The following is a 56048-nucleotide window of genomic DNA, read 5'->3' as shown; positions in this document are numbered from 1 at the left end:
TCTGGGCTGGGCCGCCTTCATGACGCTCTGGGTCCTGCAGGCGCTGGTCTTCTGGCGCGGCATGGAGGCGATCCGCGTGTTCATCGACTGGGCGGGGCCGGCGGTCTACGTGGTGATGATCGCGCTCGCCGCGTACCTCGTCGCCAAGGCCGGGATCGGCGAGATCGGTCTGACCCTGGGCACCGTGAAGTATACCGGCTGGGACGCCCTGCCGGTGATGATCAACGCCGTCGCCCTCGTGGTCTCCTACTTCTCCGGGCCGATGCTGAACTTCGGCGACTTCTCGCGCTACGGCGCGAGCTTCGAGGCGGTGAGGAAGGGTAACTTCTGGGGTCTCCCGGTGAACTTCCTCGGGTTCTCGCTCCTGACGGTCGTCACCGCCTCGGCGACGGTTCCGGTCTTCGGCCACCTGATCACTGACCCGGTGGAGACGGTGAGCCGCATCGACAGCACCTTCGCGGTCGTGCTCGGCGCCTTCACCTTCATGACCGCGACCATCGGGATCAACATCGTCGCGAACTTCGTCTCGCCCGCGTTCGACTTCTCGAACGTGTCGCCGCGGCGGATCTCGTGGCGCATGGGCGGGATGATCGCGGCCGTCGGCTCGATCTTCATCACGCCCTGGAACCTCTACAACAATCCCGCTGTGATCCACTACACGCTCGACGTCCTCGGCGCGTTCATCGGCCCGCTGTTCGGGATCCTGATCGCCGACTTCTACTTCGTGAAGAAGCAGAAGGTGGTCCTCGACGACCTCTACACGATGAGCCCCGCCGGGACGTACTGGTACAGTGGCGGATACAACCGCGCCGCGGTGACCGCCATGATCCCCTCGGCCCTCATCCCCGTGCTCTGCGTGATCCTGCCGGGCCTGGAGGGCGTGGCGAACTTCACGTGGTTCATCGGGTGCGCCCTGGGCTTCGCGATCTACACCGCCCTCATGCGCCGCCCCGCGGGCGCGGCCCGTCCTGCCTGAGGCCGTCCGGACCTGGACCCGCCCCGGTCCGGACCTGGACCCGCCCCGGTCCGGATCGGAGACACGAACGGCCCGGCGGCGCGGCCTGACCCGCGCCGCCGGGCACCCCGACCTCCCCATCCCCGGCCGGCTGCGTGCGGGCCTCTGCCCGGCCATCCGGCCGGCTCCCGCTACCCGAGGGCGCCATGCGGATCCTGCTGCTCAATCCGAACACCAGCACGTCTGTGACCGACCTCCTGGCCGGGCAGGTCGGGACGATGGCGGGCGCGACTGCGACCTTCGTCCCGGCCACGGCGCGGTTCGGCGCCGCCTACATCGCCAGCCGGGCGGCCCTGGCCATCGCCGGCCACGCCGCCCTCGACGCCTTCGCGGAGCACGGCCGGGACTGCGACGCGGTCTTCCTCGCCTGCTTCGGCGATCCCGGGCTGCTGGCCCTGCGCGAGGTCTCACCGGTCCCGGTGGTGGGGATGCTCGAAGCGTCGTGCCGCGAGGCCCAGCGGGTCGCCGGGCGCTACGCCATCGTGACCGGCGGGGCCCTGTGGAAGCCCATGCTCCGCGAGTGCGTCGCGAGCCTCGGCGTCGGTGACGGCCTCGCGGGCATCCGGACGATCGCGCGCACCGGCGGCGAGATCGCCAAGGACCCGGAGGCGGCGCTGTCCGACCTCGCGGCCGCCTGCCGGGCCTGCGCCGAGGAGGATCGCGCCGAGGCGGTGATCCTCGGCGGCGCCGCCCTGGTCGGCCTCGCGGCCCGCCTGCAGCCGCACGTGCCGGTCCCGGTCCTGTGCTCGGTCACGTCGGGGGTGAAGGCGGTCGTCGCCGCCGCGGCCGCGCCCTACCGGCGCCCGCCCGCCGTCGCCGCGGACAATGTCGGCCTCGGCCACGCCCTCGCGACGCTGCTCGCGCCGCGCGAAGCCATCGGCTGAGACGGGGCGGGCGGCCGCCGGCGCGAGACTGGCAGCCGTCCTGCATCGCTCGGAATTCCAACGCCCCGTTCCGGATGGGGCAACCTTGTGGGGCCAGCCATGACGATCCAGGCGCACCACGCGACCGACATGCCGGCCCTCGCGGCGCCCGCGCGCCTGGACGACGCCTACCGCCGGATCACGTGGCGGCTGCTGCCATTCCTGATGGTCCTGTGGATCCTGTCCTGGATCGACCGGGTCAACATCGGCTTCGCCAAGCTGCAGATGCTGGCCGAGCTCCGGTTCAGCGAGACCGTCTACGGCATCGGCGCAGGGATCTTCTTCATCGGCTACTTCCTGTGCGAGGTGCCGAGCAACCTGCTGCTGGAGCATATCGGCGCCCGCAAGACGATCGCGCGGATCACCCTGCTGTGGGGGCTCTGCTGCGTGGCGATGATGTTCGTCACCACGCCGGCGTTCTTCTACGTCCTGCGCTTCCTGCTCGGCGTCTTCGAGGCCGGCTTCTATCCCGGCGTCATCCTGTACCTGACCTACTGGTATCCGAGCGAGCGCCGGGCGAAGGTGTTCGGGCTGTTCATGTCCGCCTCGGCGCTGGCCGGCGTCATCGGGGGGCCGCTCGCGGGCGCGATCATGTCGGGGATGCACGGCGTCAACGGCTGGTCCGGCTGGCAGTGGGTGTTCCTGCTCGAGGGCATCCCGTCGATCCTGGCCGGGATCGTCACGCTGTTCTACCTCACGGACCGGCCCGCCAAGGCCGGCTGGCTGACGGCGGAGCAGAAGGCGCTGGTCGAGGCCGACCTCGCGCGCGACGCCGCGGCCCTCGGCCACCGCGAGCACCGCATCCTCGCCTCGCTGAAGGACGCGCGCGTCTGGCAGTGCATCGCGATCTTCTTCTGCATCGTCACGGCGAACTCGGCCCTGACCTTCTTCGGCCCGAGCGTGGTGCGCGACGCCGGCTTCACCGACCCGCTGACGGTCGGCTGGATCATGTCGGCGGCCTATCTCTGCGGCGGCGCCGGGATGATCCTGAACGGCCGCCACTCGGACCGGACCGGCGAGGCGCGGCTGCATTGCGGGGTCCCGGCCTTCATCGGGGCACTGGCCATCGCGCTCACCGGCGTCTTCATCGCGGGCGCGCCGGTCCTCGCGCTGCTCATGCTCGGGGTGGCGATCGTCGGCACGATGAGCGCGATCCCGGTCTTCTGGCAGATCCCCGGCCGCTTCCTGGCCGGGTCGGCGGCCGCGGCCGGCATCGCGCTCATCAACTCGGTGGCCAACCTCGCGGGCTTCGGAGCGCCGGCGGCGATGGGTTACCTGCGCGAGCAGACCGGCTCGGTCGCGACCGGCCTCTGGCTGGTCGCCGCCGTCGAGGCCGCGGCGCTCGTCCTGATCCTGGCCTTCGTCCCGCCGGCGACGCCGGAGATGGGTCGGCGCGCCCGGGCCCGCGCGGCGCACGAGCCGGCGTGAACCGCTGCACGAGAGGGAGGCTTTCTTGGAACACGGACCCGAACGACACGCTCTGACGCGGCGCGGCCTCGTCGCGACGGGGCTCGGCGCCGCCGCCGCGGTCTCCGCGGGCCCGGCGCTGGCGCAGGGCATGCCCGCTCCGGCGGCGGCTCCGGCCAATGCTCCGGCCGGTTCCCCGACCAAGCCCGGCACGCTGAACACCGCGCCCGTGTCGCAGGCCGGCCTCTCGCCGCGGCTGACCCTGCACGCCATCGACAATTTCCACGGCACGCCCGGTGCCGGGATGGTCTGCGACCTCGCGATGCACGACGGCACCGGCTACCGGCCGATCCGGACGGTCACCACCGCGCCGAACGGCCGGACCGCCGAGCCGCTCCTGGTCGACGAGGCCTTCAAGGCGGGCCGCTACGAGCTGGTGCTGCACCTCGAGGCGTATTTCGCGAACCTGGGCGTGAAGCTCCCGACCCCGAACTTCCTCGGCCTCGTGCCGATCCGGTTCCGGATCCGCGACGCGAGCCAGCGCCACCACCTGCCGGTGCTGTTCACGCCCTGGGGCTATTCCTACTACCGCGGCAGCTGACCCGTCCGATCCCCGACGCGACAAGGAGACCCGGCATGGCGGGCATCACCACACACGTCCTCGACACCGATCGCGGCCGCCCCGTCGCGGGGGTCCGGATCGACTTCTCCGTCCTCGAGAACGGCCAGTGGCGGCTCGTGAAGAGCGTCGTCACCAACGCCGACGGCCGGACCGACGCGCCGATCCTCCCGGCCGACAAGGCCGAGACCGGCCAGTATCAGCTGGAATTCTTCGTCGACCCGTATTTCCAGGGCCGGGCCGGCACGGCGGAGGCCGACATCTTCATCGACAACCCGGTCGTGCGGTTCACCGTCTTCGACGCCAAGCAGCATTACCACGTGCCGATGCTGTGCGCCCCGTCGAGCTTCACCACCTATCGCGGAAGCTGAGCGGCATGATCGACCTCGACCGCCTCAACGCCCTCGAGCGCGACGCCTTCGTCGCGTATCTCGGCGGCGTCTTCGAGCACGCGCCCTGGGTCGCCCGAGCCGCCCACGGCGCGGCGCCCTTCGCCGACCTCGACGCTCTCCACGGGGCGATGATGGCGGCCGTGCGCGCGGCGCCGCCGGACGTGCGCCTGGCCTTCCTCAACGGCCATCCCGAACTCGCCGGCCCGGAAGCCCGGGCCCGGGCGATGACCGCCGATTCCGCGCAGGAGCAGGGCAGCGCCGGCCTCGACCGGCTGACGGAGGCGGACGCCGCGGCCTTCGACCGGCTGAACGCCGCCTACCGGCACCGGTTCGGCTTCCCGTTCATCGTCGCCGTGCGCGGCCGGGACCTGCGCGAGATCCGCGCGCTGTTCGAGGAGCGCCTCGCGCGCGCGGTCGCGGACGAGGAGGCGACGGCCCTGGAGGAGATCGGCGCGATCACCCGGATGCGGCTCGACCGGCTGGTGCGGCCGGTCTAGCGCGGCGCCCCGCGGCGATTTCGATCTTGGCCGGCCGGTCGGGCGCGTCCATGCTGGGCGCGGTCGGGACCGCCGTCCCGGTTCGAGGGCTGCATGAAGCGACTGGACGTGGCCGTCATCGGCGGCTCGATCGCCGGACTGACCACGGCGTGCCTGCTCGCGCGGAGCGGCCACGCCGTCACGGTGTTCGAGCGGTCGGCGGCCGCGCTCACGGGCCGCGGGGCGGGGATCGTCACGCATCCCGGCCTCCGGGCGGTGCTGGCGCGCTGCGGTGCTCCGGCCGGGGCGGGCGATCTCGGCGTCACCGTCGAGGGCCGCCGGGTCCTCGACCGGGACGGGACCGTGATCGCGGAACGGAGCCTGCCGCAGGTGCTGGCGAGTTGGGGACGGCTCTACGGCCTGCTCCTGGACGCCGCGCCCCCGGACAGCGTCCGCTACGGCGCGGCGCTCGCCGCGGTCGAGCCCGACGGCGCGCGCGTCGTCGCCTTCTTCGAGGACGGTCGCCGGATCTCCGCGGATCTCCTCGTCGGCGCCGACGGGCAGTTCTCGACGGTGCGGTCCCGGTTCCTGAGCGGTGTCGCGCCGCGCTACGCCGGCTACGTGGCGTGGCGCGCCGTCGTCGACGCGGCAGCCCTCGCGCCGGCGACCCGGGAGGCGATCGGCGGCCATTTCGCGTTCTGCCTGCCTCCGGGCGAGCAGATCCTCGGCTATCCCGTGCCCGGGCGCGCGGACGAGGCCGCCGGGCTGTGCTTCAACGCGGTCTGGTACAGGCCGACCGAGGAGGCCGCGCTCGCCGCGCTGCTGACCGATACCGGCGGCGTCCGCCACGCCCTCTCCATCCCGCCGGGCCGCATCAAGGCCGCGGTGCTGGAGTCGATGCGCGCCGACGCGGCGCGGATCCTCGCGCCGCCCTTCGCCGAGGTCATGCTGCGCGCCGAGCAGCCGTTCCTGCAGGCGATCCTGGACATCGAGACGCCGACCATGATCCCGGCGCGCGGCGTCGCGCTGATCGGCGACGCCGCCTTCGTGGCCCGGCCGCATGTCGGGATGGGCGCGACCAAGGCCATGGAGGACGCCGCCGCCCTCGCGGACGCCCTGGACGCGGCCGGCGCCGACGTGGACGCCGCGCTCACGGCCTTCGAGGCGCGCCGACGCGCCTACGGCGCGGCCGTCGTGGCGCGGGGACGCGATCTCGGCGCGTACCTGCAGGCGCAGCAGCGCGGCGCGGCCGAGCGGGCGGCGGCGGAGCGGTTCCGCAGCCCCGAGGCGGTGATGGCCGGGACGGCGGTCCCGCCCGATGTCCCCCGCGCTTAGGCCGCGCGGCGGGTCGCCTCCGCGCGCACGGCGGCCGGGAGCGCGAGGGGCGGGTTCGCGCTGTCCAGGAACTCGACGGTGGTGAAGATCAGCTCCGTGTCGCCGATATTGGCGAGGTCGTGGGTCATCGACTCGCCCGGCCCGAACGACAGGTGCTGGATGTCGCCCGCGCGGTAATCGACCTCCGCGACCCGCCCGTCGCCGTAATGCGAGCGGGCCCGCCCCGCCGTCACCGCGGTCCAGAAATAGTCGAGCACGTGCGTGTGGAAGCCGATCCGCGCGCCGGGCGCCAGGACGATGGTCCAGACCCGGGAGCGGTCATCCTCCGAGAGCAGCCGGGTGCCGACGCAGCCGTTGTCCCGCGCCGCCGCGTATTCCTGTGCCAAGTGGGGCGGCAGCGCCGCCGGTTCCGTTCCCTGGGTCATGGCGTTCCTCCGGCCCGCGAGGCTAACGCAGTTCCCGCGAAAGTCATCGCCGCGGCGGCCCGCTTCGGTGACGCGGGCGGGCTGGACCGGCGCCTCCCGTGATCCGGGGATCCCGGGATGGCCCTACAGCGCGTCGGACGACCGCGCCGCCGACACCACCCGGCGGTGGGTGGCGAGCAGCCCCGGAAGCGCGGCGTCGAGCATGGCGGCCCGGACCGCGTCGCGGTCCGCCGTGCCGTCCATGCCGTAGACCCGCGAGCGCAGGCCGACGTAGACCAGCGCGCCGTGGATGCCGAACAGGAGCTCGAACTCGTCCGCGGCGAGCGGCTGCACCTCAGGGTCCGGCAGGTTCGACTCGGCGCGCATCCCGGCGAGCAGCGGCGCGAAGATGCGCGCGCGGACCATGCCGAGGTAGCGGCTCGGCAGATCGAACCCCTTGAGGCCCGCCGAGACGAAGATCCGCAGCCACGCGTAGTCGTCGATCCGGCGCTGGTAGTCGATCTCGAAGCGCCGGAAGCGCTCGAGGACGGGGAGCGCGGTGTCGCGCACCGTCGCCTCCCAGCCGGGATCCCAGCGCCTGAGATAGACCTCCTCGTAGATGCGCTCGATCAGCGCCGCCTTGGTCGGGAAGTAGCGGAACAGCAGCGGCTGCGTGATGCCCAGCCGGCGGGCGAGCTCCCGGGTGTGCCCGTCGAGGCCGACCTCGGCGAAGTAGGCGACCGCGCCCTCGACGATCTGGCGCTCGCGGGCCTCCGGCGTCAGCCGCCGGCCGGTCGGCACGCGACCGTCACTGTCCGCCGGCCTGCTTGACGCCATCTCGGTTTCGCCTTCTATTGAGCGAACGATCAATAAGGGCCTCCAGCCTGTCCCATCGGGGCGGTCATGGGCAAGCCCATCGGGAGGAGGACCAGGGCTTGAAGGCGCCCGACTTCGCCTACGCGCGTCCGGCCTCGCTCGACGCGGCGCTGGCCCTGCTCGCCGAGCACGGGGAGGACGCCGTTCCTCTGGCGGGGGGCCAGAGCCTCGTCACGGCCCTCAACATGCGGCTCTCGGCGCCCGGCCTGCTGGTCGACCTCAACGCGATCCCCGAACTCACCGGCGTCTCGGAGGCCGGCGGCGAGGCCGGCGGCATTGTGCGGATCGGCGCCATGACGCGCCACCGCGACGTCGGGACCGCGGCGCTCGTGCGCGAGCGCCTGCCGCTGCTCGCCGCCGCCCTGCCGCACATCGCCCATCCGGCGATCCGCAACCGCGGCACGATCGGCGGCTCGGTGGCGCTGGCCGACCCGGCCACCGAGTGGCCCGCCTGCTGCCTCGCCGCGGGCGCCTCGATCGTGGTGCGCGGGCCCGGGGCCGAGCGGCGCGTCCCGGCGGACGATTTCTTCCAGGGCCTCTACACGACGGCCCTGGAGCCCGGCGAGATCGTCACGGCGATCGAGTTCCCGGTGCCGGGGGCCGACGCGGTCTGGGGCTTCGAGGAGTTGTCGCGCCGCCACGGCGACTACGCCCTCGTCGGCCTCGCGGCGACCGGGCGGCGGTCCGCGGGCGGCCTGTCGGACCTGCGCCTCGCCTTCTTCGGCGTGGCCGACCGGCCGGTGCTCGCCCGCGACGCCGCGGCGGCCCTGGAGGCCGGCGATCTCGCGGGCGCCCAGGCGGCGCTCGCCGGTGAGCTCGACCCGCCGGACGACCCGACGACCAAGGCCGCGACGCGGCTCCACCTCGCCCGCGTGATCCTCGGTCGCGTGGCGGCGAGGATGCGCGGCGGCAGCGCGCAGGAGGACGGTCCCGATGGCGTCTGAGAACCCCGACCGCGCGCACGCGGTCGCCTTCACGCTGAACGGCGAGGCCGTGCGGGCGCATGTCCCCGCCCGGATGCATCTCGGCGACCTGCTGCGCCAGTCCTTCGGCCTCACCGGCGTGCATCTCGGCTGCGAGCACGGCGTGTGCGGCGCCTGCACGATCCTGGTCGACGGCCGGGCGGTGCGGTCCTGCCTGATGCTCGGCGTCCAGGCCGACGGCGCCACCGTCGAGACCGTGGAGGGCCTGACCGAGAGCGGGCGCATCCGCGACCTGCAGGACGCCTTCCACGCCCGCAACGCCCTGCAATGCGGCTACTGTACCCCCGGCATGCTGGTGACGGCCGCCGAGCTTCTGGACGACGCGGACGCGGCCACCTCGCGCGAGGCGATCCGCGCGGCGATCGCGGGCAATTACTGCCGCTGCACCGGCTACCACGCCATCGTCGACGCCATCGCGTCGACCGCCGAGGCGCGCGGGCAAGGCCGCCGGGATGCCGGCAGGGATGCCGGCCTGGAGGCCGCCGAATGAGCGCGGATCCGGGCGGCCTCACCTTCCTCGACCGGCCGAACAGCTATATCGGCCGCTCCGTCCCGCGGCCGAACGCGCGGCGCCTGCTCGAGGGACGGGGCGTCTACGTGGACGACGTGGCCGTCGCCCGCCTCGGCCACGTCGCCTTCCTGCGCAGCCCCCACGCTCACGCCCGCATCGTCGCCCTGGACACCGCGGACGCGAAGGCGATGCCCGGCGTGATCGCCGTGGTGACGGGGCCCGAACTGGCGGCCGTGTGCACGCCGTGGGTCGGCGTGCTCGGCCACTTCAAGGGCCTGCGCTCGGCGCCCCAGCACGCCCTGGCCCTCGACCGGGTGACCTGGGTCGGCGAGCCGTTCTGCGCGGTCGTCGCGCACGGCCGGGCCGAGGCCGAGGACGCGCTCGCGGCGATCACGGTCGAGTTCGACCCGCTCCCCGCCGTCGTCGACATGGAGACGGCGCTCGATCCCGCGACGCCCGCGATCCACGCCGAGCTCGGCGACAACCTCGCCTTCGAGCGCGTCCTCAACGTCGGCGACGTCGACGCGGCCTTCCGCGACGCGGCTCTGGTGGTCGAGGAGACCTTCCAGTTCGGCCGGCACACGGGCGTGTGCCTGGAGCCGCGGGCGATCCTGGCCGACTGGGCGGCGGCGGACGGGATGCTCACCGTCCACCACTCCTTCCAGGCGCCGCACATGATGCAGGACATCCTGTGCAAGCACCTCGCCCTCCCCGAGGGGGCGGTGCGGGTGATCTGCAAGGATGTCGGCGGGTCCTTCGGGATCAAGGTCCACATCTACCCCGACGAGATGGCGACCTGCGCGCTGGCGCTGATGCTCAAGCGCCCGGTCAAGTTCGTCGCCGACCGGCTGGAGAGCTTCCAGAGCGACATCCATGCCCGCGACCACCGGGTCACCGCCCGGATGGCCTTCTCGGCCGAGGGCGACATCCTCGCCCTCGACATGGACGACCTCACGGGCATCGGGCCCTACTCGGTCTACCCGCGCACCAGCGCGGTCGAGGCCAACCAGGTCGTCAACCTGACCGGCGGCCCCTACCGGCACCAGCACTACCGGGCCCGCGCCCGCGTCGTGCTCCAGAACAAGGCGCCGACCTGCCAGTACCGGGCGGTGGGCCACCCGATCGCCACGATGGTCGCCGAGGGGCTCGTCGATCTCGGCGCCGCCCGGCTCGGCCTCGACCCCCTGGCCGTGCGCGAGCGCAACGTCATCCCGGACGACGCCTATCCCTGCGCGGGCGTCTCGGGGATCAAGCTGGAGAAGCTGTCCCACCAGGCGGCGCTCGCCAAGCTCAAGGCGATGATGGATTACGACGGTCTCAGGGCCGAGCAGGCGGACCTGCGCCGGCGGGGGATCCACCGGGGCATCGGGCTCGCGGCCTTCATCGAGATCACCAACCCGTCGGCGGCCTTCTACGGGGTCGGCGGCGCGCGCATCTCCTCCCAGGACGGCTGCACGATCCGGCTCGATCCGCAGGGCGGCGTCGTCGCGTCGGTCAGCGTCACCGAGCAGGGCCAGGGCACCGAGGGCATCATCGCGCAGATCGTGGCCACCGCCACGGGCGTGCCGATGGACAAGGTCCGGGTGATCTCCGGCGACACGCAGGCGACGCCCTACGGCGGCGGGACCTGGGCCTCGCGCGGGGCCGGCATCGGCGGCGAGGCCGCGTGGCAGGCCGGCAAGGCGCTGCGCGGCAACGTCCTGGTGGTGGCGGGCGCGATCCTGCAGGCCGATCCGGAAAGCCTCGACGTCCGCGACGGCGCCGTGGTGGACGCAGGCACCGGGACCGAGCGCATGCCGCTCGCGGAGCTCGGCCGCATCGTCTACTTCCGCCCCGACACGCTGCCGCCGGGGGTGCAGCCCGAATTCGTGGCGACCCGGCACTACGTGCCCAAGGACTACCCCTTCGCCTTCACCAACGGCGTGCAGGCCTCCTACGTCGAGGTCGACACCGAGACGGGCTTCGTGCGGCTGCTCAAGCACTGGTGCGTCGAGGATTGCGGCACCGTGCTCAACCCGCTCCTGGTCGACGAGCAGATCCGCGGCGGCATCGTCCAGGGGATCGGCGGGGCCCTGTTCGAGCACTGCCTCTACGACGGCGAGGGCCAGCTGCTGAACGGGTCGATGGCCGACTACCTCGTGCCGATGGCCGGCGAGATGCCCGATATCGCGGTCGCCCACGTGGTCTCGGCCACCGCGTCGTCCGAGATCGGCGCCAAGGGCGCGGGCGAGGCCGGCACCGCCGGCGCGCCGGCCGCGGTCGTCAACGCCATCAACGACGCGCTCGCGCCGCTGAACGCCCGTGTCGCGCGCCAGCCGGTGACGCCCGAGGTCGTGCTGGAGGCGCTGGGACTGATCTGAAACCGGCTGCGGGCTTCCCCGTCTTTGCGAGCGCAGCGAAGCAACCCAGGGCAGCGGGACGCTGCCGAACGTGGCGGATCCCTGGATCGCTTCGCTGCGCTCGCGAGGACGGATGACCCTTTCGGGTCAGGACACATCGACCATCACGGGGCACGGTCCGCCGAAGAGACCGGTCCCGATCAGGAAACGCCGACGGAGGGACGGGAATGGGAACGGGCTTCGACAGGCGCCGGCTGCTCCAGGGCAGCGCCGCCGCATCCGCGCTGGCGCTCGCCGCCCCGGCGCTCCTGCGCTCCGCGATCGCGCAAGGCGGTTCGACCGGAGGCCCGATCCGGATCGGCTTCCCGGTGCCGCTCACCGGCGCTTTCGGGGCCGAGGCGAACGACCAGGTCCGCGCCGCCCAGCTCGCCGTCAAGACGTTCAACGAGGCCGGCGGCTTCCAGGGCCGCACGGCCGAGCTCCTCGTGCGCGACGACAAGCTCAACCCCGGCGAGGCGGCGACCCGGACCCTCGAATTGATCGAGAAGGACAAGGTCAACTTCCTGGTCGGCGGCCTCTCGGCGGCCGTGACCCTGTCGATCAACAACGTCGCCCGCGAGCGCGGCGTGATCTACAACTCGATCAGCCAGTCCGACGCGATCAACGAGGCCAAGGATTTCGGCCGCACGACCTTCCACGAGGCCCTGAACCCGCACATGACCGCGGGCGCGGTCGGCCGCTACGTCTTCCCGAAATCGGGCAAGCGCGTCGCCTTCCTCAGCGCGGACTACGCGTACGGCCACGAGATGATGCGCGGGTTCAAGCGCGCCGGCGAGGCCTCGGGCATCGAGGTCGTGGCCGACATCCGCCACCCGATCGGCGCCTCCGACTACTCGGCCTTCCTGCCCCGGATCGCCGCGCTCAAGCCCGACGTGCTCTGCCTGTGCAATTTCGGCCGGGACCAGGTCGTCTCGATCCAGCAGGCGACCGAGTTCGGCCTGAAGCGCACCACCAAGCTCGTCGCGCCGGTCCTGCTCTTCACCGCCCGCAAGGCCGGCGGCGACGCCTTCGACGGCGTGATCGGCGGCACCTCCTACTACTGGCGCCTGGAGGACAGCGTGCCCTCCGCCAAGGCGTTCAACGACCGGTTCCGCGCCGCCTACAACGGCGCCGTCCCGTCGGATTACGGGGCGCTGGGCTATGCCGGCATCCGCTCGGTGCTGGAGGGCGTGAAGGCCGCCGGATCGGTCGAGACCGACAAGGTCGTGGCCGCCATGGAGGCCCTGAAGGCCGACTTCTACAAGGGTCCGCAGAGCTTCCGGAAATGCGACCACCAGTCGGTGCAGTCGGTCCTGATCGTCGAGGCGAAGTCGAAGGACATGAAGACGCCGGACGACGTCTTCACGATCCTCGGCACGGAGGGGCCCGACGAGCGCTTCCTGCGCGGCTGCGACGAACTCGGGCACAAGGCGTGAGGCGCCCCATGCGAACCCGCGGGAGGGCGCGGCCTTGAGCGCCATCACGATCGGCGGCTTCCCCCTCGATCTCCTCGCCCTCCAGCTCGTGACCGGCATCGCGCTGGGGGCGATCTACGTGCTCGTCGGCATCGGCCTGTCGCTGATCTTCGGGCTGATGAACGTCGTCAACTTCGCCCACGGCGCGTTCTTCATGGTCGGCGCCTATGTCGGCGTCTTCCTGTACGGCTACACCGGCAGCTTCTGGCTCAGTCTCGTCGCGGCGCCGCTGGCGATGGGGCTCCTCGGGCTCGCCGTGGAGCGCGTGCTCGTGCGCCCCCTCTACGGGCGCGGCATCGACGACCCGCTGCTCCTCACCTTCGGCCTGTCGTACGTGATGGTCGAGAGCGTGCGCATCGCCTTCGGGCTGACGGGCCTGCCCTTCGGGGCGCCGCCCGAGCTGCGCGGCGCGGTCGACATCGGCATCGGCTACTTCCCCCTCTACCGCCTGTTCCTGATCGGGTTCGCGCTGGCGGTGGTGGGCGTCCTGTGGCTGTTCATCGAGCGCACGCCCTTCGGCCTCGTGATCCGGGCCGGCGCCCGCGACCCGCAGATCGTGCAGGTGCTCGGCATCGAGATCACCAAGGTCTGGCTCGCGGTCTTCGCCCTGGGCTGCGCGCTCGCCGGGCTCGCCGGCATCCTCGCCGCGCCGCTGCAGGGCGTCACGCCCGAGATGGGGGTCCCGGTGCTCGCCGAGGCCTTCGTGGTCACGGTGGTCGGCGGCATGGGCTCGCTGGCCGGGGCCGTGCTCGCCGGGCTGATCGTCGGCATCGTGGTGGCGATGACGTCGCTCGTCGCCCCCGACATGACCAAGATGGCGATCTTCGCCCTCATGGCCCTGGTGCTGCTCGTGCGGCCCCGAGGCCTCCTCGGCCGGGCCGGAGCCCTCGGATGAGCGCCCGCGCCCCCGCCTCCGCCGTCACGAAGGGAGGCGCCCTTCCGGCTACCTTGCCGGCGGCCCGGCCGGGCTCCGGCCGGGCCGGGCGCCGGCTGGCGTGGTGCGGCCGGCATCGCGTCGCCCTGACGCTCGCCTTCCTCCTCGTGTTCCCCTGGATCGCGCCCTACCAGGCCCTCGCCGTGAACATCCTGGTGCTCGGGCTCTACGCCCTCGGGTTCAACCTGCTGTTCGGCTATACCGGGCTCCTGTCCTTCGGCCACGCCGCCTTCCTGGGCGGCGGCGCGTACGGCTGCGGCATCGCCATCGTCCATTACGGGCTGCACCCGGCCCTGGCGCTCGTCGCCGGCACGCTGCTCGCGACACTCATCGCCGCCGTCATGGGCGTGCTGGCGATCCGCACCCGCGGCATCTACTTCGCGATGACGACCCTGGCGCTGTCGATGTGCGTCTACTACGCCTTCTACCAGGCGGAGGCCTTCACCGGCGGCGAGAACGGTCTGCGCGGCATCAACGTGCCGGCGCTCGCCCTGCCGGGCTTCCGCCTCAATCTCCTCGACCCGGTGGTGAAGTACTACGCCGCGCTGGCGGTGGTCGGCGTCGCGGTCTGGCTGTTCTCGCGCCTCCTGTCGTCGCCCTTTGGGGCCGCCCTCGAGGCGATCCGCGAGAACGAGGACCGGGCGCAGGCCTGCGGCTACGACGTGCGCCGCATGAAGCTCGCGGCCTTCGTGATCTCCGGGGCGCTGTGCGGCCTCGCGGGCGGTCTCCAGGCGATCCACCTCTCGATCGTGCCGATCGAGACGATGCACTATTCGACCTCCGGCCAGGCCGTGATGATGGCGCTGCTCGGCGGCATGGAGACCTTCTTCGGGCCCTTCGTCGGCGCCGCGACCTTCGCGCTCCTGCAGGACGGGCTCGCCACCGTGACGAGCCACTGGCAGCTCTTCGTCGGCGCCGTCTTCATCGCCTTCGTGCTGTTCCTGCCGCTCGGCATCTGGGGCGAGGTGCTGGCGCGCCTGAGGAGGGCCGGATGGTGAGCGCCGCCGCCGCGCCGGCAAAGGCTCCGAGTACGGCGCCGCCGATCCTCGCCACGGAGGGGCTCGGCAAGCGGTTCGGGCATTTCCGCGCCCTGTCCGACGTGACCGTCGCGTTCCCGGAGGGCGGCATCACGGCGATCATCGGGCCGAACGGGGCGGGCAAGTCGACCTTCTTCAACCTGATCTCGGGCGCCTTCCCGCCGAGCGAGGGCCGCGTGCTGTTCCGCGGGCGCGACATCACCGGCGCGGCCCCGCACGCCTTCGCCCGGATGGGCATCGCCAAGTCGTTCCAGATCACCAACGTCTTCCCGCACCTCACGGTGCGCGAGAACGTGCGGGTGGCCGCCCAGGCCCGGCGGGTCCGCTTCGCGTTCTTCCGGGACCGCGCGGTCTATCCCGAGCTGGCGGAGCGGGCCGAGGAACTCCTCGGCGAGGTCGGGCTCGGCGCCCGGATGGACCGCCTCGCGCGCGAACTCGCCCACGGCGAGCAGCGCGCCCTGGAGATCGCGGTGGCGCTGGCCGCCGAGCCGAGCCTCCTCCTCCTCGACGAGCCGACCGCCGGGATGAGCCCCGAGGAGACGCGCGAGATGATGGACCTCGTGCAGCGCCTCGCCGAGACCCGGACGCTGATCCTCGTCGAGCACAAGATGAAGCTCGTCATGGGCCTGTGCCGGCGCCTCGTCGTCCTCCACCAGGGCCAGCTCCTGGCCGAGGGCAGCCCCGACGACATCCGGGCGCATCCCGAGGTGCGCCGCGTCTACCTGGGCAACACGGCGGGCAAGATCACGGGCGGGACCGCATGAGCGCCGCCGTCACGCAGCCGCTCCTGGCGGTCGAGGACCTGCGGGCGTGGTACGGCCACTCCCACATCCTGCAGGGCCTCTCGCTGGAGGTGCGCCCCGGCGAGATCGTCACGCTGGTCGGCCGCAACGGCGCCGGCAAGACCACCACGCTGAAGGCGATCATGGGCCTCGTGGCGAAGCGCGAGGGGCGCGTGACCTTCGCGGGCGCCGACATCCTCCACCGGCCGCCCCACGAGCGCTTCCACCGGGGCCTCGCCTACGTGCCGGAGGAGCGGCGCATCGTGCCGGGGCTGACCGTGGAGGAGAACCTGCGCCTCGGCATCCTGGCCGCCAGGGGGGCAGGACGGGGGGGGCGCGCGACGCGCCGCGACGAGGCGCGGCGGATCGAGGTCATCGCCGAGACCTTCCCGCGGCTGAAGCAGCGCCTGAAGCAGGAGGCGGTCACGATGTCGGGCGGCGAGCAGCAGATGCTCGCCATCGCCCGGGCGCTCATGGCCGAGCCCGTGATGGTGCTCCTCGACGAGCCCTCGGAGGGGATCATGCCGATCCTGGTCGAGGAGATGTTCGCGCAGTTCGTCGCGATGAAGCGGGCCGGCACCACGATCCTGCTCGTGGAGCAGAACGTCGAGCTCGCCCTCGACGTGTCCGACCGCGTCTACATCGTCGACGGCGGCGCCGTCGTCTACCACGCCCCCGCGGCCGCGCTGCGGGACGATCCCGAGATCCAGGCGCGCTACTGCGCGGTCTGAGCGCCCGCACCGGCCGGTGGGCGGCGCAGTGTCAGGAGGAGACCAGGATGGACATCGCTGGCGCGTATCGGATCCCGGTCGCGCGGGAGGCCGTCTGGGCGGCGCTGAACGATCCGGAGGTGCTGGCCCGCTGCATCCCCGGCTGCAAGGAGCTGGTGCAGGCCTCCCCGGAGGAGATGACGGCCAAGGTCGCCCTCAAGGTCGGGCCGGTCTCGGCGACCTTCGCGGGCACGGTCCGCCTGGAGGACATGCGCCCTCCCGAGGGCTACAGCCTCGTCGGCCAGGGCAACGGCGGCATGGCGGGCTTCGCCAAGGGCCGCGCCGCCGTCAGCCTCGCGGCGGAGGGCGGCGAGACGCTCCTGACCTACACCGCCAAGGCCGAGGTCGGCGGCAAGATCGCGACGCTGGGCGGCCGGCTCATGCAGGCGACCGCGCGCAAGCTCGCCGACGAGTTCTTCGGCAAGTTCGCCGCCGAACTCGGAGCGACCGGCGACCCGGCCGCGCCCAGGGCGGCCGAGGCCTAGGAAAGCCGCGCCTCGACCGCGCCTCGACCGCGCCTCGACCGCGCCGGCCGGGACGGTCGCGCTCCGGTCCGGCGCGTCGGAGCCCGGTCATCGCTGCGACCCGATCTGCAGGACATTGAAGCCGCGCTGCAGGGAGGTCCCGAGGAACTCTCCGAACGGGGTGTTCGCACCCGCGGCACGATCGACGCGGAGGACGGCGGCACAGCCGCGCTGCGGGCTCTCGACCGAGCGGCCGTCGACGGAGGCCGCAGGGGCCATGCCGGCTCGCCAACGCGCCTTCAACGCGGAGACGGCCCTGTCGGCCGTCCGGCAATCGGGATAGGCGAGGGATACGAGCAGGGCCGGTCCGTTCTTGCCTTGATAGTCCGCCACGATACCGCCGGCATAAGCCGGGACGCCGTCCCGTCCGCGCTCGCGCTGATCCTCGATCGCCTTCCTCTGCGCGGCCAGATCGGTCGTCGCCGACAGGAGGGCGGCAGGATCGTCGGGGGTGATCCCCATCAGCGGCGTCACGACGGCCGCTTGAAGGATCGCGCCCGGGTCGCGCTCATCCGCGGCGGCCAGACCCGTCAGCGATGTGGCGACCGCCTCGTGATCCGCCGCGCTCCGACCGACCCCGACGCGTGTCTCCAGATCCGCGGCCGCGGACGCCTGCGCGACGACGCGATCGATCGCCAGGATCGCGCTGGTCTCGCCCATCGGGCCGGACCAGGGATCGGTCGGTTGCCGGGCCCTGAGATTCAGGGCGCGCGGCTCACCGTTGGCGAGAATGCGCGGCGCGGTCGAGACCGGCCGGAAGTTCCTGTCCTTCAGCTTGGCGACCAGAGTGTCGGCTGCCGCCTTCGTCGCCAGACCCCAGTGAGTCACGCGCGCCGGAGGCTGGCCGAAGGCCGCGAAATAGGAGATGTCCTCGAACGGGATGCCGGCCTTCTCGGTCCATGTCTGCGCGCCGCCGTAGCTGAGGGCGTTCAGCGGGCGGATGCTCTGCGCGAAGGCCATGCGCCGCAGGCCGGCGTCGCTCAGCGCACCGCCGGCTGCCCTGGACAGCGCCTGGACGTCCATGAAGACGATCGGCATCGGGTCAGGCGTCGCCAGGACGGAATCCGGAACCGCGCGGAGAGCCGCCTCCAGAGTGCTGGCCGCCTGGGCCGCCGGCGCGATCATCAGGACTGAGAAGGACACGACGACGAGGCGGGATGAAACTGAGCGCCAGAGAGGTCGTGTCACGTCGAATCCCATGCTCCAGGTCCCTCGGGAGCGCCGATGCCCGTCTGCCGGTCATGGCGATGACCGCGTCGAGCAAGAAGAGATCTCCGCAGTGCTCACCCGATCATTGCTGGACAGGCTCTCTTCTGTCTCCCTCAGTCGATTTTAGCTGAGCCGCTCTCGGCTTCCACTAGTGAGGGTGACCTATTGACCGCGCCGCCCGGATTGCGGCCCATCTGACGCCCGGCACCGTCGAGACGAGCGACGACCGATGGGGGCGTCGGCTCTGTGAGAGCCGCAACGTGACTTCCGCCTCCGCGTGTCGCCCCCGCGCGCCGAATCCTCTCACGCGAGCGATTCTCCGGTCCGATCGCGCATCGTGAGGACTGCGGCGAGCGAGATGGCCGACAGCACGGCGACGTAGAGGCCCGGCCCCGTGGGCCAGGCCAGGTGGTGGACGATCCACGTCGCGGCCATCGGGGCGGTGCCCCCGACCAGCGCCATCGAGGCGTTGAAGCTGATCGCCAGGGCCGTGCAGCGCGAGCGGTGCTGGAACATCTCGACGAACGCCGTCGGCACGACGGCGGCGTTGCCGGCGATCAGGATCGCGAACGCGACCTGGCTCAGGACGATCAGAAGCGTGTCGCCGGTGGTCAGCAGCATGAAGAGCGGCCACGACAGGATTGTCAGGCCCGCCCCGGTCAGGACCAGAACACGCTTGCGCCCGAAGCGGTCGGACAGGGCTCCGGCGATCGGGATGCACACGGCTTGAACCACCATGGCGAGGGAGTTGATGAGAAACGCCGTGTGTTGCGGCAGGCCCGACACGGTGTGCATGAACGTCACGAGGTAGACGAACACCACGTAGAAGCCGCACGCCAGGCCGAGATTCATCGCGAAGGCGCGCAGCATGGCGGAGCCGTCGATCGCGACGGCCGTGCGCAGCGGTGAGCGCTGGTCCGTCGGTGCCCGATCTTCGCGAAACACGGTCTCGACGTGATCGTCGTCGATATGGCGACGCAGAGCGAAGATGAAGACGCCGAGCACGATCCCGAAGAGGAACGGCAGCCGCCAGCCCCACTGGTGCACGTCCTCCGGCGTGAGCAGGCCGGTGACGAGCGTCCCGGCAATGGAGCCGAGCAGGATCCCCCCGGCGGCCCCGATGCAGGCGAGGCTGCCGGTCAGGCCGCGGCGCGCCGGTGCTGCGGTCTCGGACAGGAAGATGGCCGAGGAGGTGTACTCGCCGCCGACGGAGAGACCCTGGCCGAGCCGCAGCACCACGAGCAGGACGGGCGCGAGGAGTCCGGCCGACGCGTAGGTGGGCAGGCAGCCCATCAGGAAGGTCGAGACGGCCATGAGGCCCGCCGACAGCAGGAGTGCCGTCTTCCGGCCGTAGCGGTCGCCGATGTGGCCGAACACGATGCCGCCGATCGGGCGCATGAAGAAGGCGGCGGCGAACACCGCGAAGGCCGAGAGCAGCGACGTCGTGGGGCTGTCGGACGGGAAGAAGTTCCGGCCGATGACGGCACTGAAGTACCCGTAGGTGGCGAAATCGTACCATTCGAGCGTGTTGCCGATGGCGCCCGCGACCACGGAGCGGCGCCGCGCCGCGCCGGGGACCTTCGGGCCGTCGGCGATCGCGTCGGAACTGATCGGGAGCGGCGGCTCACCGTACGGAGGGGTGGATTGCATGATGCGCCCGCCTTGCCGCCGAATTCAGTCTAGACGCTAGACTGAAACGCCAAGCTTGGCGAGACCATTGGAGAAGGACGACATCGCTCTTCCGCTCGACAGTTAATAGGCGCGGGGCAGCCTCGCGCGGGCGAGCCCGCCAGGGCCGCACGCCCCTCCGTCCTCCGCGGCCAGACCGCGATCGGGAAGCCCTCCGTCCTCACGGTGCCTCGGCGTCGGCGGGAAGATCCGGAGCTTCGGCCGCCGCTGCGAACGCCCGCCGGGCCCGCTCGATCTCGGCGTGGTGCGTCTCGGCCCAGATCCACACGCCGCAGAACGCGGCGCCCAGGCTCCGGCCCAGCGGCGTCAGCGTGTAGTCCACGCGCGGCGGGATCACCGGGTGCACCGTCCGCCGGACGAGACCGTCCCGCTCCATCTGGCGGACGGTCTGCGTCAGCATCTTCTGGCTGATCCGGCCCACGGCCCGGCCGAGCTGCGTGAACCGGAGGGTGCCGTGCTCCTCCAGCGCCTCGAGGATCAGCATGGTCCACTTGTCGGCCACTTGGCCGATGATGTCGTTCACCAGGGCCTCGATCGCCGGATCGACGTCCTGCGGGGGTGGCCCGCGCCGCTTCGCCTCGATCGCGGGGTCGGGGGCAGCCCTGCGCATTCGACACTCTCCTTTCGGTGCGTACAAATCTTTTCGGTGCCTACTTCAGGGCGGAGAGTGTCAACCATACTCTCTGCGGCGACAACAACGGGGTCGCCATCATGAAAACCTCCGGCAACACGATCCTCATCACGGGCGGCGGGTCCGGGATCGGAGCCGCGCTCGCCCATCGCTTCCACGACCTCGGCAACACCGTCATCGTCGCCGGTCGCCGCGTGGAGGCGCTGGAACGGGTCACGGCCGGCCGCCCGGGCCTGCACGCGATGCCCCTCGACATCGCGGATGCCGGAGACATCGCGGCGTTCGCCCGGCGCGTCACGGTTGAGCACCCGGCCCTGAACGTGGTGATCAACAACGCCGGCATCATGCGCTTCGAGGCGCTGGATCAGGCGCGCGACCTCTCCGACGCGGAGGCGACGATCACCACCAACCTGCTCGGCCCGATCCGTCTGACGGATGCCTTCGTCGCGCATCTGGTCACACGGCCGGACGCGGCGCTGATCAACGTGTCGTCCGGGCTGGCCTTCGTGCCCCTGACGACCACACCGACCTACTCGGCGACGAAGGCGGCGATCCACAGCTACACGGTCTCGCTGCGCGAGGTCCTCAAGGGCCGGGTCGAGGTGATCGAGCTGGTGCCGCCGGCGGTCCAGACGGATCTCACGCCCGGCCAGGCCACCCGTGCGGGCTACCTACCGCTGGCCGACTTCATCGACGAGGTGATGGCCCTGTTCCAGCAGCGGCCGACGCCGGCCGAGATCCTGGTGCAGCGCGTCGCCTTCCAGCGCAACGCCGAGGCCGAGCACCGCTTCGACGCGGCCGTCGCGACCCTGAACGAGGCCGCTCACGCGGCCCGCGCGGCGCAGGAATGAGGTGCGCGCGGAGATCCGCGAGGAGATCCGCGTCGCCGCGCGCGGGCACGACCCGTGTTTCATCAGTTCAGCCTGGAGACGATCGATGCCGTTCGCCAATTTCAAGATCCCGCAGGGCATGATGACCGGTCCGCAGAAGGCGGATCTGATCCACCGCACGACGGATCTGCTGGTCTCCTTCTTCGGGGAGGCCGCGCGCCCGCACACCATGGTCTTGGTCGACGAGGTCGTGGATGGCGGCTACGGGCGCGCGGACGAGGTCTTCGATCTCGAGGCCCTGCGACGCCTGCGGGCGCACCACGAGACGGGTTCGCGCTGACGGCCTCCACATCGTGCCGGCGGCCCTGCTCGGAGCCGTCGACGATCTCGTCGCGCGTGTCCGTCCCCGGACCGCGCGCCGGGCGCCGTTCCGACGGGACTAGGAGGGAGCGCCGTTGCATGAGACTCTGGGCCTGCCCCGGCGGGCGGGGCGAGGCGGAGTGCCATGCGATGAGCCAGGACGACGAATCGCCGCCGGCGCGGCGCCGCTTCCTCGCACAAGGCGCGGCGGCGGCCGCGGCCGTCCTCGCGGGCGGGCCGGCCCGATCGGACGAGGCGGCGCCTCCGGCCGTGCCCGAATGGATGAAGGTCCCGGGCGCCGATGTCGGCAGCCAGACTTACGGCCGGCCCTCGCGCTTCGAGGAGGGCGTCATCCGCAACGTCCCGAAGGGTCTGAAGCAGTACATCTCGGCGTCGAGCCGCACGCCGCTGCAGGATCTCGACGGCATCCTGACGCCCAACGGCCTGTTCTACGAGCGCCACCACGGCGGCATTCCGGATATCGATCCCGCCCAGCACCGGCTGATGATCCACGGACTCGTCGAGACGCCGCTCATCCTGACGATGGACGACATCCGCCGCTTCCCGTCGGAGTCGCACATCTACTTCCTCGAATGCTCGGGCAATCCGGGCTTCGAGGCGATCAAGGGCAAGACGGCGTCGGACCTCGTCGGCCTCGTCAGCTGCGCCGAATGGACCGGCGTGCGCCTCGCGACGGTCCTGGCGGAGGCCGGGCTCAAGCCGGACGCGCGGTGGGTCGTGGCCGAGGGCGCGGACGCCGCCGCGCTGACCCGCAGCATCCCGATCGCGAAGTGCCTCGACGACGCCCTGCTGGTCTACAGCCAGAACGGCGAGCGGCTGCGCCCCCAGCAGGGCTACCCGCTCCGGGTGCTGCTGCCCGGCTACGAGGGCAACATGAGCGTGAAGTGGCTGCGCCGGCTCAACGTCACGGCGGAGCCGGCCTATTCCCGCGAGGAGACGTCGAAGTACACCGACCTGATGCCGGACGGCACGGCGCGGCAATTCACCTTCGTGATGGAGGCCAAGTCGATCATCACGCGGCCCTCGGGCACGCAGCGGATCGCCCCCGGTTTCCACGAGATCACCGGCCTCGCCTGGAGCGGGCGCGGGCGGATCCGCGGCGTGCAGGTGTCGACGGACGGGGGCGGGAGCTGGCGCGACGCCGCCTTGCAGGAGCCGGTGCTCAACCGGGCGCTGACGCGGTTCCGCCTGCCCTGGCGCTGGGACGGGACGCCGACGACCATCGCGAGCCGGGCGATCGACGAGACCGGCTACGTGCAGCCGGGCTTCGAGGCGCTGACGGCGGTGCGCGGCCTCAAATCCTTCTACCACAACAACGCGGTCGTGCCCTGGCGCATCGCGGCGGACGGCGAGGTGGCCAATGGCTATGCGTGAAGCCCGCGCCGCCGCGGGGATCGCCCTGGCGCTCGCCTGCGCCGGGCCGGCACGGGCGACGGAGCGCCTCGGGATCGGGCGTCCGGCCACGGAGGCCGAGATCGCCGCCTGGAACATCGACGTCGACCGGGACGGCCGGAAGCTGCCGCCCGGACACGGCAGCGTCGCCCACGGCCGAGAGGTCTTCGAGACCCAATGCGCCTCGTGTCACGGCAGCCGGGGCGAGGGCGGGACCGGCGAGCGGCTGGCCGGCGGCCAGGGCACGCTCGCCTCGGCGAAACCGCTCAAGACCGTCGGCAGCTTCTGGCCCTACGCGCCGACCCTGTTCGACTACATCCGGCGGGCGATGCCGATGAACGCCCCGCAATCGCTCAGCGCCGCCGACGTCTACGCGGTCTCGGGCTACGTCCTGTACCTGAACGGGCTCGTCCCGGAGAGCGCCGTGCTCGATGCCGCCACCCTGGCCGCCGTCCGCATGCCGAACCGCGACGGGTTCGTGCCGGATCCCAGGCCGGATGTGAGACCCTGACGGGAGCGGCGTACCCGATCAGGCCGCCCCGGCCCCGCCCGCCGCCGGGGCGCCACGGTGCTGTGGCCGTTCCGCCACTGTCGTCGCAACATTATTACATTCGGTTGCCGGGGCGTTGACCCGGCCGGTCGCCGCGGCAAGTATTTTCCTGCCAAGGTTATCCGGGCACGGTCCGGAGCCGGGGTGGTAATCCGGTGCGCGCTGCGCGGTGCGTCCGGATCTGCCCCGCACCTGTCGACTGGGCGCGCCCGTTCCCCGCGGCCGCCGGTGCCGCGCACCGGGACGGTCCGGCGGCGGCGATGACGCGCGTCACGGGAGGCGGCCTTCGGCGCGACGACGTTCCTCGGGCGCGGTGCCCCAGCGGAGCGCGCGGTGCCGCCCGTCCGGGCGTGACGCCGCCCGCCTCCGCGTGGCCGCGCGCCGGCAGCAGCGAGTGTGTGGTGGCGAGTTCTGGACGATTGTCGTTCCGCGAGAGTCCCAGGCCGCGCCGGGGATGCGCCCGCCCTGCCGGGGCGCGGCGCGGCAGCCCGCGCCTGGCCCTGGCGGCCATGCTGTCCGCCGGCGTGCCGGTCGGGGAGGTCCGCGCGCAGGAGAGCGTGACCCTGGAGGAACTGTCGGTCGAGCATGTCGGCGAGGGCGCCGCCCGGACGACGGCGTCCGGGCGCGGCAGCATCGGCCTGATCGGTCCGACACCGGGCTACGGCGCCGGCGCGGCGGTCAGCGCGACGCGCACGGCCACACCGCAGATCGACGTGCCCGTGGCCGTGTCGGTGGCGCCGCGCGAGACGATCACCGATATCGCCGCCACCCGCGTCGACCAGGTCTTCGACTACCTGCCCGGCGTCGCCCGCCAGAACAATTTCGGCGGCCTGTCGATCTTCAGCTACGCCATCCGCGGCGTGACCACCTCCGAGATCTACAAGAACGGCTTCCCCCTCAATCGCGGGACGCCGCCGCCGCCCGACGCCCAGAACATCGAGCGCATCGAGGTGCTCAAGGGGCCGGGAGCGGCCCTGTTCGGGCGCAGCGACCCCGGCGGGCTGGTCAACCTGATCACCAAGCAGCCGACCGCCGAGCGGTTCGTCGAGTTCGGCAACCAGGTCGACTCGTTCGGCCTGACCCGGGGCACGATCGATGCCGGCGGTGCGCTGAGCGCGGACGGCACGGTGCTCTACCGCTTCAACCTCGCCGCCCAGGGTGCGGGCAGCTTCCGCGACTTCGTCGACAGCGACCGGCTCCTCGTCGCGCCGGTGGTGAGCTGGCAGGTCACCCCGGACACGCGGATCACGGTCGAGACCGAGTTCGTGAAGAACCGGATCGTCTTCGACCGGGGCGTCATCGCGCTGAACCGGCAACTCGGATTCCTGCCCGTCTCCCGCTTCCTCGGCGAGCCCGGGCAGAGCACCTATCAGAACAACAACACGCTGCAGGTCCGCGTCGACCACCGGTTCGACGAGAACTGGCAGCTTCGCTTGGCGACCTACTTCAACACGGGCGATCTCGCGGGCGAGTCGGCGGAGATCCGCGCCATCGCTGCCGACAACCGCACGGTCTCGCGCGACCGCAACGTGCGCGACTACCGCTGGGACGTGGCCGTCGGGCAGGCCGACCTCGTCGGGCGCTTCGATACCGCCGGCATCGGCCACACGCTACTGCTCGGCATGGACCGGGAGAGCACCGACAGCCGCACGCAGTACTTCCGCTCGAACTTCCGCACGAGCCCGTTCGCCCTGGACATCTACGCCCCGGTCTACGGGCAGGCGCTGCCGCCGATCACCATCCCGCGCAACAACCTGGAGCGGATCACCAACACCGGCCTCTACGCGCAGGACGAGATCGTCCTGAGCCCCGAATGGCGGGCGCTCGTCGGTGTGCGCCTCGACATCTTCGAGCAGAGCTTCCGCGAGCGCGCCGTCCGCAGTCAGGTCGACCAGTCGCGGGTCGCCGCGTCGCCCCGGGCGGGCCTCGTCTACCGGCCGATCCCGGAACTCGCCCTCTACACCAACGTCGGCACGAGCTTCCGGCCGAACATCGGCCCGGACGCCGCCGCCGTGACCCGCGGCACGGCCCTGCCGCCGGAGACCGGCCTCGGCTACGAAGTCGGCGCCAAGTCCGAGCTGTTCGGCGGCAGCCTGCTCCTCACCGCCGCCGCCTTCCGGGTGGAGCGGGAGAACGTGCTCACGCCCGATCCCGCCAATACCGGCTTCTCCCTCGCCGCCGGGGCCGTCCGCAGCCAGGGGTTCGAGCTGACGGCCCAGGGGCAGATCACGCCCGAGCTGAAGCTCCTGGCCGGCTACGTCTACGCCGACGCCCGGGTGACCAAGGACAACGTGCTCCCGGTCGGAGCCCCGCTCATCAACGTGCCGCGCCATTCCGGCAGCCTCCTCGCGGTCTACGAGCCGGAGGGGGCGTGGCGCGGCTTCGGCATCGGCGGCGGCGTGCGGGGCGTGGGCGCGCGCGCCGGCGACGCGGCCGGCTCCGGCTTCACCCTGCCGGCCTACGTCGCGGTCGACGCGCTCGCCTACTACCGCTTCGACAACGCCCGGATCGCGCTCAACGTCGAGAACATCTTCGACACCGCGTACTACGAGAGTTCGCTGAACGTGTTCCGGGTCTATCCGGGCTCGCCCCGGCGGATCACGGGCTCGGTGACGGTGCGGTTCTGATGGCGGGCCCGCGGCCCCCGTCCAAGCAGCCGCCGGGGTCATCGCTCCGGCGAGAGGGCGCGCCTGCGGGACTCCGCAGGCCGACCGCTTCTGCGCTATGTCGGATTCCGTGCTGCACGGCAGCAGCGACGCGACAGGCCCGGGCAACGGGACCGAGGGGACGGTATTCGGGTGGGTAAGGCTTTGATGGAAGCGATCGTCCCGTCCGATGGCACGGCGCCCCGCGTCGTGCGGCGCCGCATCGTTCTGCTCTACCTCGTCCTGATCGCGGCCAACGTCGCCGCCTGGTCCTGGGCCTACAGCCTGTTCGCGGGGCAGCCGGCCCTGCTCTCGACCGCGCTGCTGGCCTACGTCTTCGGGCTGCGCCACGCGGTCGACCCCGACCACATCGCCGCCATCGACAACGTCACGCGCAAGCTGATGCAGGCGGGCCAGCGGCCGGTCTCGGTCGGCTTCTGGTTCGCCCTCGGCCATTCCACCGTCGTGGTGGTGGCCGCGGCCGCGGTGGCGCTGGCCGCCACCAGCCTGATCACGGCCTCGGAAGGCTACCGGGAACTCGGCGGCCTGATCGGCACAGGCGTCTCGGCCGCCTTCCTGATCCTCATCGGCCTCGTCAATCTCGTCGTCCTCGCGGGGGTCTGGCGCGCGTTCCGGCAGGTGCGGCGCACCGGCCGCTACGTCGAGGCCGACCTCGACATGCTGCTCGCCAACCAGGGCGTCCTCGCCCGGATCCTGCGGCCGCTGTTCCGCCTCGTGACGCGCTCCTGGCACATGTACCCGCTGGGCCTGCTCTTCGCGCTCGGCTTCGATACCGCCACGGAAGTGAGCCTGTTCGGGCTCTCGGCCGCCCAGGCGAGCCAGGGCATCGATCTCTGGACGATCCTGGTCTTCCCGGCGCTGTTCACCGCCGGCATGACGCTGGTCGACGCGACCGACGGCGTGCTGATGCTCGGCGCCTACAGCTGGGCCTATGTCCAGCCCATGCGCAAGCTGTTCTACAATCTCACCATCACCCTGGTGTCGGTGGTGGTCGCGCTGGTGGTCGGCACGCTGGAGGCGCTGAACCTCCTGGCGGACAAGCTCAACCTCCAGGGCTGGCTCTGGGAGCGGATCGCCGCGATCAACGACCATTTCGGCGTGCTCGGCTTCGCCATCGTCGGCCTCTTCGCGGCGGCTTGGCTCCTGTCGTTCCTCATCTACCGCCTCGGCCGGTTCGACCGGATCGACGTCAAGCCGGCCGACATCCCCTGACCGGCGTCGGCCGTGTCCACGCGGGACGTCCGGCGCCGGTGAGTTGGGCCGATGTCGGAGCGCGCCGGATGCGCGCGGCGGGCTGAACCTACCCGGCCGCCTCGCTGAGCCTCAGGCCGGTGAACGTCAGCGTCGCCGTGTAGATCGGCGCGCCGGCCGCATCCCGGACGACCACCGTGTAGGTTTGCCTGTCCCCGTCGCTCGGGATCTCCCATCGCGCGACGTCCGGGAGGGAGATCATCGCTTCTCTGCGCGCAGCGTCGAAATCGGCGCACTCGGTCCCGTCCTCGTCGCGTTGCAACTGACCGTCGTGGATATCGAAGAAATAGCGCGGCACCCACGCCTCCATGACTGGCTTCCCCTCACGAAAGCTAACCGGGATCGGAAACGCCGGTTCTCGGCGCGCGGCGCCCGATCCGCGCCGGTGACCGCGGCCGACGCCCTCGGATGAGCGGGCGTCGGCCGGGCCCGGCCGGCTATCCGTTCCGGGCCTTCCGGCGCTGGCGGCCGTGCCGTCGCGTCGCCGGATCGCGTCCTCGAACGGACACGTCGCGCGGGGCTGCGGATCGGAAGTGAGAGCGCCGCGCGACGGCGTGCGCGGCGTGACGGGACCGCTCCGGCCGTTCCGGCCGGGCCCGTGCCTCCGGACGGGCGGTCGCGGACCCGCGGTCTCTCAGCGGTCTCTCGTCTTCGTGGTACGGGAATCCTGCGTCTTGTTTCCGTCGTCGGCCGGCGAGGCGCCCGGAACGCCGGTGTTGCCCGAGCCCCCGCCCCTCTCTCCGCCCTTCATCTGATCGCCGTGCTGCATCCGCTGCCCGCCCGACCCGGACGGCGCTGGCCCGGACGTCGATCCTCCGGCGGCGCCCTGCGCCGTTGCCGCGCCGGCCGTGCCGAGAAGGAGCGACGACACGAGGACGAAGATCCGGATTGCGGTCATGATGTTCTCCAGAAAACTACCATTGGGCAAGCACAGAAAGCTGTCTGAGTTCCGGAATATCGCAAAGTATCGAGCTTGAGATCATAGTGTTATGTTTTTCTTATTGAATACTTCGGGTTGACGTGCCGAAATATCCGATAGCGGTCCGGGCGCGCGCATCGGCGGGCAAACCGCCCGGATCGCGCCTGAGCTGTGGGACGCCGACGTGGACCGGCCTCCCCGCGGGGAGCCCGCAGATCGGTCCGACACGGCGCGGCGGGCCGCGCTGAGAGTGGCTCGGAGGGCCGGAGGGGCCGGTCCGCCGACGATGCCGGCACGAAATGACCGCCGCGGCGTGAGCCGGGCGGTCCAGGTGGTCTCGGGATGTCCAGAGTTAGACGATCGCGGGCCGCGCTTAATCCGCGCCGCATCCGCGCCGCGAGGAGCGGACCGCCGTGCCGGCCGCGCCGGCCGCGTCGTCCGGCGGGCCTCGTCGTGCTGCGGCGCTCGCGCGCCATGTCCGCGTCGTCGGCGGCGATGCCGACGCGTCGGTTCTGACCCGCGTCCGCGACGAGGACACGCGCCCCATATAACCGTCGCGGGAGCGCGGGCCTCCGAGAGGCCGTCCGTGGCGGCGCGGGGATCCTGCAGAGCGCCGGGTTCGACGCGGTGCTTCCCGATCGGAGCCGCGCAAAGCCGGGGGACGAGGAGGACCGAGATGCTGCGCGACAATGTCGAGCGAGGCCGCTTCGAGCTGCAGGTCGGCGGTGACGTCGTCTTCGCGACCTATCGGCGGGAGCCCGGCCAGCTCGTCATCAGCCACGTCTACGCGCCGCCGGTCCTGCGCGGCACCGGGGCGGCCGGCCGTCTCATGGAAGGCGTCGCGGCGCACGCGCGCGCCGAGGGCGATCGGATCGTGCCCCTGTGCGGCTACGCCCGGGCGTGGCTGCGCGGGCATCGGACGCATCGCGACCTGCTCGCGTGAGGCCGCGACCGGGCCGGGATCGGCCGCCGCCGGGGGCCGGTGCCGGGATCGCCTGGCGCTAGGTCATCCGTTGCGCCACGTGCCGCCGCCGGCGCTGGACGGCCTCGCGGACATGCGCGACGAGCAGGGCGACGAGGCGGATCTCGACGCTCTCCGTCCGCCTGTGGGCCTCCATCCGGATCGTCTCCGCCGCGAGCGCGTCGGCCTCCCGCTCCAGATGATCGAGCTCGACCGGATCGGCGCTCGACACGGACAGCCAGATCTCCAGGAGGCGCATGACCCGGGTGGGCGGCTGCAGCGGCCGGAAGCGCCGATACAGGCCGATGCCCGCCGCGCCGAGGGAGGCCAGCGCGCTGATCATGAGCCCGACCCAGTAGGCCGCGTTCTGCGCCTGATCGCTCAGGCTGGGCTGGTTCCCGGTCAGGTACGCCGTCGCGCCCGGGTGGATCGGGAGCGCCTGGACCTTGTCGTCGGTGTCGGGGGCCTCGATGCCGGCCAGATCGTCGTCGAGCGCGACGAGCCGCGGCTTGCCGGTGAGAACCTCGCGGGTGATCTCGCCGGCGAGCCAGTCAGGCATGGCGCCGCGGGCCACGAGCCGGTGGCTGACGGACAGCGTGGTGATGTCGTCGCCCGGTGCCGGCAGGGAGCCGAGGAACGCGCCCTTGGGCACGTCGATCGTGTCGAGCACGGGGTGCTCCTTGGCGATCGCCGCCGCCTCGTCGACTTCGAACAGCTTCGCCGCCCCGGAGCCTTTGCGCAGCGCCGTGAACAGGGGCAGCCACAGCGCGCTCCCGACCGGAGCCACCACGAACACCGAACCGATCTGGCGGCTGCGGGCGGCCTCTGTCAGCTGGTCGATCGTCAGGATCCGGCGATGCACGCTGCTCGGGGGCACGCCGAAATGCGTCAGGATCAGGTCGAGCAGGAGCGGGTCGAGCTTACGCCCGTCGAGGAGACCGACGGTGCTGCCCCGCAGCTTGGCCACGCTGTCGACGGGGCTGCCCCCGGGCGCGACGAAGACCACCGCGTCGCGGCGCAGGATGACCAGGGTCTGCCCGTCCTTCGGCGCGGCGTCGCTGCGCACCAGGGCGAGCTGGGTCTCGCCCTTGTCGAGGGCCGCCGAGGCGCCAAGGCGATCCGGCTCGAAGATCGTCCGGATGCGCACCCGCGGATGCTGGGTCTCGAAGAGCTGCGTGAGCGCCTGCGCGGCCTCCCGATCCTCGGTGCTGGTCTTGGCGACCGCGATGTCGAGGGAGAGCAGGCCGAGGAGGAGATGGATGAGCAGAGCAGCGACGGCGGCCCCGGCGATGACGCCGAGGACGATGACTGTCGTTCTGGAACGCCGGATCATCCGTGCCGCGCTGATCTGCCGATCCACCAGCATAGCGCGCGTGTCTGGCCCAGTCTCCCGCTCCCGGACAGGATCGGTCGACGCTCCGCCCCATGCTGTATCTTGCTCGGGACACCGCGATCAGTTCATCTGGCGGTGCCGGTCCTGGACCTCCTGGAGGGCGAGCCTGCGGCCCAGCGTCATCAGCAGCGCTTCGGCCTGCACCTTGAGCTCCGCGTCCCGCAACTCGCTGATCGCGTACATCGCCGCGATGGCGTGATCCGCTGCCAGCTCGAGGGGCGACGTCTCCGCACGCGGCACGGCCTCGTCGGCCATGTCCTCGAACATCCGCATCCGGGTGATGTCGAGGAGGATGCCGCTGCCGCCCTGGAGCCGCCCGACATGATCGCCGGTGAAGCGCCCGCGCACCAAGACCCAGCGCGTCCGACCGTCCGCCGAGGTCACCCGATGCTCGGCGAGGTACGGTGTCCCCTCGCGGGCGCTGCGCCGAATCAGATCATCGATCCGCTCGCGATCGTCCGCGTGGATGCTGCTCATGTAGCGGCCGAGCGGGACGCCTTCCTCGGCCTCGGCCGGATCGACGTTGTACACCAGGGCGACGAAGGCATCGGCCCGCACCCGATCGACGCCCGCGTCCCATTCCCAGCGGCCGACGACGTCGAGCGCGTCCAGCGCCGTCTGGAAGGTTTCCGAGGCTGTTTGCCCGTCCAGGGGCTTAAAAGCTGCCACCCGAGCACCCGTATTCAGTTAACAGTAACATACGTTGGTCCTAAAGCGCTGCAACCGCAAGGGGCATAATCTGGTCTGCAATCAACTGTTGCGTGCCGGACACGGGTCGGCCCCGGCGAGCCGCCGGGGCCGGGTGCCGACGACGGGCCGCGGGCGGTCCTTGCAGATCGGAACCTGGACACCCATTATGACCACAGTGGTCACGGAGAGCGCCATGCAGGAGATCCAGCTTCGGGACGCCAAGGCGACGCTGTCGGCCGTCATCGACCAAGCGAAGCAGGGCGCGCCCTCGATCATCACCCGCCACGGCCGCCCCGAGGCCGTGCTGCTCAGCTTCGAGGACTGGCAGCGGCTGTCCCGCGTCCCGTCGTTCGGCCGCCTGCTCATGGCCGCGCCCGTCGCGGCGGACGACCTCGCCCCCCCGTCCGGCGGGCTCAGAAGCGCCGAGCTGTGAGGCGGTGTACCTCGTCGACACCAACGTGCTCTCGGCCGGCGCGCCGACCAAGGCCGTTCCGGCCGTCGCACTGATCGACTGGATGGACCGGAACAGCGCGGGGCTCCACCTCTCGGTCGTCACGATCGCCGAGATCGAGGACGGCATCGCGAAGAGCCGCAGGGACGGTGCCGCGCGCAAGGCCGAGCGCCTCGCGGCGTGGCTGGAGACCTTGCTGCACCTGTACGCCGCCAAGGTCCTCCCGATCGACCTCGCCGTCGCGCGCCACATCGGCGGGTTGTCCGATCTGGCGCGCGGACAGGGGCACGCGCCCGGCTTCGCGGATCTCGCGATCGCCGCCACCGCGCGCTGCAACGGCTGGACGGTCCTGACCCGGAACGTGCGGCACTTCGCGCCGCTCGGCGTTCCCGCCTGCGATCCCTTCGTCGCGCTGCCGGCCGATGGGCGGTGACGGCGTCGCGCCCGTCACCGCGGGGCCGCGGCGGCGTGCCGATCGCGGCGGGACTATCGGGACGGTGTGCAGAACTCGGCCGTGAGACCGGCGAAGGCCGCCCGCAGGAAGGCGTCCACGGGACGGTCGCCGCCCGCCTGGATCCAGGCCTCGATCGCCAAGCGCATCGCACCGAGCGACGCCATGGCGACGAGGCGCAGCGGGGCGCTGCGGACGGGATCCGGCCAGCGCTCGATCAGCGCGGCGTGCAGGGCCTGCTCGTGCAGGCCGTAGGCCGCCTGCTTGCGGGCCTTCAGGGTCTCGCTGGACCGCATGACGCGATCGATGCTGATGAACTCCTGGGTCCGGAAACCCGTCGACAGCGCCAGCAGGGCGTCCCGGACGGCCTCGACCGGGACCTTGCCATCCGGCTGGGCCAGGACGGCCTTGCGTAGCGCCGCGCCGAAGCCGCGCATCTGCCACTCCAGCAGGATCTCTTCCTTTGACTTGAAGTAGTAGAAGAAGGTTCGACGCGAGATGCCGGCCGCCTCGGCGATCGCGTCCAGGGTCGTCGCCTCGTAGCCGTGCCGGCTGAACAGCCGCAGGCCGGTCTCGGCGATCCGTTCCAGTGTCTCCTGCCGTTTTCGCGCGCGCAGGCTGCCGGGCTTCGGTGGCGGGCTCCCCATGCCGGCGTTGTGACATGCGATTCCGCACTTGCAAAGTTGCACGCGGTGCAATTATATTTTTACACCGAGTGCGATTTTGATGCGCGGTCTCGGGACGCGGTGCGGAGTCCGGTCGGGCGCCCGCCCCTTCCTGCCGATATCGGCAGCCTCGTTCGCCGTCGGGGCCTCCGTCGGCGAACGGAATTCGGTTGGCGCGCGCCGGGGGCGAGGGCGCGTCGTGATCGGGCTGCGGCCGGCGATGCGCGGCTCTGCGAACCCTCCTGGCTCCCCTCCTCTCGCGAAAGCCTTCCCCATGCTCGAGTCTTCCGGTCCGACAGCGGCACGGCCATTGCCCAACCGTCGGCAGGTCGGCGCCATGCTGCTGGGAACCCTGGCCGCGGGTGTGACGCGGCCGGCCGCGGCGGAGCCCGTCGTCGAGGACGTCCGGATCGTCGACTTCGACTGGGTCGACGGCGCGCGCCAGCGACCGGTGCCGGTACGCCTGTACTGGCCGAACACGTCGTCGCTCCGGCGCCGCGTCCCGCTGGTCGTGTTCTCGCACGGTCTCGGACAGTCCCGGACCGGCTACAGCTATCTCGGTCGGCACTGGTCGTCCCACGGGATCGCGAGCCTGCACCTGCAGCACGTCGGCAGCGACAGCTCCGTCTGGACCGGCAATCCCCTGGCCCTGCTCGACCGGATCGAGCGGGCGGCGCAGGAACGGGAGGCGATCGCCCGGGCGCGCGACCTGCGCTTCGCCCTGGACCACCTCCTCGTTCAGGACGGGGGCGCCTTCGGAGACCGGATCGACCCGCGCCGGATCGTGGCGGCCGGCCATTCCTACGGCGCCAACACGACTCTGATCGCCGCGGGTGCGCGCGTCGTCCGCGACGGGCACGCCCTTCAGGCGCGGGATCCGCGAATCGCGGCCGGGATCGTGATCTCGGCGCCGCCCTTCTACGGCGAGCGCGACCTGCGGGCGGTCCTGGGCGCCGTCGAGATCCCGACCCTGCACGTGACGGCGACCGAGGATGTCATCCAGCTGCCCGGTCGCACCTCGCCGTTCAGCGACCGCCTCGCCGTGTACGAGGCGATCGCGACGCCCCGGAAGTCCTTGGCGGTCTTCCAGGGCGGCTCGCACAGCATCTTCACCGACCGTCCCCTCACGGGCGGTCTGAACCTGAACCCGCAGGTCAAGGCGGCGACCGCCGCCGGGACGCTGGCCTTTCTCGACCTCGCCTTCCGCGGCGATCCGGAGCCGCTGCGCGCGTGGTCCTCGACCTGGCGACCAATCCTCGCCGTCGCGCCCGCGGGCTACGCGGGCGCGTCGCTGGCGCAACCCGCGATAGCGACCCGCGGAAAGGACCGGACGCGCGCCCAGCCCGTGGAGCCGCTCTGACGGGCCGCTCGTCGCGCCTCCTGGCAGCTGAGGTCAGGAGCCCGGCCTCCTCCGCGAGGTCGGTGCACGGGGTCGGCGCCTCGGGTCAGGTCGCTTCGCGCGCCGTCAGGGTGCGGTCGACCAGCTCGAGGATCCGTTCCCGGTCCAGCGCGGTCCCGAACAGAATCCGGTAGAGGATCGGCGAGACGACCCCGTCCAGCACCGCCTCGGGGTCCGGGAAGGCCTCGCCGCGGGCCACGGCCCGATCCGCGATGATCGCGATCTGATCGCGGGTGAAGCTGCAGCATCGCTGGGCACAGTTCGCGTCCGCCGCCGCCAGGACGTCCCGGATCATCTCCCGCCCCGGCGCGGACGACATCTCGTCCGCGTACTGCTCCGCCCACGCCTCGAGATCGGTCCGGCCGCTCCCGGTATCGGCCGGCTCGCCGTCGGGACGGAGCCGCTCGACCGCGACATCGGCCAAGAGCTCGGCGAGCGTGCCCCACCGGCGGTAGATCGTCGACGGCGTCACGCCGGCCGCGGCGGCCACCAGGGGCACCGTGATCTCCGAACGGTCCGTCGTGGTCAGGAGCGCGCGCACGGCCGCCTGAACCGAGGTCTGCACCCGCGCGCTGCGGCCGCCCGGACGCGGCCCTTGCCTCGTCGTCATCCTGCACTCTGCCATCTGGGGCACCACAAACGCAAAGATATTGCGTTTGTGGTGCGGAGGGCCTACGCATCAAACGCAACGGATTAGCCTTTAGGTTCGCCAATGACCAGGGACCGCAAGCTGAAAGTTGTGGCTGTCGCGGGCAGCGGCACGCTGTTCTTCCACGCGGCGGTGCTCGGCACCTTCCTCGCCGCGTCCGCCGCTCCGACGCCGCTGTACCGGTTCTACCAGGAGACCTACGCGCTCTCCCCCGTGCTCACGACCGCGGTGTTCGCCGTCTACGCGCTGGCGCTCCTCAAGGCGCTCCTCGTCGCCGGGTCGATCTCGGACCATCTGGGCCGACGGCCGGTGATCTTCGGCGCGCTGCTCCTCGAGCTGGTGGCGATGGCCCTGTTCACGACGGCCAGCGGGGCGTGGGGACTCATCGCGGCGCGCTTCGTCCAGGGCGTGGCGACCGGCATCGCGGCGAGTTCGCTGGGCGCCGCGCTCGTCGACGTCGACCGGGCGCGGGCCCAGCTCGTGAACGCGATCATGCCGCTGATTGGGATGGCGGCGGGCGCGCTCGGGACCAGCGCCCTCGTGCAGTACGGCCCGCACCCCCTCCACCTCGTCTACGCGATCCTGGGCGCGGTGTTCGCCGCGCAGGCCGCTCTCCTCTGGCTCACGCCCGAGACCGGCGAGCGCCGCGCGGGCGCCCTGCGGGCCCTGAGGCCGCGCGTCGTGGTTCCGCCACAGGCCAGGCGGCCGCTGGCCGCGATCACGCCGACCAACATCGCGACCTGGATGCTCGGTGGCTTCTACCTCTCCATCGTTCCCTCGCTGGTCGTCGCCGCGACGGGCAGCCGGACCCCGTTGACGAGCGGCGTCATGGTCGCGGCCCTGATGGTCGCCGGCGCCTTCGCGGTCCTCCAGCGGCGCGGCCGGGACGCCGCGGCCAACCTGACGATCGGGACGCTCGCCATGACCGCCGGTCTCGTCATCGTGCTCGCCGGCATGCACGGCGGGAGCGTGCCGGTCCTGATCGGCGGGACCCTGGTCGGCGGGGCCGGCTTCGGGACGAGCTTCCTCGGCGCCCTCGGCACGATCGTCCCGCTGGCGAAGCCGAGCGAGCGGGCGGAGCTCCTCGCGAGCTACTACGTCGAGAGCTACCTGGCGTTCAGCCTCCCGGTGATCTGTGCCGGGTATCTCGTGCGCCGGATCGGCTACGTGACGACCGCCGACCTCTACGCGGCCGCGATCCTCGCCATGAGCGCGGCCGGGTTCCTGGCGCGGCGGGCGCTGACGTCGCGACGCGTCTCGCCCGGCTGACGTACCCTGCCTGCGGCGCTCCGGTCGGGTCCGCGTCCCGGAAGGGCACCGAAGCCGGCCGCCGGGGGCCGACAGCCCTCGCGCGATCGCGCCGCCAATAGCCGTCGTGCCGGGCGGGGCGATCCCGGCGTGACCGTCCCGGCCCGGCCGCGTTGACCCGGATCAACGTCGCGCGAACGGGACGGCCGGTATCGGCACGCTCCCGGGACGCGGAGCCGAGCGGAGGCATCATGCGAGACTTCACCGTCGCCTGGGACGCGAACCGGCTGGCCTGGGTGCGGGAGCGCGTGCGGGCCTACCGCCTGCCGCGCCTGCCGACGGGAGCCGGCTGGCGCTACGGCTGCGATCCGGCCGTCCTGGCCGACCTGTGCGCCCACTGGCTCGACGGCTTCGACGAGGCCGCGGCCGCGGCCGCGCTCAACCGCTTCCCGCAGATCCTGGCCCGCGTCGAGGATCTCGACCTGCACGCCGTCCACGTCGTCGGCGAGGCGGAAGGCCGGCGCCCGCTGCTGCTGATCCATGGCTGGCCGGGTTCGATCTACGAGTTCTGGTCGGTGATCGAGCTCCTGGCCTTCCCGTCGCGCCACGGCGGGCGGACGGAGGACGCGTTCGACTTGGTGATCCCGGCGCTGCCCGGCTTCGGCTTCTCGGGCAAACCCGCCGCGCCGATCGGCGCGCGCACCGCGGCGCGGCTGTTCGACCGCCTGATGCGCGAGCAACTGGGCTACCCGCGCTACCGGGTGCAGGGCGGCGACTGGGGTGCCGGTGTCGCGGCCTGGCTCGGTCTCGACCACGCCGCGTCGCTGGAGGCGATCCACCTGAACTACCTGCTGGTGCAGCCCGATGCCGAGCCGGAGAGCGCCGCGGAGCGGGCTTGGCAGAAGCAGGCCGGAGCCACCCAGCAGGCGCTCGGGGCCTACGCGCAGCTGCAGGGCACCAGGCCGCTCTCGCTCGGCTACGCCATGGCGGACGAGCCGGTGGCGCAGCTGGCGTGGCTGGTCGAGCGCTTCCACGACTGGGCCGACCTGCGGGAGCGGCCCTTCGCGCAGGTCTTCACGAACGATCAGCTCCTGACCAACGCCCTGCTCTACATCCTCACCGATTCCTTCGCGACGGCGACGTGGTTCTACGCCGGCGCGCAGCAGGAGGGTGTGCGCCGGATGCCGCCGGGGCGGCGCGTCACGGTGCCGACGGCCTTCGCGGCCTACCCGGATCCGCGCACGCCCGCGCCGCCGCGAGAGTGGCTGGAGCGCGGCTACGCGGTCTCGCGCTGGCAGACGATGCCCCGCGGCGGCCATTTCGCCGCCATGGAGGCGCCGGACCTGTTCGTCCGGGACCTGCGGGACTGGGGCCGCGGCTGACGGCGTCGTCCCGCCGCATCGCGGACTCGGCCGGACCCGGCGGCACGAACCGGATCCTCTAGATCAGCGCGTAGCCCGCCCCGTCCCGCTCGATCCGCCCGCGGGCGGCGAGGTGCATCCCGGTCACGCTCAGGCCCTCCGCCGCCGCGCGGTCGAGGATGCGCCGGCGGGTCGCGATCGCCTCCGCCGGATCCGTGTCCCAGATGACGGTCCAGTCCGGGTGCGGCATCTGCAGGAGCCGCGAGTGGATGACGTCGCCCCAGATCAGCAACCGGTCCACGCCGTCCGCGATCAGCACGCCCATGTGACCCGGCGTATGGCCGGGGAGCGGCATCGCGTGGATGCCGGGGGCGAGCTCGGCCTCGCCCGAGAGGCGGCGGATCCGATCGGGGTAGGCGGCGAGCACGGCCTGCGCCGTCTCGAACATCGGCCGCAGGGCGTCGGGCGCGGCGGCCCGCGCTCCCGCATCCGACCAGTAGGCGACCTCGCGCTCCTGCACCACGAGCTCGGCGTTCGCGAACCGCGCCAGGCGGCCCGGCGTCAGGAGACCGCCCACGTGGTCGGCGTGGAGATGGCTCAGCCAGATGGTCTCGACCTGGTCGGGCCGCACGCCCTCCGCCGCCAGCGCGGCGGTCACCCGGTTGAAGTCCGGTCCGAAGACCGTTCCGCAGCCCGCGTCGAGCAGCCAGTGGCGCGCGCCGCGCCGGATCAGGAAGGCGTTGACCGGCTCCGGCGACGGACCCTCCCCGGAAAGACCGGCCCCCGTCAACAGACCCCGTCCGGCCGGGCTCTCGGCCGCGGGCATCATGCGCGGCTCCAGCGGAAACAGCCCGTCGCGCAGGGGCGTCACGGTGAAGGCGCCGACCCGGTGGGGCGCGGGTCCGGGCGCGGCCGCGCCGGGGCGGTGCAGGCCGAGCGGCAGCAGGGCGGAGGCGGCGAGCAGGCTGCGGCGGGACAGGTGAGAGGCCATGGCGGGCTCCGCGGGAGACGAAACGCCGCCATCCTGCGAGGCGTGCGGGGCGCGGGCCAGGGACGTCCTCCCGCGCACGGCCGGGCATTCTTCCCGCGCTGCGTCGGCGCGGCTTGCGCGCCGGGCCCTTCCCGGTGCCAGATCGGCACGTCGCTTCGAGCCCGGCCGTTTCGCCCCCATGAGCCTGCCCGCGCATCTCGGCCTACGCCTCCTCGTGGTCGCCCTCCTGTGCCTGGCCGGAGCGGTCGCCTGGACCGGCTTCGCGGCCCAGGCGAGCCTGCAGCGGGAGGCCGCGACCTCGGCGGAGCGGATCGCCGCGCAGCTTGCGCGTCAGCCGGGGCTCGGCAGCGCCGGTCCGGTCGCGATGCCCGCCGCGCCGCCGCAGCCCGCACCGGCCCTCCTCACCATCCTCCCGGGGATCTGCGCCGACATCCAGCTCGGCGTCGAGTTGCCGCGGCGCGTCTGCGGCGACTGGGATGGCCTCGATGCCGCCCCCGCGTGGTTCCGGGAGGCGGTTACGGGGGACGCCGCGGCCGCGCCGACGATCCGCGCGATCGTCTTCCGCGAGCGCACGATCGGCAGCGTCACCGCCTGGCCCGATCCGACCGCTGCGGCGGCCCGCGTCTGGCAGCGGGTGCGTCTCGCGGGCGGGCTCGCGCTCGCTCTGACGGCGGCGACACTGCTCCTCAACTGGCTCGCGGTCACGCGCCTCGTCGCGCCCGCCGGGCAGATCGTGCGCGGGCTGGCGAGGCTCGACGCGGCCCGGACCCGGTCGCCGCTGCCGCGCTTCGCCGCCGCCGAGTTCGACCGGATCGCACGCGCCTGCGATGACCTCGCCGACCGGCTCGCCCGCGCGGAGGCCGCGCGCGCGGAGCTGATGCAGCGGCTCGTCACGGTGCAGGAAGAGGAGCGGCAGGCGCTCGCGCGGGACCTGCACGACGCCTTCGGCCAGTGCCTCGCCGCCGCGGGCGCCCGGGCGGCCGCGATCGAACTCGCCGCGCCCGACGACCGCGAGGATCTGCGCGCGGACGCGCGCGGCATCGAGGCCGTCCTCGCCACCATGCGGGAGAGCCTGCGCGGGGCTCTGGCACGCCTCGAACTGCCCGACCTCGCCGAGACCGGGCTGGAGGACGCGCTGCGGGGCCTCGTGGCGGATTGGCGGGCGCAGCTCAGGTCCGGCCCGGCCCTCCATCTCGACGTGGCCGGCGACCTCGCCGACATGCCCGTGACCGTGTCGGCGAGCCTCTACCGCATCGCGCAGGAGCTCCTGACCAACGCCCTCCGCCACGGGCGTCCGAGCCGGATCTTCCTGCGGGTCGTCCGGACGGAGACCGGAACGCGGGCGGTGACGCTCACGCTGGACGACGACGGCAAGGGCGATGTCTCGCGCACGGCCTCCGGCACCGGCCGCGGCCTCGTCGGCATCCGCGCGCGGCTCGCCGCCCTCGGCGGCAGCTTCACGCTGACCGGCACCGGCAGCGGGATCCGCGCCTGCGCGACCGTCCCGACCGCGGTCTGAGGCGTCTCATGCCCACGTCCATCCTGCTCGTCGACGACCATCCGGTGGTGCGCGAGGGCTATCGCCGCCTGATCGAGCGACAGCCGGGACTCGTCGTGACGGCGGAGGCGGCGAGCGCGGCGGAGGCCTACCGCCAGTACAAGGCGCACGGGCCGGATCTCGTGATCCTCGACCTGTCGCTCCCGGGGCCGAGCGGCATCGAGGCCATCCGGCACATCCGCCAGTGGGACGGGGCGGCCCGCATCCTGGTCTTCAGCATGCGCACCGGAGCCGTCGTCGCGCGCCGAGCCTTCGCCGCGGGGGCGTGCGGCTACGTCACCAAGGCGAGCCCGCCGCGCGCGTTGCTGGCGGCGGTGGCGGCCGTGCTGCGCGGCGAGCGGGCGATGAGCGCCGACATCGCCCACGCCATCGCCCAGGACGAGGTGGCGGGCGGGCGCTCGGCCGTCGACGCGCTGAGCCCGCGGGAAGTCGAGATCCTGAGCCTGACCGCGGGGGGGATGACGGCGCAGGCCGTGGCCGAGGCCCTCTGCTTGAGCCTGAAGACGGTGCACAACAACCTGTCCGGGATCCGCGCCAAGCTCGGTGCCCGAACGGATGCACACCTCGTCTGGATCGCCGTGGGCGCCGGGCTCGTGTGCCCGCCCGAAGAGCTGGCCGGCAGGGCGTGACGGGGACCGCGCGCATCTGTCTGAGTGACGGATGATCCTTCCCGACATCCATCGCTGAACTAAGCGCCGCGTTTAATCCGCGCCGATGCGTGCGTGAGGGCACTCCGCGATTGCATGTCACCATCTACTTTGCCATCGCGGCACGAAATGATGCGTGAAGTCACGGTTGGTGATTTTGCCGAGACTGCGGATTAAACGACGATTACATGGAGAGGGCGTCTCTGCTCTTGGTCGGCGCGGTGCGCCGGTCGCGGGCCGGTAGGGAATAACCGTGCGCCGATGGCCGTGTGGTCGATCGTGGATCTCCCTCCGGTCGTCGGCTCTCGCCCCGCGGACGAGGCGCGCATCACCGCGCAGGCAGATCGGATCGGAGATTGAATCGGGAGGCTCGCCATGACTGTCGGACAAGCGATGACCCGTGGAGCGATCATCGGCCTGATCGCGCCGTTCATCTGCATCCATGCGGCGCTGGCAGCCGCGTTCACGGGGACGGGCGGCGGCCCTGAGACCACGATCAACGCGCCGTACCGCTCGTCGGTGGGGCAGACGGTGCCGCCCGGCGCGGGGGCCGCGCCGCTGCACGATCCGCGGGAACGGACGCGACGGCAGAAGGACCTCGACGCGGTCCTCGGCAGCGTCTGCGACAAGTGCTGACGCCGTCGCGACAGGTCCGCCTCGAACATCGACCGACACGAACGGGAACGAGCATTTGCGTCCTCCGCACGACATCCGAATTCTCAGCCAGGTGCGCTGCCACCTCGGTGAAGGACCGAGCTACGATCCGCGCACCGGGACGGCGTGGTGGGTCGATATCCTGGAAGCGCGCCTGTTCGAGAAGCCGATCGCCAGCGCCCAGAAGGCGCTCGTCCACGTCCTGCCCGTCCAGGTCAGTGACATCGCGGCGATCGACGGCGCCCACCAGCTGCTCTCGGCGGAGGACGGTCTCTACGTCCGGTCGATCCGGGACGGGGATATCCGGATGCTCTGCCCCCTTGAGGAGGATCTGCACCACAACCGGTCCAACGACGGCCGCGTCCATCCGAGCGGCGCGCTGTGGATCGGCACGATGGACCGCGACGCCACCAAGGGGCGCGGCTCGATCTATCACGTGGCCGGCACGAAGGTGCACCGCCTCTTCGGCGGCCTGACGATCCCCAACGGCATCAGCTTCTCGCCGGACGGCGCCACCGGCTACTTCGTCGATACCGACGTCGGCGTGCTTCACCGCGTCCCGCTCGATCCGAGGACCGGGCTGCCGCGGGGACCGGTCGAGATCCATTTCGACCACCGCGGCGGCGAGGGCGCGATCGACGGCGCCGCCGTGGATGCCGAGGGCCTGATCTGGACGGCGCGCTTCGGCGCCGGCTGCCTCGACGCCTACAGCCCCGCGGGCGAGCGGGTCCGCACCGTGTCGGTGCCGATGCGGCAGCCGACCTGTCCGACCTTCGCGGGACGCGATCTCGACCGCCTGCTGGTCACGTCCGCCTACGAGGGCATGGACGTGGCGGACCGCGCCGAGGATCCGGAGCATGGCCGGACGATCCTGATCGACGTGGGCGCGCGGGGGCTGCTGGAGCCGGCCTTCCGGCTCTGCGCCTGACCAGGCCGGACCGCGGTTCTCGCCCGCCCTGGCCCGACATCAGCCGGCGCGTCGAAGCGCAACACCCAGGAGACTCTATGACCGACGCGGGCGAGCGCCCCTATCAGCCGATCGAAGCCTACGCCCTCCTGAGCAACTGCGAGGGGTGCGCGCTCGTCGCCCGCGACGGATCGATCGACTGGGCCTGCCTGGAGCGCTTCGACGCCGACCCGGCCTTCTCCCGGCTGCTCGACCGCCGGCGCGGCGGCCATTTCTCCATCCGCCCCGAGGGGCGGTACGAGACGGCGCGGCAGTACCTGAGCCGCAGCAACATCTTGGAGACCACCTTCACCACCCCGGACGGCTTCGTGACCCTGCACGACTTCATGGTCGGGCCTGAGGGCGGCCCGCACCGGCCGCTCCTGGTCCGGCTCGTCAGTGGCGTGTCGGGCCGTGTTCCGATGGTGGTCGCCTACCGGCCGCTGGCGGGCTTCGCCGAGTCCTTCGCGCCGCCGGAGATCGCGGGCGGCCGGGTGACGGCACCGGGATGCCCGGGCCTCGTCGCGGATGTCGAACTCGTGCGGGACGGCGCCGGGGCCGCCGCGCGGTTCGTCCTCGAGGGCGGGCAGGCGCGGAGCTTCAGCCTCTACGGCGGTGCCCTGCCGGACGCCTCGCCGGACGCGCGTGCCCTGATGGAGCGGACGCGCAAGGCTTGGGTGCTGTGGACGCAGGACGCCGCCTACACGGGACCGCTCGCCGATGAGCTGATCCGGTCGGCGCTCGTGCTCAAGGCGCTGACATACGCGCCCACCGGCGCGATGGTCGCGGCGGCCACGACCTCCCTCCCCGAGGAGATCGGGGGGATCCGCAACTGGGATTACCGGTTCTGCTGGATCCGCGACGCGTGCCTGTCCTTCTACGTCCTGAAGAAGTTCGGCATGCTGCGCGAGGCCGAGGCCTTCTTCGGGTTCGTGTCCGACCTCTGCGCGCGGGCGGAGGGGCGGCTGCGGCCGCTCTACAGCGTCTCGGGCGAGGTCGACCTCGCCGAGACCACGATCGCGCATTTCGAGGGCTGGCAGGGCAGCGCGCCGGTGCGGGCCGGCAACGAGGCCGCCGCGCAGCATCAGGCCGACGCGTACGGGCAGGTGCTCGACCTGCTCTACCTCTACACACGCCTGGGCGGCACGCTCCCGGAGGCGATGCTCGGGCACGGCGCCCGGCTGGCCGACATCTCCGCCGCGCACTGGCACCGCCCCGACGCCGGTCTCTGGGAGCCGCGCAAGCCCGAGCAGCGCTACCTCCACGCGGCGATCATGAACTGGGTCGCCCTGGACCGGGCGATCCGCCTGTTCGGCCCGCGCGAGACGTGGTGCCGGGAGCGCGACCGCATCGTCGCCTGCGTGAACGGCCCGGGGATCCACCGGGACGGCTACTACCCGCAATATCTCGACGGTGACGACGTCGACGCCGCCCTGCTGATGGCGCCCCTGGTCGGCTTCCCGGTCGACGAGGCCGCCTTCGCCCGGACCGTGGACGTCGTCATCGAGCGCCTCGGCCACGGCCACCTCGTCTACCGCTACCGGAACGACGACGGCCTGCCCGGCCACGAGGGCACCTTCCTGCTCTGCGCCTTCTGGCTGGTCGACGCGCTGCTCTGGCTCGGCCGGGACGCGGAGGCGCGGCTGCGCTTCAACGCCCTGCGCGCCCTCCAGAACGACGTCGGCCTCTACGCCGAGGAGGTCGCGCCGGACGGCGCTTTCCTGGGGAACTTCCCCCAGGCCTTCAGCCATCTCGGCTTCATCCACAGCGCCCTGATGCTCGACCTGTTTGACCACGGCGGTCGCGCGGCGGTGCAGGGCACCTACGCCGACCGGTCCCTGCGCGAGACGGCGCTGCGCCGGACACCGACCCTGGGCGGCCCCGACTGATCGCCGCCCGCCATCCGCCCGTCCGCTGTCGCCACCCCTCATTCAGCACAGGAGTGCCCATGTCCCGATCGAGCCGTCACGAAGCCCGTCTCCTGAGCGTGGACGAGGCCGATCTCGTCGCGCGCTCGCATCACCCCAGGCTCGGTGAGGCCGATGACGGCGGCTTGGCGGAGCTGGTCGCGCGTCTTCGGGCAAGCCGCGACCGTGCGCGGGATATCTCCCGCCGGCAGCGCCGCGAGCTGCGCGGCAAGGCCGCCCCGTCCGGCGCGCGCGCCGCGACCGACAATACCGGGACCCGCCGGAAGGCCGCGGTGCTGGCAGCCGCGGTGAAGCGCGCCAGCAAGGAGAGCGAGCGCAGGCGGAACGCCCGGGCGCGCGGTCGCCTGGTCACGAGCTCCCGCAGGGCGCTGGCGATGAAGCAGGCCGCCGGCGATCACGGTCTCGCGCGACCGACCTCGCGCACCGCGCACGATGGCATGCAGGCCGTTCCGAACGACAGCCTCGCGCCGTCGGGCGCCCTCGACAGCGCGGGACACGAGATCGCGCGGCGGCGCGGCGGCGGTCCGCGGTAGCGCCAGACCCGGACGGCCGCCGCGGGCGCTCCGGGCTCGGCCCTTGCACACCGGCGTCGGCTTCCGCGCCATCTCACCGGTAGCGGACGGGCCGGATCCGCGGCGCGCCTCTCTTCCGGCCGCGGCCGGTCACGGGCGCGGACCCCCGCCTCGCGGTGCGCGCCGGCGCGGATCCCGCGAGATCCCTGTCGCGGCTCTCACGCGAACCTCGCGGACGCGCCCGTCATGGAGCGACAGGAGACGTCGGTCCTGGCAGGGTGGGATCCGATCGTGGCCCCGGGCCGTAGCGGAGCGCGCCCGGACCAGGCGCGCATGAGGATGTTGTCGATGCGGGGCGCCGCGCTGATTTTCGGGACACTTCTCGTCATCGCGACCTTCGTGTGGTTCATGTACTTCGTCCCCCTGGGATGTGCGATGAACACGACGGGGTGCCGGGAGACCTTCTCGGTCTGGAGCGGCGGCGGCCTGGTCCATTTCTGGGCGCCGCTCCTTGTCGCAGGCGCGGCGATCCTTTTCGGATTGTCCGGCTCCAGGTAGATCGGCGGTATTCGCGCATTGCGAGGCAGGGCCGCCGACGCTCCGGTCGTCGACGGATCTGGTCAGCGGCGACGAGAGGGTCGTCGATGAACGTCTAGACGGCCGTGCAGCCGTTCCGGTGATCCCGCCCCTCGGTCAGGGGTCAGCTTGCCGGCGGGACCGGGCCGTGCGAGGTGTCGCACGCGACGATGCCTGACGTGAGTTGATCCGCCGATCGCATGAGCCTCGCCGTCGACCCGACCCGCGCCCGAACCCCGATGACCGCCGATCTGCACCGCGGCTATCGCGGCCGGGAGGGCGACCGACGGGCCGCGCGGGATGCCGGTCGATACCAGTTTCGGCGTCGGACAATCCCCGCGACCCGGCGAAAACGCGACTGGGCCGCCCATCGCAACATCGTGCCGGCGCCTGCCGGAGGAACCGCGTCCCGCGAGGCGGGACCGTTCGCCAAGACAGGGGATGTCTGGGAATGATCATCTGGTCCGGCTGGGGAATGCTGACGGCGCTGATCGCGGCGGCGGGCCTGATCGGCAGCGTGCTGCTCGATCCGGCGCTCACCCGCCTGGGCGTCCCGACGCCCACGGGCGTCATCCTGGTGTGGGTGGTGGCGGCCGGCTTCAACTGGTGGCTCGGCACCCGGCTGAACGGCAGGCCGGGCCGCGAACTGCTCGACCCGCGCACGGGGCAGACGGTGATCCTGCGCCCGCGCCACACCCTGTTCTGGATCCCGATGCAGTACTACTCCGTGCTCATGGTTCTGCTCGGTCTGCTCGCCGTGATCGGCGCGATGCACGCCGGCTCGCCGGGCCGGCCTGTCTGACGGGCGAGCGCCGCGCCGCGGGTGCGCGGCCGCGACCTCTCCGAGGCCTCTCCGGCGCTCGACGCCGCGGCGCAGGGATGAAGCCCGTGGCAGTCCTAGGGGCAGTCCGGAGCGTCCGGAATCGCGTCGAAGGCCTGCGGTCCCGGCTGTGCTCGGGGGCGGACGACGACGCGGACCGTGACCCGACAGTCACCCGCCCGGACGCGGTAGCGCTCCCCGTCGACGCGCTCGACTGCATCGATCGGACGCGATCCCAGCACCCGCGCGGCCGCCTCCGCGACGGCCTGGACTTCACGCACGCGTTGCCAGGACGGCGGCAGGGCGGCCTGGGAAGTCGTCGGAAGCAGCGCGAGCCCCGTCGCGCTTAGCCAGCGCCGCGCGGCCATCATGCCCGGGCCTCCCGGGTCCTGGCGGGAGCCGACACCGGCGCCGGGACAGCCGCCTGGATCGGCCGGACCGCGAAGAGCCGAAGGCGTCGGCGCGTGAGCGTCTCTCCGTTCATGCGGCGGGGACGAACCTCACCTGACCGCGAAGACGGAGGCCGGTGCCCCGTAGCGCCGGTCCCAGCCTTCCCACGCGACGTCGGTCGGTCCCACGGCGAAGTCGACGACCCGCCAGCCGTTTCCGTCCTGGCGCAGCAGCGCGGCGTAGTCGTTCGAGTCTAGATCGTCCGCGGCGCGAGGGAGGGGGCGGCCGTCGGGCCGCTGCATCCGCGCGAAGAGGAAGGCCCAGGGGCCGACTTGGTTCAGGGCGTGCACGACGAACTGCACCGGCTGTCCCCGCCCGGCCTCCGCAGGGCCCCGGGCGACATCGAGCAGGACGCGCCGCGCTGCGCCCTGCGGGGTCTCCGTCCCGGCCTGTGCAGGCTGTCGCGTGCCGTCGCCGCAGGGCTGCCAGGTTCTCTGGGCGCCGGTGTCGGCCGGGCGTCCGTGGCACCAGCCCGCGGCGGCGAGCCGGCGATCGAGGCCGTCGCGCCGTTCGCAGGCAACCTGCGTGCGCGGATCGTCGCCGGAGCCGCCGCGGCAGAGGCCGTTGGCCGTGGTCCAGTCCCGGAGAAGCGCCGCCACCGGCTCGGCGCGCGTCGCCGTCGGCGCCGCGATCATCAGGGCGCAGAGCGCGCCGACGCGCCGTGTTCGCCGGGTCCGGTCTCTCCGGCTTTCGCAGGGCGCGCGGCCATCACCGGGGAGGCCGCCATCGGCCCGCGCGACGGCGTGGCGGGCCGGAGCAGCAGATTCGCGCGTCTCCGCACCGGCGTCACCCGACCGCTCGCCAGTGCCCGGACCGCCGATGGACCTTCCGTGTCCCCCTGTCATGCCCTGAAATCCCTGCCTGCGCCGGTCTCACGTCAGCCTTGAGCAGACCAGACCGAGTTCCGCGCGCGTCCCGCGCGGGACGATCGGCACGATCGTCGCGCTCATGTTGGGCACGCGGCGAGACCTGTCGAGGGGATCGGCGCCGCCGCGGGTCGGAGCGGGTGGGCCTCCGCGGCGCTGCACGGCCGGGTGGCGATCCCACCGCCGGCACCGCCGAGACGGGAGCGTCCCGCCGCGAACAGCCGCGCTCGTCGCCGGCAACCCGTTGCACCGGGCGCTGTTGGGTCCCCGGGGGTGGTTTCCGTATGGCGCGTCGCATCCTGATCACCGGCGCCAGCATCGCCGGCAATACGGTGGCTTGGTGGCTCGGCCGCAGCGGCTTCGACGTGACCGTCGTCGAGCGCGCGCCCGCCTTCCGGGACGGTGGGCAGAACGTCGATGTGCGCGGCGTCGGTCGCACGGTGCTGCGCCGGATGGGTCTGGAACGGGCCGCCCTCGCCAGCGGCACCGGCGAGGAGGGCACGGCCTGGATCGACGGCCGGGGACGGGTCGCCGCGCGGTTCGACGTCGCCGGGGCCGAGGGTGATGGCCCGACCGCCGAGATGGAGATCCTGCGCGGCGACCTGGCGCGCCTTCTCTACGAGCCGGCCCGGGAGCGGGCCCACTATCGCTTCGGCGACCGTGTGGCCCGCCTCGCGGAGGACGGGGACGCGGTCGCCGTCACCTTCGCGGGCGGCGAGACGGAACGCTACGACGCGGTGGTCGTGGCGGAGGGCGTCGGCTCATCGACCCGCGAGCTCGTCTTTCCCGGAGAGAACGCGCCGCGCTGGATGGATCTGACCATCGCGTACTTCACGATTCCCAGAATCCCCGGCGACGACCGGATGTGGCGCTGGTTCAACGCCACGGGCGGCCGCAGCATCTCGCTGCGGCCGGACCGGCACGGCACGACGCGCGCGATGCTGACGCTCCGTCAGCCGCCCGGCGGCGAGCAGGACGGGGATATCGCTCGCCAGAAGGCGTTCCTGCGGGCGCGGTTCGCCGGCGCCGGGTGGCAGGCCGGGCGCGTCGTGGCCGGCCTGGACGCGGCGGACGATTTCTACCTCGACGTCCTGCGCCAGGTGAGGATGAAGCGCTGGTCGTCCGGACGCGTCGTGCTCACAGGCGACGCGGCCTGGTGCGCGACGCCCCTCGCGGGCATCGGCACGACGCTGGCCGTCACCGGCGCCTGCGTGCTGGCCGGTGAGCTGGCGCGCGCCGACACGGTCGCGGCGGGCTTCGCGGCTTACGAGCGGGTCATGCGCCCGTATGTCGAGAGGGCGCAGGGTGTCCCGAAGCTCGCGCCGAAGCTCATGAACCCGCGCACGCGGATCGGCATCCGTCTCCTTCACGCGGCCCTGAACGTCGCGAGCAGGCCCGCCGTTCGCCGCGTCACCGCGAAGCTGTTCGATGGGCGCTCCGAGGAGCCCGATGTCTCCGCTTACGTCGGTCGATTGGCCTGAATCGGCTCCTCGGCACACACGCTCCGGGCGGTTCCACATCGCGCGCTCGGATCGCCACGGCTCGGTTCACTGCGGGGTCTGACCTTGGCTCAGGAACGACGGCGTCCGTTGTCGGGGCCGCCTCTCCCGACAAGACCGGCTGTGCCGGCGGGGGAAAGTCCTCCCTAGAATTGTGAGATCAATGTCTGTTGTTTCATGAATCGGATCCCTGTCGGGTCTCGACGCGCGCGAGCATGTCGAGGGCATCACCGATCGCGGCGAACTCCGCGGTGTTGTCGAAGATGCACCACGCGCGTCGGCCGAGGGCCTTGTGCGCTCCGAGGCGCTCGGCCATCCGGGACAGGACGCGCGGTTCGTACGCCGAGTAGTACATGCGCGGCGAGCCGTGGAGCCGATAGTAGACGAGGTCCGGCCAGCCACCGGGCATGCCGGCGTTCCGGACCGGCGCGGGGTCGGCCGCGACACGGGCGATCGCGAGGCCGACGAGCAGGCGGTCGACATCTTCTGTGAACCACGTGGCGTGGCGCGGCTCGCAGACGATGTCGCCCGGGAAGCGCCGCCGGAATCCCGATAGGAAGGTCGCCGCGGACGGGCTGTCGAAGGCCAGACTCGGTGGGAGCTGGAGCAGCAGCGGCCCGAGTTTTGTCCCGAGGCCCGTGACCTCCCCGAGGAAGCGCGCGAGGGGCTCATCCACGCCGATGAGGCGCCGCTCGTGCGTGATCGATCGCGGCACCTTCACGGCGAAGCGGAACCCGTCCGGCACCGCCGCAGCCCATCTCGCGTAGGTCGTCGCCCGATGGGGCTGATAGAAGGCGGTGTTGATCTCGACCGCGGAAAAGCGCTGTCCGTACCGCTCCAGATGGCTGCCCGCCTCTGGGAACTGCGGCGCGTAGGCCTTGGGCAGGCTCCAGCCCGCGGTTCCGACGGCGATGGCGTCTGATGGATGCATGGAATACCGCTCGGGGCCGAAGCCATGCCGGCCCGACCGGCGATCGGTAGACCGGGATCTGCGCGCATGCGAGCGCTCGACGAGGTGTTCGACCGTCTCCCGCAATCCGCATTCCGGCGACGCTTCCGGCTGGCGATCGCCGATCGGGTCTACCTGCGAGAGAAGGGGCTCCCGACGGTCTTGGACCACGCGCGGGACTTCGTGCGGCGACGCCTCGCGTCCGCCTAGCCGAGGAACGACGGCAAGCAGACGCCCTTTCGCGGTCATCCCGTCTTCACGGCGCAGCACGCGACGGCAACCTGCTGCCGCGGTTGCCTGGCCAAGTGGCACGCGATCCCCGCCGGCCGGGCATTGACCGCCGTCGAGCAGGCCCACGTGGTCGCCGCGATCGCGCGCTGGCTGCGCTCCGAGGACCCCGAGGCCGCCTGAGCCGCGCGCCAGGCCGGGCGGCCGGCGCCGCCGAGACGGGGCAAAGTCGGCGTCGCGGACGAACGCCGCGATCCTGTCACTCCCGCCGGGGCGCTTCAGGCCCGGCGGCGTGCCGCTGCCGGTCGCGGCGTCCGGGCCACACGGCCCCGCCGCTTCTCCCGCTCCGCGGGCCGCTTGGTCTTCGCCCCTCCGGCGTTCGCCTCGTCCCTCCCCTGCCCTTGCCGCGCGGCGTGCGCGTCGAGGAAGCGCCGGCACGCGTCGAAGTCCGTCTCCGCGTCCGGCGGGCACGGGATGCCGCGCTGCTGGGCGAGGCTGCGTGCGTAGCCGACCATCGCCGCGCTCGGGCTCCGCCGGCCGTCTGCGCGGCCGGCGTCGTCCTCCTGCCCGGCACGCGGCCCGGCATGGGTGTCGAGGAACGCGCGGCAGACGCTGATGCTGCTCCTGCAGCCACGCGGCAGCGTCACGCCCTTCCGCTCGGAAAGGCTCACGGCGAACGCCACCATGGCCGGCGTCGGCGGCCGCTGGTCGCCCGGACCGGCCGGGATCAGGCTCGGATCGAGGCTGACCGTCGGCGCCTGCGCGATCGCGGTGATCAGGTCGTCGAGGCGGGCGCGGGTGCGCTGGCGGAAGGCGGTCGCGCGCGCGACCGCCTCGGCGCGCGTGGCCGCCCGTCCGATCTCGGCGAGCTCCGCCTCGAACATGGCGCGCCCGACCGGATCTCCGTAGGCCGGGAACACGCTGCGCACCGCGCTTACGAATCTCAGGCCGACCTCGGTGACCTCGATGGCCGGATCCTTGCCGGTAGACAGCGTGATGTAGCGGCTCTTCAGGAGCTTGGGCAGGATCGTGTCGCGCGTCGCGGCCGTGCCCAGACCCTTCGGCTCGTTCGGGTTGGCGGGGTTCTCCAGGGCGCGCTTGGCGGCCGGATCGTCCACTTGGTCGATCAGCCGGCCCATCACCACCGGCAATTCGCCTCGGGTGATCCGCCGCGGCGGCTCGGTCTTCGCGGTGGCGATCTCCGCCGTCGCGGCGGAGGCGCCCTCGCCGTCGGTCACGAGCGGCAGGCGGGTGGCGGTGGCTTCCGCCTCGCGCTTGGTCTTGCCGGGCACGGCATCCGTTTCGAGCTCGGCCTCGCTGCCGTAGAGCGCGCGCCAGCCCGGCGCGCGCACGACGCTTCCGGAGACGGCGAACCGCCTCACGCCCAGCGGTGTCGCGACATCCGCCGTGACGCTCGTGCGCGCGTCGACCCCGTCGGGCAGGTGCGCGGCGAGATAGGCCTTCGCCACGAGTTCCCACAAGCGGAACTGATCGGTGCTGAGACGGCCGCGCTCGGGCGCCTTGCGCAGGGGCACGATGGCGTGGTGCTCGCCCGGATCCGCGACGTAGTGGCCCTTCAGGCCGCGACGGATCAGCGGCGCAGCGTCGCGCGGAACGACTGTGCTCAGGTCGGTCAGGACGGTCGTGACGGCCGCGATGATCGCGGCGGCATCGCCGGCCTGGCCCTCGGGCAGGTGCTCCGACTCCGTGCGCGGGTAGCTGAGGTACCCCTGATCGTAGAGGTCCTGAGCGATGCCGGCCGTGTGCTGCGGGTCCCAGCCGAACCGCTTGGCGCAGCGTCGCGCCAGGGTGTCCTTCGAGAACAGCCGGGGCGGCGCGCGCCGGACATCCCTGTGCGCGACCGCCAGAGGGCCCGACCACGTCGCCGCGGCGGACCGGATCGTCTCAGCGACCGCCGCATCGAGGATCCGCTCCTTCGGGGCGTGCCAGAGGGTGATCTCCGCGCCTGCATGGGTCCTAATGTGCAGCGCGACCTTGAAGAAGTCCTGCGGCACGAAGGACCGGATCCGCTCCTCCAGGTCCGCCAGGATGGCGAGGGTCGGCGTCTGGACGCCGCCGAAGCGCCAGGGCTCCCGGAAGGCGGGCGGGCGCAGGCGCAGCGAGATCGCCCGCGTGCCGTTCAGGCCGAGATGATAGTCCTCGTACTGCCGGCAGAGCGCCTCGAGATAGGCGGCGTAGTCGCGCTCGCCCGAGGCGGGATCCTTGGCCAGGGCCGCGAAGGCGCGTCGGATCGAGACCTCGTCGAGCGCGCCGAGCTTGAGCCGGTCGACCCGGCCGTTCCAGCCGAGATGCTCGAGCACTTCCCACGCGATCATCGAGCCCTCGCGACCCGGATCCGTGGCGATGATCACGCGGTCCACGCCGCTCAGCGCCTGCCGGATCGCGGCGATCTTCGGTGCGTGCGACTGCCCGGACCGGTTCGTGCCGTAGCCGACCGGGATCGTGGGAAGGACGATCGGGAGGAGGTCGAAGCGCCAGGGCTTCCACTCGGGCCGGATGCTGCCCGGCTCCTCGGCCGACAGCAGATGTCCCTCGGCGGCCACGCAGACCGTGCTCGGCGAGCGGAAGAAGCGCTGCAACTGGCGCATCGCCGAGGGCTTCTCGAAGAAGAACAGCGTGCGACCGGAGCTCGGAGATGACATGTCGCTGACCGCTCGGGCTGTCGCCGCGCCTGACCCAGGGTTCACATTTTGTTCCAGACGGGCTCGGGACGCAACTGGCGCCTTGAGAGGGGAAGCCGTGGGGAAGCCGGCGGCGTGTCGCCCTCCCCAGGCACACCGGCCGGCGCCGCGATGCTGGAGCGGCGCTCGTACCTGTGCGCCGGGCTCGCCCGCGGCGGCGACCCGGAATACCTCCGTGGCCGGATTCCCGCCTGTGGCTGGTGCGTCGCTGTCGACCCGCGCACCGTCCTCCGAAGGCTCCGGGCACGCGCTCGCGCGCTGAGGGTTGCCCGCCCCGGGTGTCTGCCGAGACCAGCAAGCCTTCAGCGGGCACGGCACCGAGCCCCGGTCGCCGGCCTAGCCGGCCGCGTGCGCCGAGCCGGGCTTGTTGCCGTGAATGAGGTCCCGACCCGCGTAGATGCCGCCCACGACCTGCAGATCGAGACGCTCCGCATCGCGGCGCCGGACCTCCGCCAGGATCGCGCTGGCCGCTTCCGGCTCGGCTCCGGTCGTCAGGAGCGCCTGCTCGCCGAGGAGCAGAGCCGACTCGACCGTCTCGCGGATCTGGTAGGCCACGCCCGCCTGGATCAGCTCGACCGCGTGTTCGCGATCCCGGGCGCGCGCCAGCACGGGCACCAGGGGGAACTCCGCCTTGGCGATCTCCGCGACGCGTCTGGCCATCGCGGTGTCGTCGACGCAGATCAGGATCGCCCGCGCCGTCGCAGCGCCGGCCGCGTGCAGAATGTCGAGGCGGGTGCCGTCACCGTAATAGACCTTGAAGCCGAATCCCTCGGCGAGACGGATGTTGCTCGGGTTCGTGTCGATGATCGAGACCGAGCAGCCCTGCGCGATGAGCGGCTGACTGGCGATCTGGCCGAAGCGGCCGAACCCGACGATCAGGGCGCTGCCCACGAGGTCCTCGGGCGCCTCGACGCCGTCGATGGACGGGACGGCCTTGGGACCGAGACGATCGAAGGCGACGACCATCAGCGGCGTGATCGCCATCGACAGGATGATGGTGGCTGTCAGGACGGCGTTGGTCGTGCTGTCGATGATGCCCGCGCTCGCGGCGGCCGCGTACAGCACGAAGGCGAACTCGCCGCCCTGCGCCATCAGGGCCGCGCGTTCCAGCGACTCGGCGTGCGAGGCGCGCAGCACCCGGGCCACGCCGTAGATGAGCAGGCCCTTCACGGTCATGTAGGCGGCGACGCCCGCCAGGATCAGGCCGGCATTCGCGGCGATCACCGTCAGGTCGAGGGACATCCCGACCCCGAGGAAGAACAGGCCGAGCAGGATGCCGCGGAACGGCTCGACATCGGCCTCCAGCTGGTGACGGAAGCTCGACTCCGAGAGCAGGACGCCGGCCAGGAAGGCGCCCATCGCCATCGAGAGGCCGCCGAGCTGCATCGCGAGGGCCGAGCCGAGCACGACGAGGAGGGCCGCGGCCGTCATGACCTCGCGCGCCTTGGCGGCGGCGAGGAGGCGGAACAGCGGGTTGAGCAGCCAGCGCCCCGCGGCGACGAGCGCGCAGACCGAGAGCAGGGCGATGGCGACCGTGACCGCGCGCTCCGTCGCGCTCGCGGCGCTCCCGCCCGGCGCCAGAAGCGCGACGGCGGCGAGGAGCGGCACGATGGCGAGATCCTCCAGCAGCAGGATCGCCACGATGCGCTGACCCTTCGGCGTCGAGAGCGCGCCGCGCTCCTCCAGGAGCTGCATGACGATCGCGGTGGAGGTCAGCACGAAGCCGGTCCCGGCCACGAAGGCGACGGTGATCGAGAAGCCGAGGGCGAGTCCGACCAGGGTGAGGGCGGCGATGCAGGCGCCCACCTGGGCCAGGCCGAGCCCGAAGATCGCGCGGCGCATGCCCCAGAGCCGGGACGGCTCCATCTCCAGCCCGATGATGAAGAGGAACATCACGACGCCGAGCTCCGCCACGTGGAGGATGGCGTGGGCGTCCGTGAACAGGCCGAGCCCGAAGGGCCCGATCGCCAGTCCGGCCAGGAGGTAGCCGAGGACCGATCCGAGGCCGAGCCGCTTGAACAGCGGGACGGCGATGACGCCGGCCGCCAGGAGGGAGACGACCTGGACGAGTTCGCTCGCGGCACCGGATGCTTCGACGGCCATGGCGGGGTCCTTACGTGGGTGCACTGGCGCCCCGCGGCCCGTGCAGGGCCCCGACGTCGCGCCGATGGATCCATCTTGAGCGAAGCACGCGCAATCAGAAATGGAAACTATCGAAACGGATCGTTTCCATGAGCACTCATCGTGCGGCCTGCTCTGACGCGCGATCCGGAGCGAGGCCCCTCGTCCGGATCACGGAGGGGTGTGCTGAGAGGCTGGCGCGGCGACGGGTCTCTGCGCGCGGGGGCTCTGCCGGATCCGGGAGCGGTGTCCGCACACGCGGACGACCGCGCCCGTCAGCGTCCGGGGTCGAAGAAGACGGGCGATTGACAGCCGATTTCTGGCGCCCTATACGGCGCCTCCCGACGCGGTGCCCGGCCAGGGCGGGCCGCTCGGACGGACTTCCACTGAAGACTGCAAGCAACGGTCGGCGAGCGCCGAGTAGTTTTTTGTTGATCTTCAAATGGCACTTGTGTAAACAGGCGCCGTTCTTTGACAAGTGAATACGGGAAAGAGAAGCGTGGACGGCGCTTGTCCTTGCGGGTCCGGCGAGAGCCGGATCAACGAGAGAAGCGAGCTGTCTAACGCTTCGGAAGCTCACACATCCGGGTAGTGATGCCGGGATGATTGTGAGCCTCTGTCAAGTAGTTGTGATCAGCTTAGATCAATCTCTTCAACGTGAGAGTTTGATCCTGGCTCAGAGCGAACGCTGGCGGCAGGCTTAACACATGCAAGTCGAGCGGGCCCTTCGGGGTCAGCGGCGGACGGGTGAGTAACGCGTGGGAACGTGCCTTCTGGTTCGGAATAACCCTGGGAAACTAGGGCTAATACCGGATACGCCCTTTTGGGGAAAGGTTTACTGCCGGAAGATCGGCCCGCGTCTGATTAGCTAGTTGGTGGGGTAACGGCCTACCAAGGCGACGATCAGTAGCTGGTCTGAGAGGATGATCAGCCACACTGGGACTGAGACACGGCCCAGACTCCTACGGGAGGCA

53 protein-coding genes, 1 rRNA gene and 1 pseudogene (1 of these 55 running past the window's edge) are annotated in these 56048 nt (G+C 72.1%); 39 read left to right on the top strand and 16 right to left on the bottom strand.

All coding sequences use genetic code 11. The annotated features are described in order from the left end of the window. The 7 genes from H288_RS0120520 to H288_RS0120490 all read left to right on the top strand — a co-directional run. On the top strand, positions 1-976 hold the 3' portion of the coding sequence (locus H288_RS0120520) for an NCS1 family nucleobase:cation symporter-1 (RefSeq protein WP_020094451.1). It extends 521 nt beyond the left edge of the window; only the last 976 of its 1497 coding nucleotides appear in the window; the start codon falls outside the window, past its left edge; the stop codon is at positions 974-976. A gap of 185 nt (positions 977-1161) precedes the next feature. Continuing rightward, a complete protein-coding gene (locus H288_RS0120515; RefSeq protein WP_020094450.1) occupies positions 1162-1899 on the top strand; it encodes an aspartate/glutamate racemase family protein in 738 nt (245 codons plus the stop codon). 99 nt (positions 1900-1998) lie between these two features. Beyond that, positions 1999-3366, top strand: coding sequence for an MFS transporter (locus H288_RS0120510; RefSeq protein ID WP_020094449.1), 1368 nt, complete (start codon positions 1999-2001; stop codon positions 3364-3366). A 25-nt stretch (positions 3367-3391) separates the two neighbouring features. Continuing rightward, positions 3392-3946 (top strand): hydroxyisourate hydrolase, encoded by a 555-nt coding sequence (gene uraH / locus H288_RS0120505; protein ID WP_020094448.1) that lies wholly within the window; start codon positions 3392-3394, stop codon positions 3944-3946. A gap of 35 nt (positions 3947-3981) precedes the next feature. Beyond that, entirely contained in the window at positions 3982-4335 is a 354-nt protein-coding gene (gene uraH / locus H288_RS0120500; RefSeq protein WP_020094447.1) for a hydroxyisourate hydrolase, read from the top strand. A 5-nt stretch (positions 4336-4340) separates the two neighbouring features. Further along, the gene (gene uraD, locus H288_RS0120495) at positions 4341-4853 is read left to right on the top strand and encodes a 2-oxo-4-hydroxy-4-carboxy-5-ureidoimidazoline decarboxylase (protein WP_020094446.1); all 513 of its coding nucleotides are present in this window, start codon (positions 4341-4343) and stop codon (positions 4851-4853) included. Positions 4854-4946: 93 nt separating this feature from the next. Then, positions 4947-6167, top strand: a complete 1221-nt coding sequence (locus H288_RS0120490; protein WP_020094445.1) for an FAD-dependent oxidoreductase — start codon at positions 4947-4949, stop codon at positions 6165-6167. Here H288_RS0120490 and H288_RS0120485 read toward each other — a convergent pair. Together H288_RS0120485 and H288_RS0120480 are read right to left on the bottom strand one after the other, a co-directional pair. Further along, complete coding sequence (locus H288_RS0120485; protein WP_020094444.1) at positions 6164-6592, bottom strand: hypothetical protein; 429 nt, start codon at positions 6590-6592, stop codon at positions 6164-6166. The two genes, H288_RS0120490 and H288_RS0120485, sit on opposite strands and share 4 nt — an antisense overlap. A 123-nt stretch (positions 6593-6715) precedes the next feature. Beyond that, positions 6716-7372, bottom strand: a complete 657-nt coding sequence (locus H288_RS0120480; protein WP_020094443.1) for a TetR/AcrR family transcriptional regulator — start codon at positions 7370-7372, stop codon at positions 6716-6718. 134 nt (positions 7373-7506) lie between these two features. Here H288_RS0120480 and H288_RS0120475 point away from each other — a divergent pair, with 134 nt between their 5' ends. From H288_RS0120475 to H288_RS0120435, 9 genes are all read left to right on the top strand, one after another. Then, complete coding sequence (locus H288_RS0120475; RefSeq protein WP_020094442.1) at positions 7507-8391, top strand: xanthine dehydrogenase family protein subunit M; 885 nt, start codon at positions 7507-7509, stop codon at positions 8389-8391. Further along, entirely contained in the window at positions 8381-8920 is a 540-nt protein-coding gene (locus H288_RS0120470) for a (2Fe-2S)-binding protein (RefSeq protein ID WP_020094441.1), read from the top strand. The genes H288_RS0120475 and H288_RS0120470 overlap by 11 nt, the downstream gene beginning before the upstream one ends. After that, a complete protein-coding gene (locus tag H288_RS0120465) occupies positions 8917-11301 on the top strand; it encodes a xanthine dehydrogenase family protein molybdopterin-binding subunit (RefSeq protein WP_020094440.1) in 2385 nt (794 codons plus the stop codon). Before H288_RS0120470 ends, H288_RS0120465 begins: the two co-directional genes overlap by 4 nt. A gap of 206 nt (positions 11302-11507) precedes the next feature. Further along, complete coding sequence (locus H288_RS0120460) at positions 11508-12755, top strand: ABC transporter substrate-binding protein (protein ID WP_020094439.1); 1248 nt, start codon at positions 11508-11510, stop codon at positions 12753-12755. A gap of 34 nt (positions 12756-12789) precedes the next feature. Beyond that, entirely contained in the window at positions 12790-13689 is a 900-nt protein-coding gene (locus H288_RS0120455) for a branched-chain amino acid ABC transporter permease (protein WP_020094438.1), read from the top strand. Continuing rightward, a complete protein-coding gene (locus H288_RS0120450) occupies positions 13686-14726 on the top strand; it encodes a branched-chain amino acid ABC transporter permease (RefSeq protein WP_020094437.1) in 1041 nt (346 codons plus the stop codon). Before H288_RS0120455 ends, H288_RS0120450 begins: the two co-directional genes overlap by 4 nt. After that, positions 14720-15529, top strand: coding sequence for an ABC transporter ATP-binding protein (locus tag H288_RS0120445; RefSeq protein WP_020094436.1), 810 nt, complete (start codon positions 14720-14722; stop codon positions 15527-15529). Before H288_RS0120450 ends, H288_RS0120445 begins: the two co-directional genes overlap by 7 nt. Next, entirely contained in the window at positions 15526-16278 is a 753-nt protein-coding gene (locus H288_RS0120440; RefSeq protein WP_020094435.1) for an ABC transporter ATP-binding protein, read from the top strand. The genes H288_RS0120445 and H288_RS0120440 overlap by 4 nt, the downstream gene beginning before the upstream one ends. 47 nt (positions 16279-16325) lie before the next feature. Beyond that, positions 16326-16802, top strand: coding sequence for a carbon monoxide dehydrogenase subunit G (locus H288_RS0120435; RefSeq protein WP_020094434.1), 477 nt, complete (start codon positions 16326-16328; stop codon positions 16800-16802). Positions 16803-16889: 87 nt separating this feature from the next. Here the strand turns inward: H288_RS0120435 and H288_RS0120430 are convergent, their stop codons facing one another. The 3 genes from H288_RS0120430 to H288_RS0120420 all read right to left on the bottom strand — a co-directional run bounded on the left by H288_RS0120430 (position 16890) and on the right by H288_RS0120420 (position 20349). Then, complete coding sequence (locus tag H288_RS0120430; protein ID WP_245274527.1) at positions 16890-18029, bottom strand: hypothetical protein; 1140 nt, start codon at positions 18027-18029, stop codon at positions 16890-16892. Positions 18030-18353: 324 nt separating this feature from the next. Beyond that, positions 18354-19700 carry an MFS transporter gene (locus H288_RS0120425; protein ID WP_020094432.1) on the bottom strand — a complete coding sequence of 449 codons (1347 nt, stop codon included), beginning with the start codon at positions 19698-19700 and terminating at the stop codon, positions 18354-18356. A gap of 199 nt (positions 19701-19899) precedes the next feature. After that, positions 19900-20349: a helix-turn-helix domain-containing protein gene (locus tag H288_RS0120420; protein ID WP_020094431.1), complete on the bottom strand. Its 450-nt coding sequence runs from the start codon at positions 20347-20349 to the stop codon at positions 19900-19902. Positions 20350-20450: 101 nt separating this feature from the next. On the opposite strand from H288_RS0120420, the gene H288_RS0120415 reads away from it, so the two are divergent. From H288_RS0120415 to H288_RS0120390, 6 genes are all read left to right on the top strand, one after another. After that, positions 20451-21221 carry an SDR family oxidoreductase gene (locus H288_RS0120415; protein WP_020094430.1) on the top strand — a complete coding sequence of 257 codons (771 nt, stop codon included), beginning with the start codon at positions 20451-20453 and terminating at the stop codon, positions 21219-21221. 85 nt (positions 21222-21306) lie between these two features. Next, positions 21307-21540 (top strand): tautomerase family protein, encoded by a 234-nt coding sequence (locus H288_RS0120410; protein ID WP_020094429.1) that lies wholly within the window; start codon positions 21307-21309, stop codon positions 21538-21540. Between the two features lie 170 nt (positions 21541-21710). Beyond that, positions 21711-22955 carry a sulfite dehydrogenase gene (gene soxC, locus H288_RS0120405; protein ID WP_020094428.1) on the top strand — a complete coding sequence of 415 codons (1245 nt, stop codon included), beginning with the start codon at positions 21711-21713 and terminating at the stop codon, positions 22953-22955. Further along, entirely contained in the window at positions 22942-23484 is a 543-nt protein-coding gene (locus H288_RS0120400) for a cytochrome c (RefSeq protein ID WP_026605134.1), read from the top strand. Before soxC ends, H288_RS0120400 begins: the two co-directional genes overlap by 14 nt. A gap of 548 nt (positions 23485-24032) precedes the next feature. Next, positions 24033-26150 carry a TonB-dependent siderophore receptor gene (locus tag H288_RS0120395; protein ID WP_020094426.1) on the top strand — a complete coding sequence of 706 codons (2118 nt, stop codon included), beginning with the start codon at positions 24033-24035 and terminating at the stop codon, positions 26148-26150. 186 nt (positions 26151-26336) lie between these two features. Continuing rightward, positions 26337-27401, top strand: coding sequence for a HoxN/HupN/NixA family nickel/cobalt transporter (locus H288_RS0120390; RefSeq protein ID WP_020094425.1), 1065 nt, complete (start codon positions 26337-26339; stop codon positions 27399-27401). A gap of 88 nt (positions 27402-27489) precedes the next feature. On the opposite strand, the gene H288_RS0120385 is transcribed toward H288_RS0120390, so the two are convergent. Further along, positions 27490-27738: a hypothetical protein gene (locus H288_RS0120385; protein WP_026605132.1), complete on the bottom strand. Its 249-nt coding sequence runs from the start codon at positions 27736-27738 to the stop codon at positions 27490-27492. A 1297-nt stretch (positions 27739-29035) separates the two neighbouring features. On the opposite strand from H288_RS0120385, the gene H288_RS0120375 reads away from it, so the two are divergent. Next, the gene (locus H288_RS0120375; RefSeq protein WP_020094422.1) at positions 29036-29302 is read left to right on the top strand and encodes a GNAT family N-acetyltransferase; all 267 of its coding nucleotides are present in this window, start codon (positions 29036-29038) and stop codon (positions 29300-29302) included. A gap of 58 nt (positions 29303-29360) precedes the next feature. Here the strand turns inward: H288_RS0120375 and H288_RS0120370 are convergent, their stop codons facing one another. Both H288_RS0120370 and H288_RS0120365 read right to left on the bottom strand, forming a co-directional pair. After that, positions 29361-30686 (bottom strand): TAXI family TRAP transporter solute-binding subunit, encoded by a 1326-nt coding sequence (locus H288_RS0120370; protein ID WP_020094421.1) that lies wholly within the window; start codon positions 30684-30686, stop codon positions 29361-29363. Positions 30687-30773: 87 nt separating this feature from the next. After that, on the bottom strand, positions 30774-31382 hold the full coding sequence (locus tag H288_RS0120365; protein ID WP_020094420.1) for a PAS domain-containing protein: 609 nt from the start codon (positions 31380-31382) through the stop codon (positions 30774-30776). Positions 31383-31596: 214 nt separating this feature from the next. On the opposite strand from H288_RS0120365, the gene H288_RS0120360 reads away from it, so the two are divergent. Together H288_RS0120360 and H288_RS0120355 are read left to right on the top strand one after the other, a co-directional pair. Beyond that, the gene (locus tag H288_RS0120360; protein ID WP_026605131.1) at positions 31597-31836 is read left to right on the top strand and encodes a type II toxin-antitoxin system Phd/YefM family antitoxin; all 240 of its coding nucleotides are present in this window, start codon (positions 31597-31599) and stop codon (positions 31834-31836) included. Between the two features lie 4 nt (positions 31837-31840). Continuing rightward, positions 31841-32287, top strand: coding sequence for a type II toxin-antitoxin system VapC family toxin (locus H288_RS0120355; RefSeq protein ID WP_020094418.1), 447 nt, complete (start codon positions 31841-31843; stop codon positions 32285-32287). 53 nt (positions 32288-32340) lie between these two features. Here H288_RS0120355 and H288_RS0120350 read toward each other — a convergent pair whose 3' ends face one another. After that, positions 32341-32952 (bottom strand): TetR/AcrR family transcriptional regulator, encoded by a 612-nt coding sequence (locus H288_RS0120350; protein WP_020094417.1) that lies wholly within the window; start codon positions 32950-32952, stop codon positions 32341-32343. Positions 32953-33307: 355 nt separating this feature from the next. On the opposite strand from H288_RS0120350, the gene H288_RS36260 reads away from it, so the two are divergent. Continuing rightward, positions 33308-34330, top strand: a complete 1023-nt coding sequence (locus H288_RS36260; RefSeq protein WP_280806662.1) for an acetylhydrolase — start codon at positions 33308-33310, stop codon at positions 34328-34330. Positions 34331-34415: 85 nt separating this feature from the next. On the opposite strand, the gene H288_RS0120340 is transcribed toward H288_RS36260, so the two are convergent. Next, positions 34416-34979 carry a TetR/AcrR family transcriptional regulator gene (locus tag H288_RS0120340; protein WP_026605129.1) on the bottom strand — a complete coding sequence of 188 codons (564 nt, stop codon included), beginning with the start codon at positions 34977-34979 and terminating at the stop codon, positions 34416-34418. 102 nt (positions 34980-35081) lie between these two features. Here H288_RS0120340 and H288_RS0120335 point away from each other — a divergent pair, with 102 nt between their 5' ends. Both H288_RS0120335 and H288_RS0120330 read left to right on the top strand, forming a co-directional pair. Beyond that, on the top strand, positions 35082-36287 hold the full coding sequence (locus H288_RS0120335; RefSeq protein ID WP_020094414.1) for an MFS transporter: 1206 nt from the start codon (positions 35082-35084) through the stop codon (positions 36285-36287). A gap of 230 nt (positions 36288-36517) precedes the next feature. After that, a complete protein-coding gene (locus tag H288_RS0120330; protein WP_020094413.1) occupies positions 36518-37648 on the top strand; it encodes an epoxide hydrolase family protein in 1131 nt (376 codons plus the stop codon). 58 nt (positions 37649-37706) lie between these two features. Here H288_RS0120330 and H288_RS0120325 read toward each other — a convergent pair whose 3' ends face one another. Beyond that, entirely contained in the window at positions 37707-38618 is a 912-nt protein-coding gene (locus tag H288_RS0120325) for an MBL fold metallo-hydrolase (protein WP_020094412.1), read from the bottom strand. A gap of 178 nt (positions 38619-38796) precedes the next feature. On the opposite strand from H288_RS0120325, the gene H288_RS0120320 reads away from it, so the two are divergent. The 8 genes from H288_RS0120320 (at position 38797) to H288_RS0120285 (ending at position 46241) form a co-directional block, all read left to right on the top strand. Continuing rightward, positions 38797-40137 carry a histidine kinase gene (locus tag H288_RS0120320; RefSeq protein ID WP_020094411.1) on the top strand — a complete coding sequence of 447 codons (1341 nt, stop codon included), beginning with the start codon at positions 38797-38799 and terminating at the stop codon, positions 40135-40137. Between the two features lie 8 nt (positions 40138-40145). Further along, positions 40146-40805, top strand: a complete 660-nt coding sequence (locus tag H288_RS0120315; protein ID WP_020094410.1) for a response regulator transcription factor — start codon at positions 40146-40148, stop codon at positions 40803-40805. A gap of 411 nt (positions 40806-41216) precedes the next feature. After that, on the top strand, positions 41217-41459 hold the full coding sequence (locus H288_RS0120310; protein ID WP_020094409.1) for a hypothetical protein: 243 nt from the start codon (positions 41217-41219) through the stop codon (positions 41457-41459). Positions 41460-41514: 55 nt separating this feature from the next. Beyond that, entirely contained in the window at positions 41515-42405 is an 891-nt protein-coding gene (locus tag H288_RS0120305; protein WP_026605126.1) for an SMP-30/gluconolactonase/LRE family protein, read from the top strand. A 77-nt stretch (positions 42406-42482) separates the two neighbouring features. Further along, on the top strand, positions 42483-44312 hold the full coding sequence (locus tag H288_RS0120300; protein ID WP_020094407.1) for a glycoside hydrolase family 15 protein: 1830 nt from the start codon (positions 42483-42485) through the stop codon (positions 44310-44312). A gap of 59 nt (positions 44313-44371) precedes the next feature. After that, the gene (locus tag H288_RS0120295) at positions 44372-44884 is read left to right on the top strand and encodes a hypothetical protein (protein ID WP_026605125.1); all 513 of its coding nucleotides are present in this window, start codon (positions 44372-44374) and stop codon (positions 44882-44884) included. 312 nt (positions 44885-45196) lie between these two features. Further along, on the top strand, positions 45197-45421 hold the full coding sequence (locus H288_RS0120290) for a hypothetical protein (protein ID WP_234083189.1): 225 nt from the start codon (positions 45197-45199) through the stop codon (positions 45419-45421). 469 nt (positions 45422-45890) lie between these two features. Beyond that, positions 45891-46241 carry a hypothetical protein gene (locus tag H288_RS0120285; RefSeq protein ID WP_020094404.1) on the top strand — a complete coding sequence of 117 codons (351 nt, stop codon included), beginning with the start codon at positions 45891-45893 and terminating at the stop codon, positions 46239-46241. Between the two features lie 95 nt (positions 46242-46336). Here the strand turns inward: H288_RS0120285 and H288_RS0120280 are convergent, their stop codons facing one another. Together H288_RS0120280 and H288_RS33545 are read right to left on the bottom strand one after the other, a co-directional pair. Beyond that, positions 46337-46630, bottom strand: a complete 294-nt coding sequence (locus tag H288_RS0120280; RefSeq protein ID WP_020094403.1) for a hypothetical protein — start codon at positions 46628-46630, stop codon at positions 46337-46339. A 129-nt stretch (positions 46631-46759) separates the two neighbouring features. Further along, entirely contained in the window at positions 46760-47344 is a 585-nt protein-coding gene (locus tag H288_RS33545; RefSeq protein WP_020094402.1) for a hypothetical protein, read from the bottom strand. Positions 47345-47859: 515 nt separating this feature from the next. On the opposite strand from H288_RS33545, the gene H288_RS0120270 reads away from it, so the two are divergent. Further along, a complete protein-coding gene (locus H288_RS0120270; protein ID WP_020094401.1) occupies positions 47860-49056 on the top strand; it encodes an FAD-dependent monooxygenase in 1197 nt (398 codons plus the stop codon). Positions 49057-49249: 193 nt separating this feature from the next. On the opposite strand, the gene H288_RS0120265 is transcribed toward H288_RS0120270, so the two are convergent. Further along, positions 49250-50005 (bottom strand): DUF72 domain-containing protein, encoded by a 756-nt coding sequence (locus H288_RS0120265; RefSeq protein ID WP_020094400.1) that lies wholly within the window; start codon positions 50003-50005, stop codon positions 49250-49252. Between H288_RS0120265 and H288_RS32580 the strand changes: the two are divergent. Beyond that, a pseudogene (locus H288_RS32580) lies at positions 50000-50434 on the top strand (DUF4186 domain-containing protein). The gene H288_RS0120265 and the pseudogene H288_RS32580 sit on opposite strands and share 6 nt — an antisense overlap. 95 nt (positions 50435-50529) lie before the next feature. On the opposite strand, the gene H288_RS0120255 reads toward H288_RS32580, so the two are convergent. Both H288_RS0120255 and H288_RS0120250 read right to left on the bottom strand, forming a co-directional pair. Next, positions 50530-52914: a DNA topoisomerase gene (locus H288_RS0120255; RefSeq protein WP_020094398.1), complete on the bottom strand. Its 2385-nt coding sequence runs from the start codon at positions 52912-52914 to the stop codon at positions 50530-50532. A gap of 375 nt (positions 52915-53289) precedes the next feature. Continuing rightward, positions 53290-55056, bottom strand: a complete 1767-nt coding sequence (locus H288_RS0120250; protein WP_020094397.1) for a monovalent cation:proton antiporter-2 (CPA2) family protein — start codon at positions 55054-55056, stop codon at positions 53290-53292. A gap of 671 nt (positions 55057-55727) precedes the next feature. Between H288_RS0120250 and H288_RS0120245 the strand changes: the two genes are divergently transcribed. Beyond that, positions 55728-56048: ribosomal RNA gene (locus H288_RS0120245) — 16S ribosomal RNA — on the top strand; the annotation flags it as partial.

It is taken from the genome of Methylobacterium sp. 285MFTsu5.1, from assembly GCF_000383455.1.
Taxonomy (GTDB): Bacteria; Pseudomonadota; Alphaproteobacteria; order Rhizobiales; family Beijerinckiaceae; genus Methylobacterium.
This window is presented reverse-complemented; position numbering and strand designations above follow the sequence as displayed.

Excerpts from the sequence above, each read along its gene's own strand:
- H288_RS0120280 (WP_020094403.1), bottom strand. The coding sequence starts at position 46,630 with ATGATGGCCGCGCGGCGCTGGCTAAGCGCGACGGGGCTCGCGCTGCTT.
- H288_RS0120310 (WP_020094409.1), top strand. The coding sequence starts at position 41,217 with ATGACCCGTGGAGCGATCATCGGCCTGATCGCGCCGTTCATCTGCATC.
- H288_RS0120320 (WP_020094411.1), top strand. The coding sequence starts at position 38,797 with ATGAGCCTGCCCGCGCATCTCGGCCTACGCCTCCTCGTGGTCGCCCTC.
- H288_RS36260 (WP_280806662.1), top strand. The coding sequence starts at position 33,308 with ATGCTGCTGGGAACCCTGGCCGCGGGTGTGACGCGGCCGGCCGCGGCG.
- H288_RS0120350 (WP_020094417.1), bottom strand. The coding sequence starts at position 32,952 with ATGGGGAGCCCGCCACCGAAGCCCGGCAGCCTGCGCGCGCGAAAACGG.
- H288_RS0120425 (WP_020094432.1), bottom strand. The coding sequence starts at position 19,700 with ATGCAATCCACCCCTCCGTACGGTGAGCCGCCGCTCCCGATCAGTTCC.
- H288_RS0120340 (WP_026605129.1), bottom strand. The coding sequence starts at position 34,979 with ATGACGACGAGGCAAGGGCCGCGTCCGGGCGGCCGCAGCGCGCGGGTG.
- H288_RS0120510 (WP_020094449.1), top strand. The coding sequence starts at position 1,999 with ATGACGATCCAGGCGCACCACGCGACCGACATGCCGGCCCTCGCGGCG.
- H288_RS0120325 (WP_020094412.1), bottom strand. The coding sequence starts at position 38,618 with ATGGCCTCTCACCTGTCCCGCCGCAGCCTGCTCGCCGCCTCCGCCCTG.
- H288_RS0120515 (WP_020094450.1), top strand. The coding sequence starts at position 1,162 with ATGCGGATCCTGCTGCTCAATCCGAACACCAGCACGTCTGTGACCGAC.
- H288_RS0120370 (WP_020094421.1), bottom strand. The coding sequence starts at position 30,686 with ATGCTGGTGGATCGGCAGATCAGCGCGGCACGGATGATCCGGCGTTCC.
- H288_RS0120420 (WP_020094431.1), bottom strand. The coding sequence starts at position 20,349 with ATGCGCAGGGCTGCCCCCGACCCCGCGATCGAGGCGAAGCGGCGCGGG.
- H288_RS0120285 (WP_020094404.1), top strand. The coding sequence starts at position 45,891 with ATGATCATCTGGTCCGGCTGGGGAATGCTGACGGCGCTGATCGCGGCG.
- H288_RS0120255 (WP_020094398.1), bottom strand. The coding sequence starts at position 52,914 with ATGTCATCTCCGAGCTCCGGTCGCACGCTGTTCTTCTTCGAGAAGCCC.
- H288_RS0120295 (WP_026605125.1), top strand. The coding sequence starts at position 44,372 with ATGTCCCGATCGAGCCGTCACGAAGCCCGTCTCCTGAGCGTGGACGAG.
- H288_RS33545 (WP_020094402.1), bottom strand. The coding sequence starts at position 47,344 with ATGATCGCGGCGCCGACGGCGACGCGCGCCGAGCCGGTGGCGGCGCTT.
- uraD (WP_020094446.1), top strand. The coding sequence starts at position 4,341 with ATGATCGACCTCGACCGCCTCAACGCCCTCGAGCGCGACGCCTTCGTC.
- H288_RS0120400 (WP_026605134.1), top strand. The coding sequence starts at position 22,942 with ATGGCTATGCGTGAAGCCCGCGCCGCCGCGGGGATCGCCCTGGCGCTC.
- H288_RS0120375 (WP_020094422.1), top strand. The coding sequence starts at position 29,036 with ATGCTGCGCGACAATGTCGAGCGAGGCCGCTTCGAGCTGCAGGTCGGC.
- H288_RS0120300 (WP_020094407.1), top strand. The coding sequence starts at position 42,483 with ATGACCGACGCGGGCGAGCGCCCCTATCAGCCGATCGAAGCCTACGCC.
- H288_RS0120435 (WP_020094434.1), top strand. The coding sequence starts at position 16,326 with ATGGACATCGCTGGCGCGTATCGGATCCCGGTCGCGCGGGAGGCCGTC.
- H288_RS0120250 (WP_020094397.1), bottom strand. The coding sequence starts at position 55,056 with ATGGCCGTCGAAGCATCCGGTGCCGCGAGCGAACTCGTCCAGGTCGTC.
- H288_RS0120315 (WP_020094410.1), top strand. The coding sequence starts at position 40,146 with ATGCCCACGTCCATCCTGCTCGTCGACGACCATCCGGTGGTGCGCGAG.
- H288_RS0120440 (WP_020094435.1), top strand. The coding sequence starts at position 15,526 with ATGAGCGCCGCCGTCACGCAGCCGCTCCTGGCGGTCGAGGACCTGCGG.
- H288_RS0120410 (WP_020094429.1), top strand. The coding sequence starts at position 21,307 with ATGCCGTTCGCCAATTTCAAGATCCCGCAGGGCATGATGACCGGTCCG.
- H288_RS0120270 (WP_020094401.1), top strand. The coding sequence starts at position 47,860 with ATGGCGCGTCGCATCCTGATCACCGGCGCCAGCATCGCCGGCAATACG.
- H288_RS0120460 (WP_020094439.1), top strand. The coding sequence starts at position 11,508 with ATGGGAACGGGCTTCGACAGGCGCCGGCTGCTCCAGGGCAGCGCCGCC.
- H288_RS0120470 (WP_020094441.1), top strand. The coding sequence starts at position 8,381 with ATGGCGTCTGAGAACCCCGACCGCGCGCACGCGGTCGCCTTCACGCTG.
- uraH (WP_020094447.1), top strand. The coding sequence starts at position 3,982 with ATGGCGGGCATCACCACACACGTCCTCGACACCGATCGCGGCCGCCCC.
- H288_RS0120335 (WP_020094414.1), top strand. The coding sequence starts at position 35,082 with ATGACCAGGGACCGCAAGCTGAAAGTTGTGGCTGTCGCGGGCAGCGGC.
- H288_RS0120390 (WP_020094425.1), top strand. The coding sequence starts at position 26,337 with ATGGAAGCGATCGTCCCGTCCGATGGCACGGCGCCCCGCGTCGTGCGG.
- H288_RS0120265 (WP_020094400.1), bottom strand. The coding sequence starts at position 50,005 with ATGCATCCATCAGACGCCATCGCCGTCGGAACCGCGGGCTGGAGCCTG.
- soxC (WP_020094428.1), top strand. The coding sequence starts at position 21,711 with ATGAGCCAGGACGACGAATCGCCGCCGGCGCGGCGCCGCTTCCTCGCA.
- H288_RS0120465 (WP_020094440.1), top strand. The coding sequence starts at position 8,917 with ATGAGCGCGGATCCGGGCGGCCTCACCTTCCTCGACCGGCCGAACAGC.
- H288_RS0120485 (WP_020094444.1), bottom strand. The coding sequence starts at position 6,592 with ATGACCCAGGGAACGGAACCGGCGGCGCTGCCGCCCCACTTGGCACAG.
- H288_RS0120450 (WP_020094437.1), top strand. The coding sequence starts at position 13,686 with ATGAGCGCCCGCGCCCCCGCCTCCGCCGTCACGAAGGGAGGCGCCCTT.
- H288_RS0120490 (WP_020094445.1), top strand. The coding sequence starts at position 4,947 with ATGAAGCGACTGGACGTGGCCGTCATCGGCGGCTCGATCGCCGGACTG.
- H288_RS0120445 (WP_020094436.1), top strand. The coding sequence starts at position 14,720 with ATGGTGAGCGCCGCCGCCGCGCCGGCAAAGGCTCCGAGTACGGCGCCG.
- H288_RS0120290 (WP_234083189.1), top strand. The coding sequence starts at position 45,197 with ATGAGGATGTTGTCGATGCGGGGCGCCGCGCTGATTTTCGGGACACTT.
- H288_RS0120395 (WP_020094426.1), top strand. The coding sequence starts at position 24,033 with ATGCTGTCCGCCGGCGTGCCGGTCGGGGAGGTCCGCGCGCAGGAGAGC.
- H288_RS0120360 (WP_026605131.1), top strand. The coding sequence starts at position 31,597 with ATGCAGGAGATCCAGCTTCGGGACGCCAAGGCGACGCTGTCGGCCGTC.
- H288_RS0120330 (WP_020094413.1), top strand. The coding sequence starts at position 36,518 with ATGCGAGACTTCACCGTCGCCTGGGACGCGAACCGGCTGGCCTGGGTG.
- H288_RS0120415 (WP_020094430.1), top strand. The coding sequence starts at position 20,451 with ATGAAAACCTCCGGCAACACGATCCTCATCACGGGCGGCGGGTCCGGG.